Annotated in this window: 56 protein-coding genes, 2 tRNA genes and 1 pseudogene (1 of these 59 cut by a window edge); 30 read left to right on the top strand and 29 right to left on the bottom strand. The window is 64.2% G+C overall.

Going from position 1 to position 54,130, the window contains the following annotated elements; translation table 11 throughout:
• Nucleotides 1–714, bottom strand: the 5' portion of a protein-coding gene (locus QZZ02_RS00295) for a hydroxymethylglutaryl-CoA lyase (protein WP_291841518.1). It extends 198 nt beyond the left edge of the window; the window shows 714 of its 912 coding nt (coding positions 1–714); it begins with the start codon at nt 712–714; its stop codon lies off the left edge, out of view.
• Nucleotides 698–2,584, bottom strand: coding sequence for a glycosyltransferase family 39 protein (locus QZZ02_RS00290; RefSeq protein WP_291841517.1), 1,887 nt, complete (start codon nt 2,582–2,584; stop codon nt 698–700). The genes QZZ02_RS00295 and QZZ02_RS00290 overlap by 17 nt, the downstream gene beginning before the upstream one ends.
• A gap of 75 nt (nt 2,585–2,659) precedes the next feature.
• Here QZZ02_RS00290 and QZZ02_RS00285 point away from each other — a divergent pair, with 75 nt between their 5' ends.
• Both QZZ02_RS00285 and QZZ02_RS00280 read left to right on the top strand, forming a co-directional pair.
• Nucleotides 2,660–3,406 (top strand): glycosyltransferase family 2 protein, encoded by a 747-nt coding sequence (locus QZZ02_RS00285; protein ID WP_291841515.1) that lies wholly within the window; start codon nt 2,660–2,662, stop codon nt 3,404–3,406.
• A gap of 149 nt (nt 3,407–3,555) precedes the next feature.
• Complete coding sequence (locus QZZ02_RS00280; RefSeq protein ID WP_291841514.1) at nt 3,556–3,951, top strand: hypothetical protein; 396 nt, start codon at nt 3,556–3,558, stop codon at nt 3,949–3,951.
• A 79-nt stretch (nt 3,952–4,030) separates the two neighbouring features.
• On the opposite strand, the gene QZZ02_RS00275 is transcribed toward QZZ02_RS00280, so the two are convergent.
• Complete coding sequence (locus QZZ02_RS00275) at nt 4,031–4,360, bottom strand: hypothetical protein (protein WP_291841513.1); 330 nt, start codon at nt 4,358–4,360, stop codon at nt 4,031–4,033.
• Nucleotides 4,361–4,551: 191 nt separating this feature from the next.
• The gene (gene phaR, locus QZZ02_RS00270; RefSeq protein WP_291841512.1) at nt 4,552–5,157 is read right to left on the bottom strand and encodes a polyhydroxyalkanoate synthesis repressor PhaR; all 606 of its coding nucleotides are present in this window, start codon (nt 5,155–5,157) and stop codon (nt 4,552–4,554) included.
• A 171-nt stretch (nt 5,158–5,328) separates the two neighbouring features.
• Here phaR and phbB point away from each other — a divergent pair, with 171 nt between their 5' ends.
• Both phbB and QZZ02_RS00260 read left to right on the top strand, forming a co-directional pair.
• Nucleotides 5,329–6,054 carry an acetoacetyl-CoA reductase gene (gene phbB / locus QZZ02_RS00265; RefSeq protein ID WP_291841511.1) on the top strand — a complete coding sequence of 242 codons (726 nt, stop codon included), beginning with the start codon at nt 5,329–5,331 and terminating at the stop codon, nt 6,052–6,054.
• A gap of 57 nt (nt 6,055–6,111) precedes the next feature.
• On the top strand, nt 6,112–6,846 hold the full coding sequence (locus QZZ02_RS00260) for a DUF4908 domain-containing protein (protein ID WP_291841510.1): 735 nt from the start codon (nt 6,112–6,114) through the stop codon (nt 6,844–6,846).
• Nucleotides 6,847–6,861: 15 nt separating this feature from the next.
• Here QZZ02_RS00260 and QZZ02_RS00255 read toward each other — a convergent pair whose 3' ends face one another.
• Together QZZ02_RS00255 and gloB are read right to left on the bottom strand one after the other, a co-directional pair.
• A complete protein-coding gene (locus tag QZZ02_RS00255) occupies nt 6,862–7,299 on the bottom strand; it encodes a cupin domain-containing protein (protein WP_291841509.1) in 438 nt (145 codons plus the stop codon).
• Entirely contained in the window at nt 7,296–8,066 is a 771-nt protein-coding gene (gene gloB, locus QZZ02_RS00250; protein WP_291841508.1) for a hydroxyacylglutathione hydrolase, read from the bottom strand. Before gloB ends, QZZ02_RS00255 begins: the two co-directional genes overlap by 4 nt.
• Nucleotides 8,067–8,163: 97 nt before the next feature.
• On the opposite strand from gloB, the gene QZZ02_RS00245 reads away from it, so the two are divergent.
• Both QZZ02_RS00245 and hisC read left to right on the top strand, forming a co-directional pair.
• Nucleotides 8,164–8,922 carry a methyltransferase domain-containing protein gene (locus tag QZZ02_RS00245; protein ID WP_291841507.1) on the top strand — a complete coding sequence of 253 codons (759 nt, stop codon included), beginning with the start codon at nt 8,164–8,166 and terminating at the stop codon, nt 8,920–8,922.
• Nucleotides 8,923–8,931: 9 nt separating this feature from the next.
• Complete coding sequence (hisC, locus tag QZZ02_RS00240) at nt 8,932–10,020, top strand: histidinol-phosphate transaminase (protein ID WP_291841506.1); 1,089 nt, start codon at nt 8,932–8,934, stop codon at nt 10,018–10,020.
• On the opposite strand, the gene QZZ02_RS00235 is transcribed toward hisC, so the two are convergent.
• The 5 genes from QZZ02_RS00235 to ftsE all read right to left on the bottom strand — a co-directional run bounded on the left by QZZ02_RS00235 (nt 10,017) and on the right by ftsE (nt 14,170).
• Entirely contained in the window at nt 10,017–11,027 is a 1,011-nt protein-coding gene (locus tag QZZ02_RS00235) for a DUF2125 domain-containing protein (protein ID WP_291841505.1), read from the bottom strand. The genes hisC and QZZ02_RS00235 overlap by 4 nt on opposite strands.
• A gap of 2 nt (nt 11,028–11,029) precedes the next feature.
• Nucleotides 11,030–11,764, bottom strand: a complete 735-nt coding sequence (locus QZZ02_RS00230; RefSeq protein WP_291841504.1) for a lysophospholipid acyltransferase family protein — start codon at nt 11,762–11,764, stop codon at nt 11,030–11,032.
• Entirely contained in the window at nt 11,764–12,351 is a 588-nt protein-coding gene (locus tag QZZ02_RS00225; RefSeq protein WP_291841503.1) for a YdcF family protein, read from the bottom strand. The genes QZZ02_RS00230 and QZZ02_RS00225 overlap by 1 nt, the downstream gene beginning before the upstream one ends.
• 96 nt (nt 12,352–12,447) lie before the next feature.
• Nucleotides 12,448–13,353, bottom strand: coding sequence for a hypothetical protein (locus QZZ02_RS00220; RefSeq protein ID WP_291841502.1), 906 nt, complete (start codon nt 13,351–13,353; stop codon nt 12,448–12,450).
• On the bottom strand, nt 13,346–14,170 hold the full coding sequence (gene ftsE / locus QZZ02_RS00215; RefSeq protein ID WP_291841501.1) for a cell division ATP-binding protein FtsE: 825 nt from the start codon (nt 14,168–14,170) through the stop codon (nt 13,346–13,348). Before ftsE ends, QZZ02_RS00220 begins: the two co-directional genes overlap by 8 nt.
• A gap of 82 nt (nt 14,171–14,252) precedes the next feature.
• On the opposite strand from ftsE, the gene QZZ02_RS00210 reads away from it, so the two are divergent.
• A complete protein-coding gene (locus QZZ02_RS00210; RefSeq protein WP_291841500.1) occupies nt 14,253–15,227 on the top strand; it encodes an MJ0042-type zinc finger domain-containing protein in 975 nt (324 codons plus the stop codon).
• A gap of 27 nt (nt 15,228–15,254) precedes the next feature.
• Here QZZ02_RS00210 and QZZ02_RS00205 read toward each other — a convergent pair whose 3' ends face one another.
• The 3 genes from QZZ02_RS00205 to argH all read right to left on the bottom strand — a co-directional run bounded on the left by QZZ02_RS00205 (nt 15,255) and on the right by argH (nt 19,453).
• Nucleotides 15,255–17,804: a DUF4175 family protein gene (locus tag QZZ02_RS00205; protein ID WP_291841499.1), complete on the bottom strand. Its 2,550-nt coding sequence runs from the start codon at nt 17,802–17,804 to the stop codon at nt 15,255–15,257.
• Between the two features lie 81 nt (nt 17,805–17,885).
• The gene (locus tag QZZ02_RS00200; RefSeq protein WP_291841498.1) at nt 17,886–18,023 is read right to left on the bottom strand and encodes a lipoprotein; all 138 of its coding nucleotides are present in this window, start codon (nt 18,021–18,023) and stop codon (nt 17,886–17,888) included.
• 11 nt (nt 18,024–18,034) lie between these two features.
• Nucleotides 18,035–19,453 carry an argininosuccinate lyase gene (argH, locus tag QZZ02_RS00195; protein ID WP_291841497.1) on the bottom strand — a complete coding sequence of 473 codons (1,419 nt, stop codon included), beginning with the start codon at nt 19,451–19,453 and terminating at the stop codon, nt 18,035–18,037.
• 27 nt (nt 19,454–19,480) lie between these two features.
• Between argH and QZZ02_RS00190 the strand changes: the two genes are divergently transcribed.
• The gene (locus QZZ02_RS00190; protein WP_291841496.1) at nt 19,481–20,068 is read left to right on the top strand and encodes a TlpA disulfide reductase family protein; all 588 of its coding nucleotides are present in this window, start codon (nt 19,481–19,483) and stop codon (nt 20,066–20,068) included.
• Nucleotides 20,069–20,337: 269 nt separating this feature from the next.
• On the opposite strand, the gene QZZ02_RS00185 is transcribed toward QZZ02_RS00190, so the two are convergent.
• Nucleotides 20,338–23,145, bottom strand: a complete 2,808-nt coding sequence (locus QZZ02_RS00185; RefSeq protein ID WP_291841495.1) for a TonB-dependent receptor — start codon at nt 23,143–23,145, stop codon at nt 20,338–20,340.
• A gap of 239 nt (nt 23,146–23,384) precedes the next feature.
• On the opposite strand from QZZ02_RS00185, the gene QZZ02_RS00180 reads away from it, so the two are divergent.
• The 4 genes from QZZ02_RS00180 (at nt 23,385) to QZZ02_RS00165 (ending at nt 27,403) form a co-directional block, all read left to right on the top strand.
• Nucleotides 23,385–24,422 (top strand): phytase, encoded by a 1,038-nt coding sequence (locus QZZ02_RS00180; RefSeq protein ID WP_291841494.1) that lies wholly within the window; start codon nt 23,385–23,387, stop codon nt 24,420–24,422.
• 9 nt (nt 24,423–24,431) lie between these two features.
• On the top strand, nt 24,432–24,731 hold the full coding sequence (locus tag QZZ02_RS00175) for a hypothetical protein (protein WP_291841493.1): 300 nt from the start codon (nt 24,432–24,434) through the stop codon (nt 24,729–24,731).
• A gap of 58 nt (nt 24,732–24,789) precedes the next feature.
• Complete coding sequence (locus tag QZZ02_RS00170) at nt 24,790–25,902, top strand: helix-turn-helix transcriptional regulator (RefSeq protein WP_291841492.1); 1,113 nt, start codon at nt 24,790–24,792, stop codon at nt 25,900–25,902.
• An 88-nt stretch (nt 25,903–25,990) separates the two neighbouring features.
• Nucleotides 25,991–27,403 (top strand): amidohydrolase family protein, encoded by a 1,413-nt coding sequence (locus QZZ02_RS00165; protein WP_291841491.1) that lies wholly within the window; start codon nt 25,991–25,993, stop codon nt 27,401–27,403.
• Between the two features lie 65 nt (nt 27,404–27,468).
• Here the strand turns inward: QZZ02_RS00165 and QZZ02_RS00160 are convergent, their stop codons facing one another.
• From QZZ02_RS00160 to QZZ02_RS00140, 5 genes are all read right to left on the bottom strand, one after another.
• Nucleotides 27,469–28,398 (bottom strand): FAD-binding protein, encoded by a 930-nt coding sequence (locus QZZ02_RS00160; protein ID WP_291841490.1) that lies wholly within the window; start codon nt 28,396–28,398, stop codon nt 27,469–27,471.
• A gap of 2 nt (nt 28,399–28,400) precedes the next feature.
• Nucleotides 28,401–29,150, bottom strand: a complete 750-nt coding sequence (locus QZZ02_RS00155; RefSeq protein ID WP_291841489.1) for an electron transfer flavoprotein subunit beta/FixA family protein — start codon at nt 29,148–29,150, stop codon at nt 28,401–28,403.
• A 336-nt stretch (nt 29,151–29,486) separates the two neighbouring features.
• Nucleotides 29,487–29,618 (bottom strand): hypothetical protein, encoded by a 132-nt coding sequence (locus QZZ02_RS00150; protein WP_291841488.1) that lies wholly within the window; start codon nt 29,616–29,618, stop codon nt 29,487–29,489.
• A 122-nt stretch (nt 29,619–29,740) separates the two neighbouring features.
• Nucleotides 29,741–30,322 (bottom strand): YceI family protein, encoded by a 582-nt coding sequence (locus QZZ02_RS00145; protein WP_291841487.1) that lies wholly within the window; start codon nt 30,320–30,322, stop codon nt 29,741–29,743.
• A 108-nt stretch (nt 30,323–30,430) separates the two neighbouring features.
• On the bottom strand, nt 30,431–31,009 hold the full coding sequence (locus QZZ02_RS00140) for a cob(I)yrinic acid a,c-diamide adenosyltransferase (protein ID WP_291841486.1): 579 nt from the start codon (nt 31,007–31,009) through the stop codon (nt 30,431–30,433).
• A gap of 65 nt (nt 31,010–31,074) precedes the next feature.
• Between QZZ02_RS00140 and QZZ02_RS00135 the strand changes: the two genes are divergently transcribed.
• On the top strand, nt 31,075–32,148 hold the full coding sequence (locus QZZ02_RS00135) for a serine hydrolase domain-containing protein (RefSeq protein ID WP_291841485.1): 1,074 nt from the start codon (nt 31,075–31,077) through the stop codon (nt 32,146–32,148).
• A gap of 10 nt (nt 32,149–32,158) precedes the next feature.
• On the opposite strand, the gene QZZ02_RS00130 is transcribed toward QZZ02_RS00135, so the two are convergent.
• Entirely contained in the window at nt 32,159–32,365 is a 207-nt protein-coding gene (locus tag QZZ02_RS00130) for a twin transmembrane helix small protein (protein ID WP_291841484.1), read from the bottom strand.
• Complete coding sequence (locus tag QZZ02_RS00125; protein ID WP_291841483.1) at nt 32,365–33,414, bottom strand: Rieske 2Fe-2S domain-containing protein; 1,050 nt, start codon at nt 33,412–33,414, stop codon at nt 32,365–32,367. The genes QZZ02_RS00130 and QZZ02_RS00125 overlap by 1 nt, the downstream gene beginning before the upstream one ends.
• Nucleotides 33,415–33,552: 138 nt before the next feature.
• Between QZZ02_RS00125 and QZZ02_RS00120 the strand changes: the two genes are divergently transcribed.
• On the top strand, nt 33,553–34,113 hold the full coding sequence (locus tag QZZ02_RS00120) for a hypothetical protein (RefSeq protein WP_291841482.1): 561 nt from the start codon (nt 33,553–33,555) through the stop codon (nt 34,111–34,113).
• Here the strand turns inward: QZZ02_RS00120 and gluQRS are convergent.
• The gene (gluQRS, locus tag QZZ02_RS00115) at nt 34,110–34,946 is read right to left on the bottom strand and encodes a tRNA glutamyl-Q(34) synthetase GluQRS (RefSeq protein ID WP_291841481.1); all 837 of its coding nucleotides are present in this window, start codon (nt 34,944–34,946) and stop codon (nt 34,110–34,112) included. The genes QZZ02_RS00120 and gluQRS overlap by 4 nt on opposite strands.
• Nucleotides 34,947–35,135: 189 nt before the next feature.
• Here gluQRS and QZZ02_RS00110 point away from each other — a divergent pair, with 189 nt between their 5' ends.
• The 4 genes from QZZ02_RS00110 (at nt 35,136) to QZZ02_RS00095 (ending at nt 37,540) form a co-directional block, all read left to right on the top strand.
• Nucleotides 35,136–35,468, top strand: coding sequence for a GIY-YIG nuclease family protein (locus tag QZZ02_RS00110; RefSeq protein ID WP_291841480.1), 333 nt, complete (start codon nt 35,136–35,138; stop codon nt 35,466–35,468).
• A 243-nt stretch (nt 35,469–35,711) separates the two neighbouring features.
• Complete coding sequence (locus QZZ02_RS00105) at nt 35,712–36,377, top strand: phospholipase (RefSeq protein ID WP_291841479.1); 666 nt, start codon at nt 35,712–35,714, stop codon at nt 36,375–36,377.
• A gap of 227 nt (nt 36,378–36,604) precedes the next feature.
• On the top strand, nt 36,605–37,171 hold the full coding sequence (locus QZZ02_RS00100) for an HNH endonuclease (protein WP_291841478.1): 567 nt from the start codon (nt 36,605–36,607) through the stop codon (nt 37,169–37,171).
• Between the two features lie 66 nt (nt 37,172–37,237).
• Nucleotides 37,238–37,540 (top strand): STAS domain-containing protein, encoded by a 303-nt coding sequence (locus QZZ02_RS00095; protein ID WP_291841477.1) that lies wholly within the window; start codon nt 37,238–37,240, stop codon nt 37,538–37,540.
• A gap of 11 nt (nt 37,541–37,551) precedes the next feature.
• Here the strand turns inward: QZZ02_RS00095 and QZZ02_RS00090 are convergent, their stop codons facing one another.
• From QZZ02_RS00090 to QZZ02_RS00070, 5 genes are all read right to left on the bottom strand, one after another.
• Nucleotides 37,552–38,226, bottom strand: coding sequence for a TorF family putative porin (locus QZZ02_RS00090; RefSeq protein ID WP_291841475.1), 675 nt, complete (start codon nt 38,224–38,226; stop codon nt 37,552–37,554).
• A 13-nt stretch (nt 38,227–38,239) separates the two neighbouring features.
• Nucleotides 38,240–40,381: a methyl-accepting chemotaxis protein gene (locus QZZ02_RS00085; RefSeq protein WP_291841474.1), complete on the bottom strand. Its 2,142-nt coding sequence runs from the start codon at nt 40,379–40,381 to the stop codon at nt 38,240–38,242.
• A 320-nt stretch (nt 40,382–40,701) separates the two neighbouring features.
• Nucleotides 40,702–41,268 (bottom strand): demethoxyubiquinone hydroxylase family protein, encoded by a 567-nt coding sequence (locus QZZ02_RS00080; RefSeq protein WP_291841473.1) that lies wholly within the window; start codon nt 41,266–41,268, stop codon nt 40,702–40,704.
• Complete coding sequence (locus QZZ02_RS00075; protein ID WP_291841472.1) at nt 41,265–41,795, bottom strand: disulfide bond formation protein B; 531 nt, start codon at nt 41,793–41,795, stop codon at nt 41,265–41,267. Before QZZ02_RS00075 ends, QZZ02_RS00080 begins: the two co-directional genes overlap by 4 nt.
• Nucleotides 41,796–41,857: 62 nt before the next feature.
• Entirely contained in the window at nt 41,858–42,487 is a 630-nt protein-coding gene (locus QZZ02_RS00070) for an exopolysaccharide biosynthesis protein (RefSeq protein ID WP_291841471.1), read from the bottom strand.
• Nucleotides 42,488–42,647: 160 nt separating this feature from the next.
• On the opposite strand from QZZ02_RS00070, the gene QZZ02_RS00065 reads away from it, so the two are divergent.
• The 11 genes from QZZ02_RS00065 to QZZ02_RS00015 all read left to right on the top strand — a co-directional run bounded on the left by QZZ02_RS00065 (nt 42,648) and on the right by QZZ02_RS00015 (nt 53,510).
• A tRNA-Leu gene (locus tag QZZ02_RS00065) sits at nt 42,648–42,732 on the top strand.
• A 316-nt stretch (nt 42,733–43,048) separates the two neighbouring features.
• On the top strand, nt 43,049–43,939 hold the full coding sequence (locus QZZ02_RS00060; RefSeq protein ID WP_291841469.1) for a DUF417 family protein: 891 nt from the start codon (nt 43,049–43,051) through the stop codon (nt 43,937–43,939).
• Nucleotides 43,940–44,092: 153 nt separating this feature from the next.
• Nucleotides 44,093–45,889 (top strand): long-chain-acyl-CoA synthetase, encoded by a 1,797-nt coding sequence (locus QZZ02_RS00055; RefSeq protein WP_291841468.1) that lies wholly within the window; start codon nt 44,093–44,095, stop codon nt 45,887–45,889.
• Nucleotides 45,886–46,467 (top strand): DUF924 family protein, encoded by a 582-nt coding sequence (locus QZZ02_RS00050; RefSeq protein ID WP_291841467.1) that lies wholly within the window; start codon nt 45,886–45,888, stop codon nt 46,465–46,467. The genes QZZ02_RS00055 and QZZ02_RS00050 overlap by 4 nt, the downstream gene beginning before the upstream one ends.
• A 160-nt stretch (nt 46,468–46,627) precedes the next feature.
• Nucleotides 46,628–46,852, top strand: coding sequence for a hypothetical protein (locus tag QZZ02_RS00045; RefSeq protein WP_291841465.1), 225 nt, complete (start codon nt 46,628–46,630; stop codon nt 46,850–46,852).
• 69 nt (nt 46,853–46,921) lie between these two features.
• Nucleotides 46,922–47,845: an alpha/beta hydrolase gene (locus QZZ02_RS00040; RefSeq protein WP_291841464.1), complete on the top strand. Its 924-nt coding sequence runs from the start codon at nt 46,922–46,924 to the stop codon at nt 47,843–47,845.
• Nucleotides 47,846–47,883: 38 nt separating this feature from the next.
• Complete coding sequence (locus tag QZZ02_RS00035; RefSeq protein WP_291841463.1) at nt 47,884–49,320, top strand: protein adenylyltransferase SelO family protein; 1,437 nt, start codon at nt 47,884–47,886, stop codon at nt 49,318–49,320.
• The gene (pgeF, locus tag QZZ02_RS00030) at nt 49,317–50,108 is read left to right on the top strand and encodes a peptidoglycan editing factor PgeF (RefSeq protein WP_291841462.1); all 792 of its coding nucleotides are present in this window, start codon (nt 49,317–49,319) and stop codon (nt 50,106–50,108) included. The genes QZZ02_RS00035 and pgeF overlap by 4 nt, the downstream gene beginning before the upstream one ends.
• Before the next feature lie 102 nt (nt 50,109–50,210).
• The gene (locus QZZ02_RS00025) at nt 50,211–51,257 is read left to right on the top strand and encodes an NAD(P)-dependent alcohol dehydrogenase (RefSeq protein ID WP_291841461.1); all 1,047 of its coding nucleotides are present in this window, start codon (nt 50,211–50,213) and stop codon (nt 51,255–51,257) included.
• A 76-nt stretch (nt 51,258–51,333) separates the two neighbouring features.
• On the top strand, nt 51,334–52,275 hold the full coding sequence (locus QZZ02_RS00020) for a glycosyltransferase 61 family protein (protein ID WP_291841460.1): 942 nt from the start codon (nt 51,334–51,336) through the stop codon (nt 52,273–52,275).
• Nucleotides 52,272–53,510, top strand: coding sequence for an NDP-hexose 2,3-dehydratase family protein (locus QZZ02_RS00015; RefSeq protein ID WP_291841459.1), 1,239 nt, complete (start codon nt 52,272–52,274; stop codon nt 53,508–53,510). Before QZZ02_RS00020 ends, QZZ02_RS00015 begins: the two co-directional genes overlap by 4 nt.
• Before the next feature lie 51 nt (nt 53,511–53,561).
• Here QZZ02_RS00015 and QZZ02_RS00010 read toward each other — a convergent pair.
• Nucleotides 53,562–53,638: transfer RNA gene (locus tag QZZ02_RS00010), tRNA-Arg, on the bottom strand.
• A gap of 209 nt (nt 53,639–53,847) precedes the next feature.
• Between QZZ02_RS00010 and QZZ02_RS00005 the strand changes: the two are divergent.
• Nucleotides 53,848–54,130, top strand: a pseudogene (locus QZZ02_RS00005) (hypothetical protein); the annotation flags it as partial.

Raw genomic sequence — 54,130 nt, 5'->3', positions numbered from 1 at the left:
GCAGCCGCCAATCCCGCCCACCGAGGCGTCAATGACATCGACTCCGGCCTCGACCGCCGCGTAGATGTTGGCCATCGCCGTATTGCGCGTGTTGTGGAAATGCATGCGGATCCGCATGTCGCTACTCTCCGCCCGGACCAGGTCGAGCATGCGGCGCACGGACCAGGGGTCGGCGACGCCGATCGTGTCGCCCATGGCGAACTCGACCGCACCGGCCGCGCGGGCGCGCGCCGCGAGGCGGGCAACGACCTTGGGATCGACCTCGCCATCAAACGGATCGCCGAAGGCGACCGAAACCGTCACCGAGACCGGCACGCCCTCGTCATGGGCGAGCAGCGCGATACGGTCGAACAGGTCGGCGGTCTGGTCCGGCGTGGCGTTCTGGTTCTTCAGGCCGAAGCCCGGCGAGGCGACCATGACGTAATTGACCTCGTCACAGCCCGCCTCCAGCGCCCGCCGCATGCCGCGTTCATTAAGCGCCAGGCCGATATATTTCACCCCGTCCTGGCGCGGCACGCGCTGCATAACCGCATCGCTGTCAGCCATCGCCGGCACCAGCTTGGGATGGACAAAGCTCGCCGCCTCCATGCGCCGCACCCCAGCCGCGATCAGGCGTTCGACAAACTCGATCTTGGTATCCGTCGACATCATCGCCGGGTCATTCTGCAGACCGTCACGCGGCCCGACTTCAACGATCTCAATCTTGCGGGTCATTGGGAGCCTCATTGTCGAGCGGGTTCAGGGGAATTTCGTCCGGCGCGCAATGCGTGAAGGCGATCGCCAGGACGGTGTCTGTGCCGCGCGCATAATTCGTTCCGGCAGCGAGCGTTCGATTACAGATCCGAAGCGCAGCGAAGCGTTCGGCAAGGGGCTGAATGTCTGACCCAGCCAGTGCGGCGGGATCTGTCAGATAGCGGCGCAGCTCTGCGTCCCGCGACAGGTCCAGTACCAACATTGTCGGCTCGTCCCGGCCTTCGGCAAAGGTCAGGACCTCCTCGGTGGTTCCCAGCCTGGTGTCCGTACCCAGCGAGAAGGCGATGCTGGGCTCGGTGAAGCTCGATGCCGTCACGATCTCGTCCGGCGTGAGTCCGGTGATGACGTCGGAATAGACCCGGGCCGCGCGGACCTGATCGGCCAGTCGGACCGCATAAGCCTCGGCAAAGGCGCCACTTCGGGCCGCGACATGCCAGCCGAGGCCGGAGAGAACGGCAAAGGTGAGGGCCAGGACGCCGGGCCGCAACCGGTCGGATACCAGGGCTGCCATGGCCAGCGCCAGGAAGAGAGCGAGGCCGGCGAAGACCCGCGCAATGCTACCCAAGTCAAAGCCAAGCTGGAAACCGCCCTCAAAGCCGGAACCGGCAAGCCGGATCGCATCCCAGCTGGCATTCGCGCCATAGGTGATGAAGACGTAGGGCAGGAAGATCGCGAACACGGCCGCGCCAATCGCGAACAGGCCCCAGCTTGCCCAGCGTTGCCAACGCGTTGCCTTTGCCAGCTCGACCAGACCCCAGCCGGCGGCCAGGGCCAGGGCCGGGTAAACCGGCAGCACATAATGCGGCAGCTTGGTCGGCAGGATTTCAAACAGGAGCCAGGTCGGCACCGCCCAGGCGATCAGGAAGCGGGCTGCGCCGGCAAGCCGGTCATCCCCCTCGCGCAGCGCCGCAACCACCCGCCCGGCGCCAGGAATGAGGAAAAGGGTCGCCGGGAAGAAGACCAGGGGCAGCACCAGAAGATGATAGCCGGGAAGACCGCCATGCCGTTCGTCGGCCGAGACCAGCTTGGGCGCCAGGTCATCGCCGAGCGCGTCGCGCAGGAAACCGCCATCGGTGGCGATCTGGATCGAGACCAGCCAAGGGGCAACGATGAGGATGGCGAGCAGCGGTCCCCACCAGACCAGAACCGGTTTCAGCCAGGCGATCCGCCGTTCCCAGATGACCAGGGCCGCAACGGTCAGCCCCACCACCATCGGCGTGACCGGTCCCTTGATCAGGATGCCGGCGCCCAGGCTTGCCCAGAACAGGAGGCCGGTTCGCCAGCCCGGGCTTGTCCCGCCGCGGGCATTGGCGAGAGCCGCCATGGCCAGGGTGGTGCAGCCGACCAGCATGGCGTCGGTCTTGGCGATGCCGCCTTCGACCCCGAGGAGCACGGTAGTCGCAAACAGCGCCGCTCCGGCAAAGGCCGCCTCGCGCCCGACGAGGCGCTGACCGCCCCAGAAACAGGCGAGCGCCGCCAGGATGGTGCCGAGCACGGAGGGCAGGCGATAGGCCCAGATCTGGCGGTCATCCGCGTCCGAGACGATGGCGACGGCGGCGGCCTGCAGCCAGTGTATGCCGACCGGCTTCTTGTTGCGCGGCTCGTCGAGATAATTGATCTCGATATAATTGCCGGTCTCCAGCATCTGGGCCGTCGCCTGGGCGTAGCGGCTTTCGTCACGGTCGATCGGCGGCAGGGTGAAAATGCCGGCCATGGCAGACAGGGCAGCGAGCAGTCCGATGATCCACCAGGCGCGGATACCGCGGGCCAGATCGGTCAATGCGTTGCCTCCGCTCTTCATGCTGCCAAGCCGGTCTGCGACGCGGGGCATGAGAAATCCCTCGCGTCTTCACTGAAACCCGGTATGTAACGGGCTTCCCGTATTCGCAAGCTCAAGCAGACACCTATGAGCCCTTCCGATCAGACTTCCCCCGACATTTCAGTTGTTGTTCCGGCCTATAATGAGGCCGGGAACGTCGTTCCACTGGCACGCGAAATCGCGGCCGCCCTCGACGGGCGGTCTTTCGAGATCCTGTTTGTCGATGATTGTTCGAAGGATGAAACGCGTCAGGAATTGATCGACGCCAAGGCCGAACTGCCGATGTTGCGTGTGATCGCGCATCGTCACAATGCCGGCCAGTCCCGCTCGGTACGCACCGGCGTGATGCATGCCCGTGGACCCATTGTCTGCACGCTTGACGGCGACGGCCAGAACCCGCCGCAGGACCTGCCGACAGTGATTGATGCGCTGACCCGTGACGACGCTCCGGCCGGCCTTGCCCTGGTGGGCGGTGACCGTTCGGCCAATCGCCAGGACTCGGCTTGGAAGAAATTCGCCTCGCGTTTCGGCAATGGTTTGCGCAAGGCCATGCTCAACGATAACTGCAATGATACCGGTTGTGGGCTGAAGGCTTTCAAACGTTCAGCCTATCTGGAGCTGCCCTTCTTCGATCATCAGCACCGTTTCCTGCCGGCGCTCATGATCCGCGAGGGCTATGTCTGTGAATTCCGGCCGGTCACCCACCGCCACCGCACGATCGGGACATCGAAATACACGAATTTTGGCCGTCTTTTCGCCTCACTGACAGACATGATGGGCGTGATGTGGTTAAATTCGCGCGCCCGCAATTCGCGCGGCAGTGACGAATTCTGAATTTGGTTTGAAAGAAGCGAGTCGTCAGACCGCTTCACAACCGGGGAGAGTGAAGAATGGCCGGAGGCGGGGATAACGGCGTATTGTTAGGTATGACAGCGGCCAATCAGGCCCGGAGATCGGGCGGTCGCGGCAATGGGGGAGGTTCCATGTTCAACGTATTTCCACTTCTGATCATTCCGGTGATCATTTACGCCATCGTCGCCTACACGACGGGCGCCGACATGAGTACACAGGTTTTCTCGGTGCCGATGGTGTCGGGCAGCCTGCCGCTGTCCAAGGGCGATCTTCTGGTCATCCTCGGCATGATCATGCTCTTCATGGAGCTTATCAAGGCGGCCGGGTCGGGCACGGCCACGATCATCAATCACGGCCTGTCCATGCTGATCTTCGTGATCGCCATGGCGCTCTTCCTGCTGGTCGGGCACTTCTCGACCTCGACCTTCTTCCTGCTCATGCTGATGACGCTGATGGATACCGTTGCCGGTTTCGTCGTGACCATCGTGGCAGCCCGTCGCGACCTCGCAGTCGGTGGCGAAGGCTAGAGAAGCACGAAGAGAAGGCCGGCGCCCAGGCTCACATCGAGCCAGAATTCATAGCGCCGGGCCTTGGCAACAGCGATTGTCATGCGCGCCGCTCCCACATCGGGGGCGGCGTCGCCTTTTGTGCGGCCTGGGCATAGGTGCGGCGGAAGCGCTCGAGCTCGCTCGCCTCGGCCTTGATCCCGCGACGCGGCGCATCGCCGATGATCTGGATCATGACTTCCGCCGTGGCAGGACGGGCCCTCACAAATGAGCGGGCGCTGTCGCGCTCGCTCGATTGCGGGGTCGGGACGGTGACAAGGGCCCGGTCCTGCCGCGGCGGACGATCCTGCGAGCCGCGCGCACGACTGGCCGGCTCAATACGCCGGCTGGTCGGGGTCGGGACAGAATATGCGCTGCGGATCGTGGTCATGCCTCATCCATCGCAAGCCGGATGCCAACTCTTAATGAGACGTTAACCACGATTCTGGCTGCAAATGCGGCATTTCGCGCAGATGCCAAAGCAAAACCGGCCCGCGAGGCGGACCGGTTGGCTCATTTCGGTACGATTTCGTTAACCCTGTGAGGGGGTTGTGCCAGTCCCGATGGACCGGCAACGCTCGATCACTTCTTGTCGAGCAGCTGGTCCATCTTGGCGCGCAAGCTGTCGAGTTCCTCGCGCAGGGCGGAGAGGTTTTCCGGTTTACTCTCGGACGAGTCCCGGGCGCTGCTGTCATCGGCCTGTGCGGTGCCAGGCGCTGCGCCAGCCTGGAACGGCGTGAACATGCGCATGGTCTGGCCGAACAATTCCATGTTGCGTCGTGTCTGCTCCTCGAGCATCGCCATGGTCGCTTGCGGCGAACTCATGGCCTCGGTCATCTTGTCGCGGAATTCTTCCTGTTGCTGCGAAAAGGAATTCATCGACATCTGGAGATAGCCGGGCACGACGCTCTGCAGGCTGTCGCCGTAGAAACCGATCAGCTGGCGCAGGAAATCCACCGGCAGCAGATTGGCGCCGCGCGATTCTTCTTCGAAGATGATCTGGGCCAGCACGCCGCGGGTCAGATCCTCGCCGCTCTTTGCGTCAACCACCTGGAAGTCCGTGCCTTTTTTCACAAGGTCGCGGAGATAGTCCAGCGTCACATACTGGCTGGTCGAGGTGTCGTAGAGGCGCCGGTTCGCATATTTCTTGATAATGATTCCGGCGGCCTTGCCATTGGATTTGCTCACCACATACTCCCCTGTTCGCACCATGAAAAAATGTCGAGATTGTTTTTCGCTCGACTTGGGCGCATTGCAATTTCATGTAAGGGTTTACGCGCTCAAGGCGGTGTGCTGCAAGCGCGAACGCAATCGGCGCCAAAGCCGATGCGCAACGAACAGGTCCCGGGGGGAATGATCATGACACGTACAGCGTTGGTCACAGGCGGAACGCGCGGCATCGGCGCCGCCATCAGTATGGCTCTCCAAGCGGCTGGCCACACAGTCATTGCCAACTATGCCGGCAATGAAGAGAAGGCGCGCGAATTCGCCGACGAGACAGGTATCAAGGTCGTCAAGTTTGACGTTGGCGACTTTGACAGTTCTGCCGCGGGCCTGGCGGAAGCGGAAGCCCTTGCCGGTGCCCCGATCGACATTCTGGTCAACAATGCCGGTATCACCCGCGACACCATGTTCCACAAGATGAGCAGGGAGCAGTGGGATGACGTGATCAGAGTCGATCTGAGTTCGATGTTCAACGTCACCCGCCCGCTCATCGACGGGCTGCGCGAGCGCGGCTGGGGCCGGATCATCAACATCTCCTCGATCAACGGCCAGAAGGGCCAGATGGGCCAGGTCAATTATTCCGCCGCCAAGGCCGGGGTGATCGGATTCACCAAGGCGCTGGCCCAGGAGACCGCTCGCAAGGGGATCACCGTCAACTGCATCACGCCCGGCTATATCAACACCGAAATGGTGGCTGCGGTGCCGGAGAAGGTGCTCGAGAGCATCATCGCCGGCATACCGGTCGGACGGCTCGGCGAGGCTGGCGAAATCGGGGCGCTGTGCGCCTATCTGGCCAGCGAGGAGGCCGGCTTCATGACCGGATCCACCCTGACCATCAATGGCGGCCAGTACCTCGCCTGACATGAATCGCACTTCTGCCCCAAATTTGCCGTCTTGCCGGTCATGATGCGGGGCGGGATGACGCGTTGGATCTTGGCCATACTTGTCGCCGCACTCGCTGCGGGCGCTGCAGCAGGGATGCAAAACCCCCTGCGTGACAGGCTGTTGCGCAATGAGCGCGCGCAGCAGGTGACCGGCTGGTTCCAGCGGGCCGATACGGGTGAATTCTTCCTGTTCGACCGGTCCGGCGATGCCGCGCTGCTGCGCGAGCGCGATGCGCCCGACAGTGAAGTTCTGGTGCTCTATCCGGATCGTGCGCCCGGTGGCGGAACCGCCTTCATTACGGATACCGGTCGCGAGGTCATCCGGCTGACCGGGCTGGGCGGCGCGACCTATTTTCCCAGCTCATCTCCAGATGGCGTGATCGCAGACTTCGCGAGCCCTGCCGGATCCCTGGCTCCGGCTCCGCGATCGCCTGACGAAATCCGCGAACGTGCCGAGCAGCTGGCCCGCCAGATGGCGGCGTCGCTTGATCGCTCCATTTCGGTGGCCTACGCACCGGCACCCCGGGCCGGGCTGGGCGTGCAATACGATACGCTCAACATCATTGCCCTGGCTTTTGATGGTGTCCGGAGCGAACGGCGCCTGCTGCGCGGCGTGGAACATGTCCGCATCGAGCTGGGCGAGGCTCCTGCCGCCTACCGTCAGGAGGCGAGCCTCGTCGTCGTGATCGCGCCCGAGCTGGGATATGCCGGGCGCCCGTCCTCGGCCTTTATAGGGCAGGTCCTGCTCGCCGATCCCGGCGCGACCTGATCAGAGCGAGCCGGGTCACGTGCACCCCGGTTCCCAACCGGGCGGGGCCAGTTCAAATCCTTCAAAGCGGAAACCCGGCGCAACGGTGCATCCGACCAGCGTCCAGGCACCCTTCGACCTGGCAGTTTGCCAGGCGCCTTCCGGGACGATGGCCTGGGGCCGCTCGCCCGCCTCAAGATCCGCTCCCAGCTGCTGGGTGCTGATCGACCGCCCGTCCTCACTGATTCCCAATTCCAGGGCGGCGCCGGCATGCCAGTGCCAGGTCTCGACCGCGTCGACCCGGTGCCAATGCGAGCGTTCGCCCCCGGCCAGCAGGTAGTAGATCGCTGTCGAGCGATCCCGACCGCCGCCCGGATCCGGATCGCGCAGCGTCTCGACATACCAGCCTCCCTCCGGATGGCGCTGCAATCCAAGCGTCTCGATGATGCGCCGGGCGTCGTCGGGCAGGCTCAAAACGCGTCCTTCCGGCGACGGATTTCGGCGAAGACGTCCACATTGTCGGCGTCGGCGAGGCCGAGCCGTTGCCGGATCGCCGGGTCCGCCGCGCGCAGGAAAGGATTTGCCCCCAGCTCGGCTCCGATCGTCGTTGGCACGGTCGGTTCACCGCGGGCGCGCTCGGCCTCGACCATGGTCGCATAGGCTTGCAGCTCGGCATTGTCCGGATCAATGCTGAGGGCAAAGCGCGCGTTCGCCGCAGTGTATTCATGGGCGCAATAGATCCGGGTCTCGTCGGGCAGGGCGGCGAGCCGCGACAGGGACTGCCACATCTGCGCCGGCGATCCTTCGAACAGGCGACCGCACCCGAGGGCAAACAGCGTGTCGCCAACGAAAGCGACCTTGTCCCCGGCAAAGTGGTAGCAGACATGGCCCAGCGTATGCCCCGGTGTGAACATCACCGAAGCCATGTGATCGCCAAGGCTGACAGTATCGCCGTCCTTCACTGCGGTATCGATGCCGGGAATGCGGTGCGTATCATAGGCGGGCCCCACCAGCTTCGCCCCGGTGGCCGCCTTGATCGCATCATTGCCGCCAGCATGGTCGAAATGGTGATGCGTGTTCCAGATCTGCGTGATCATCCAGCCGGCCGCCTTGGCCTCGGCGAGGATGGTGTCGGCATCCGGTGTGTCGATGGTGGCGGTCTCGCCACTGTCCGGGTCGTGGACCAGGAAGCCGTAATTGTCGGAGAGACAGGGAAACTGCCGGATGAGGAGTTCGCTCATTGTCCAAATATCCGCTTGCTTTAGGCTGGCGCCAGTCGTGCCATTGCTGACCGGTGTGTCAGCGAGAGAACTTAAGCATCGCACAGGAGTGTGGCCAGTGCGCCGTGACGTCCTAGAACTTGATCGCTTCTATCGCAGCCGCCAGGGGCGGACGGCGCGCCGCATGATTGGTCGGCGCCTCGGGCCCATATGGCCGGACCTCAGGGACCTGGACGTGCTGGGGATCGGTTTCACCAATCCCTATCTCGACCGCTGGCAGGGCCGCGCCCGGCGCTGCGTCTCTTTCATGCCGGCCGCCCAGGGCGCCATCGTGCCCGGGCCTGATGGCGTGCCCACGGCTCTGGGTGACGAGACCCGCCTGCCTTTCCGGGAGGCCCTGTTCGACCGGGTCCTGCTGGTCCACGCGCTTGAGGAGGCCGAGTCCCTGCCGGCGCTCTTGCGTGAGGTCTGGCGTGTGATGGCTCCGGAAGGGCGTTTGATGATCGTCTCGCCGTCGCGCGCCGGGATATGGGCCTTGCTCGATTCCACGCCATTCGGTCACGGCCGCCCCTTTTCGCGCGGCCAGCTGACCCGTTTGCTCGACGACGCGCTGCTGGTCCCAACGGCCTGGTCGAATGCGCTCTATGCGCCACCCTGGGGCTGGAGCACGCACCGGCGCATTTCCAATCTTTGGGAAGAGGTCGGGGAATATGCCTGGCCAGCACTGGGCGGGCTGATCATGGTGGAAGCCGTCAAGCACAATGCCGGCATCACGCCGGGCCTGCGCACTGCGCGTGTCAGCAGACGGGCACTTGAAGGTCAGAGCCAGCCCGCGTTATCTCCCCGGCGAGTGCCCTCTCGGGCAAAACGGGACTGAGGAGTTTCCATGTCTATCGAACCACGCGCCGGCATTCTGGATATCCGCCCCTACAAGCCGGGTTCCTCCGAAGCGCCGGGCATCGCCAATCCGGTCAAGCTGTCCTCGAACGAGAATGCGCTGGGCTGTTCGGAGAAGGCGGCCGAGGCGATGAAGGCGATGGCGCCGAAACTCCATCTGTATCCCGATGGTGGCGCCACCAAGCTGCGCCAGGCGATCGCCGAGGCGGAAGGACTTGAGGCCGAGAACATTGTCTGCGGCACCGGTTCTGACGAACTTCTCCAACTGCTGGGTCGGGCCTATCTCGATCCGGGCGACAAGGTCGTCCAGTCGCAATACGGCTTTCTGGTCTATCGCCTTGTCGCCATGCAATGCGGGGCGAAATTCGTCTCGGCGCCGGAGCGCGATTATCGCTCGGATGTCGATGCCATCCTCGAGGTGGCCGGCGACGATACCAAGATCGTTTTCCTCGCCAATCCGAACAATCCGACCGGCACCTATATTCCCGCCGACGAAGTCCGCCGCCTGCGCGACGGGCTGCCGGCGACCACTCTGCTTGTGCTGGACGCCGCTTATGCGGAATTCGTCCGCAATCCCGACTATGAGGCGGGGATCGAACTCGCCCGCGAGCGCGACGATGTCGTCGTCACCCGGACCTTTTCCAAGATTCACGGTCTGGCGGCCCTGCGTCTGGGTTGGGCTTATGGCAACAAGGCGATCATTGATGTCCTGCACCGGGTGCGTGGCCCGTTCAACGTCAACATGGCGGCAATCGAAGCCGGTACGGCGGCGATCCGCGACAAGGCCTTCCAGCAGCGCTCAGCCGATCACAATGACGAGTGGGTTGCCTTCCTGCGCCAGCAGATCGGCGGGCTCGGCCTGGAAGTCACGCCGAGTGTCTGCAATTTCGTGCTGATCCATTTCCCGCAAACGGCTGGAAAGACCGCGGCCGAGGCCGATGCCTATCTGACGTCCAAAGGCCTGATCATTCGAAGCGTCGAGCCCTATGGCCTGCCCAACGCATTGCGGGCAACCGTCGGGACCGAAGCCGAGAACCGTCGCCTCGTCGAGGTTCTGTCGGACTTCATGAACGCCTAGTCGCCGAGTCCGCCCAGTCGGGCCGGTCCGAGATAGACGCCACCATCGCGAATACGGAAGGGCAGGGAGACGCCTTCCGGTCCGCGAGGCGCCATCATGGCGGCAACACGCAGGGCTTCACGATTCTGCTCCGGGATGAGCCGGGCATCGACGAGGGCCTCGGCCAGCGTGTCCGGGTCGGTCACGCGCAGCGACAGGCGGCCATCGAGACGTGCCATGCGGTCGAGGGTGAATTCGCCGACCGCTGTCAGATCCGCCGGTCCCCACTGCAGGGTGGCGTCGGCAATGTCCATACGGCCCCCGGCCAGGCTCCACGCCATGGCGTCTGCATTGCGGGCGAGCGCGGACCACTCGGTGACTGAAAAATCCATGCGCGCCATGCCGACCGTCTCGCCGAAGGCGCGCTCGACATCGCGGCTCAGCACGCCGGACGCGGCGACAACATTCTCTGCCATGACACGGACATGAAGCGTGTTGTCGGCCTCGACGATACCGTTGAGAAAAAGCGTGCCGATCGACTGCACGTCCGGCGCGTCGCCGGCGCGGGTCAGCACCGTGAAATCAACCAGTTCGGCGCCGACACGTTCGGTCTCGCCGGATTCATTGTAGACCAGGCTGACGCGGGCATCGGCGGCGCCGAGCTCGAGCTGGCTGCCCGGGCCATTGAGATTGTCCAGATAGGCCGGTCCCTCGAAACGCACGATCCAGTGTGACAGGTCATAGGGCACGGCGTGTGCCTGCAGGCTTGCCAGCTCGGCATGCCAGCCACCATCGCTCTGCGGTGCCGTGATGTGCGGCGCGCGGAAGGTGATCTGGAAACGATAGGGATATCCGGTGACGGTCAGGGCCTCGCGCTCGATCACATAACCGGCGGCTTCCTGGTCTGTGACCCAGGTCTCGACCGCAGCCCGGATCTGCGTACTGGCATACAGCCAGTAGACGGAATAGAGCAGGAAAACGAACAGGATCGCGCCGAACGGCAGGATGAAACGCAAGCGTCCGGTCATGATCAGATCTCTTTTTCGACGGCCGCAGGGTCAGCCGCGAGCAGGGCGTCCGTGGCCAGATTGATGCGCGCATGCAGCTCGCGCATGAAGCTGGCCTTGTCGAGGCCCGGCGCGATCGGCTCAAGGAACTCGACCACGATCAGGCCGGGTTTGCGCAGGCCACAATAGGTCTCCAGGTGCACGCCGGAATTCAACGCGACCGGAATGCAGGGCTTGTTCATCGACTTGTAGAGGCCGGCAATGCCGGGTTTGAACTCGGGAGCCTCGCCCGGACGCACACGGGTGCCTTCGGGAAAGATCAGGACCTGGCGGTTTTCGGCGCCGCGCCTGGCCGCGTCGCGCAACATGCCCTTGAGGGCCTTGCCGCCGCCGTCGCGGTCGATGGAGATATTGCCGAGCTTGACCGCGAACCAGCCGAAGAAGGGCATATAGACCAGCGACTTCTTCAGGATGATCGCGGGGTCGGGCAGGATTTCCCAGAAGGCCAGGGTCTCCCACATGCTCATATGCTTGGAGGCAACAAGGGCGCCGCCGGACGTCAGGTGCTCGCGCCCGCGGACCTCGAAGGTCACACCGAGGATGAAGCGCATGCCGAACCAGAGGGCTTTGAGATAGGCGCGCAGAATCTTGCGCGCCCAGTGACGTGGCCCCAGCAGCAGCGGCGTGCCGATCACGCCGAACACCACCATCAGGCCGTACATCCAGATGTAGAAAACCAGGGATCTCAACAGGCGCATCAGGCGTCTTCCGCGGTCGGGGTCAGCGAATGGCGCAGCTGCACCGTGGTGTATTTTGCGTATTCCTGGAGCCAGAGCCGCAGCCCGCGGACATCCTGCCAGGGGGCCGGTGTGCGGACCGGGTAGGGGATGAGGTCAACGCCGGGCATGTTGCTGCGAAACTCCAGAAGGCTGCGCGGCAGATGATAGTCTGACGTCACGATGATCAAGCGATCATAGCCGTTGGCCTGCACATAGGCGGCCGCTTCGCGCGCATTGCCAACCGTATCGCTCGCCTCGCGACCGAGCGTGACGCAACAGCCGAAGGCTGCATCATCCAGCCCGGTGTGGCGGCGAATATCGGCGGTGGTCGCTGAGGGATGGACGCCGGTAATCATCAACTGGCTGGCGCGTCCGGCGTGCAGCAGCTGGCCTCCCGCTGCCAGGCGGCCGGCATCCCCGGTGAGAACGATGATGGCATCAGCCGAGATCGTCTCGTCAGGCAAGTCAAAGCCCACCACCTTGCCGGCATAGTCGGCAAAGCCGATCGCACTGACCAGCACGATCACGAAGCACAGGCCGCGCAGCCAGAACCAGCTCCGCTTCATACCGCCCTCCCGACTGACCGGTGCATTTCCCGGCCGGTTGCTGGAACCCTCACCACGCTCGAGCCTCATGTCTGAAACAGGCGGATTTATGGTCGATCACCAGCGCCCCCGCAAATCGGAGGCGACCGCCAGACGCGCCGAGATCGCCGCAGTCAGCCCGGCCAGGACCGGTGCACAGGCAAGCAAGACAAACTCGAACGGATCCGATGCCCATTGCGGCAGGAAGAATGCCATGTCGGCGGGCGCGTCACCCAGGCTCACGAGAAGCGAGACCAGTCCGGCAAACACGGCGCCTGCAACGCCGGCCTTCAGCCCCAGCATGAAAAAACGCCTTTGGAACAGGCCGGCGATGAACCGGTCCTCGGCTCCGCACAGGTGCAGGGCGTCGATGACATCCAGCCGCGCCGCAAGGCTGGCCCGGGCGGCAAAGGCGATCACCGCCGCCGCGGCGCCGGCCAGAAGGGCGAGCAGGCCGAGACCAAGGGCCTGGGCTGTACCGGCCGCGCGTCGCACCGCATTGGCCCAGCGGCCATGATCATCAATGCGCGCGGCCATGCCTTCGGCATCGAGTTGCGCCTGCAAGGCAGCCGTGTCGATGGTCACGCCGGACCGGGTCCGCACGTCGACCAGAAGCGGCAGCGGAAGGTCGTCGGGCAGATTGCCTTCGCCCAGCCAGGGCGTGAGCAGGGCCAGCGCATGATCGCGACCCCTTGAGGTGGCCTGTTCGACGCCGGGCATGGCGCGGGTCAGCGCGGCAGCGCGATCGGCATCGGCCTCGGCGTCGCGGCCCTCGGCCGGGCGCACCTGGATGGTCAGCGAGGTTTCCAGGTCAGTCGTCCAGCGCTGCGCCTGCAACCAGGCACCGCGCGCGCCCAGGCCTGCGATACAGGCCAGGAAAACGAGGATGGCGGCGACCACGAAGAGCGGCCGGTCACGCCCGGCATCGGGCGGCAGCAAGCGGCCATTGCCACCGGACGGCGGCTTGGGGATGGGGTTAGTCATCGCTCTGCCCCGGATCCGTGTCGTCATCGCTGGCCTGCGGGTCGACACTGCTGCGCGGGGCCGCCGCCGCCGGCGCCGCTGCGATCCGGTCTGCTTCGGCTTCCGCCTCTGCCGCCTCCTGCATGCGCAGGCGTTCGCTGCGGGGCGGACGGATGTGCAGATGCCCGTTCGACAGTGTCATCACCGGCGCGTCGAGCATGCGCACCAGCTGCAGATCATGGGTGGCGATAATGATGGTCGTGCCCAGCTTGTTGAGCTCGGCGAACAGACGCAGCAGGCGCATGCCCATTTCCGGATCGACATTGCCGGTCGGTTCGTCGGCGATCAGGACTTCCGGCTGGCCGACAACCGCGCGGGCGATGGCGACACGTTGTTGCTCACCGCCCGACAGGGTTGCGGGCAGGGCGTTCATCTTGTCGCCGAGACCGACCCAGGTCAGCAATTCGGCGACGTCCTCGGCATAGTCGGCGCGCTTGCGGCCTGCGACCCGCAATGGCAGCGCGACATTGTCGAAGACATTCATGTGGCCGAGCAGGCGGAACTCCTGGAACACCACGCCGACCCGCCGCCGCAGGTCCGGCAACTCATTGCGCGGCAGGGTCGCGGCGTCGCGCCCGAAATAGCTGATCAGCCCGCGCGATGGCTTCGCCGCCAGATAGATCAGCCGCAGAAGCGAGGTTTTGCCGGCGCCGGACGGGCCGGTGAGGAATTGGAAAGAACCGCGTGGTAAATCAAAAGACAAATCGCGCAGAATCTCGGGTCCCCGGCCATACCGCATGCCGACATTGTCGAAGCGGATCACCGGCTCCGGGTCCATGTGCGGCGACTGGGTTGAACTCGAAACGATGGAAATCCTCCATGGGCACGGGTGAGCCGAAGAAGATGTGTAGACGACTCATATGAGCATAGTACTCAGCTGTCCGTCATGTACCACGCGTTACCGTGCCAATCCCAATGCGATTGGCACGAATGGACGTCGTGTGCGCTGCGCGTCCTGCGGTCATGTCTGGACCGCCGAAGTCGAGGATCCGGACAATCTGCCAAGCCTGCAGCCCGCGCCGCCGGCCAAACCGGAAGACCCGGTGGACGAGACGGCCGGAGAGAAAAAAGTCCACACGGCCTTCCGCGAGCGCCAGGAAAAGAAGCGACGCACCCTGTCAGCCGCTGCAGCCGGCGGTGCCTGGGGCGGTCTGCTCGCGGCCTGTACGGTGCTGTTTGTCTGCGCCTGGATATTCCGCGTTGATGTCGTGACCCTGTGGCCGCGCGCGTCCTCGGCCTATGCCGCTGTCGGCGCCTCGGTCAATCCGTGGGGCTATGATGTCGGCGAGTTGGAGGTCACCCGCGAGGTCGATCATGGTGTCCCGCTTCTGGTCGTCTCGGGCGACATCCACAATTTTGATCGCCGGGCCCGCGCGATTCCCGGGCTGCGCGCCATCCTGCGCGACGCGCACGGCGAAGCGGTCCTGGAATGGACCATCTCCATGCCGGCCGGTCGCCTCGGCGCCGGTCGTCGCCAGGATTTCCGCACCGTTGTGTCCGATCCGCCGCCGGAAGCGATTGAGGTCGAAGTCGTGCTGATGGCGACCCCGTCGCACGGCAATACGGGCGCGGCCTCTCATGATGCTGACACCGGCCACACGCCGGAGCACGGGCCGGAGCACGGGCCGGAGCATGGGCCGGCGACCGGAGATGATCACGGTTCCGGGGTCGAGGCTGGCCATGCCAATCCGACTGCGCACGACGCCAGCGTCGAGGCATCGCATGCGCCGCAGACCGGCCTTGTCGGGGCCGAGGATCACGTGCCGGCGGCCGAGCATCATGCTCCGGCAGACCAGCACGCAGCGTCCGAGCCTGCTGAGACGGGACATCACTGAGCGCTCGCCCGGTCGCAGTCCTGACAATCAGAACCGGTCGAGCAGGCGTTCGATATAGTCGAGTTCTTCCTGCGGGCGACCGGCTTCGGCGGCGCGGCGACGCAATTCTTCCAGGATGTCACGGGCCCGGGCCCGGCTCATCTCGTCCGGGACTTCAACGCCAGATCCATCGGCAAAGGCGCCTTCGGCGGGACGGCCCAGCGGGTCGCGATTGTCCTCGCCCTCGCCCATCTGGCCGCTGTTTTCCTGCATGCGTTCGAGCAGTTCCCGCGCCAGTTGTTCGGCGCCCGAGCGCAGATCGGCCAAAGCATCTTCCTGGGCGGCGAGGGCGCCTTCGGTATCGCCATTGCGCAGGGCTTCTTCGGCCTGGCGCATGGCTTCGCCGGCACCGCCAAGCGCGTCATCACTCTGACCGGGCAGGGCGTCGGCAGACTCCGAGAAACGCTGGGCCAGCTGGCCCTGGGCGTCAGCGAGGGCCTGGGCACTCTGGCCGCCGCCGCTCTGGTTCTCCGCCAGGGTCTGGGGGCCGTTGCCGGACTGCTGGCCCTGTTGCTGCTGGCCGGAAGTCCCAGATTGCGGCTGGCCCGAGCCGCCCTCTTCCTGGGACAGACCGAAAGTCTGGTCCTGGAGATTGCGTTGTTCGCCGATGACCTCGCCCAGCTCTTCGAGGGCGCGAGCGATCGCTTCTGAGATCGGGTCGTCCTGCTGGCCTTCGCCTTGGCCCTGGCCCAGTTGCATCTGCATGTTGCGGAGCATTTCAGACAGGGCCGCTAGGGCCTGGCGGGCATCGGCGGTATTGCCCAGCTCGGCCGCATCGCGAAGCGCGTCGAGCATTTCCTGCAGACCTTCGGAATTGAGACTCGGCCCCTGGCCACCCTCGGCAAAATCGCCTTCCTCGGCCGCTTCGCGGGCCATCGCCGCCATATAGTTCTGCATCGCTTCCTGATAGGCCTCGAACAGGGCGGCGAGTTCGGTTTCGTCGGCCCCGCGGGCGAGCGCTTCCATCAGGGCCCGTTCGGCGGCGCGCAGCGCCGCCTCGGCATCAGCCAGGGAGCCCAGCTCGGCGCGCAGGGCGATCTGCCAGAGATCGCCCTCGAGATCGCCCAGCGCGGCCTGGTCGCGCTGGCGGCGCAGTCGGTGCAGGGCTTCGCGCAGACCGAGATAGACGATCTGATCGTCGAAAAAATATTCCGGTGCATCGGAAATCGCGGCGAGACCGCGGGCGACCTGCTGCAGGCCTTCCGGCGCCCGTTCGATCCGGCGGGCCGGGTTTTCCGTGAAATAGGCGGGACCGGCGGGGATGTCCTCGGCATACATTGGCGCCGGTTCATCGAGGGGGGCGTAAGCGGCGTCGGACGCCATGACGTTGCGGCGCTGTTCGGCCACGGCGCGGGCCAGCGCGTCAAGGAAGACGCGGGCCGGAAGTGTGATGCCCAGTTCGGGAGACCGGCCGACATTACCGGCGGCATCGGTGGCAACCATGCGGATCTCGACCCGGCTCCCGGCCAGCGGATGACGCGCCGTTTCGAGCAGGACCGACATGGCATCATCGCTGGCGCCAGGCATGACGGCCGTGGTTTCGATCTCCAGCGTCTGCCAGCCATCGCTAGCGTTTTCTTCACGGAGTTCCAGCGCAAAGCCGGTGGCGCCGTAATCATCGGTGACGGTGAAATCGAGATCGAGTTCGCCGGCCGCGGTCGAGTCCGGTACGGCGGTCAGTCGCACGCGCGGCGCGGTGTCCGGCGTGACGCTGATCGACCAGGTCTCGCGGGTACCCGGCGCGGCGAGACGCAGGGTGGAGTCGCGGTCAACCGGCTGCCGGATTTCCCAGACACTGTCGCCGATTTCATTGCCGTCAGCCCGTTGGCTCCCGTCGCTGTCTCGCAGGGTGAGGCGCGGCTGGCGGCGGGAGCCGGCAATCCGCGCAACAAAGGTAGAGCCGGCGGGCACGACCGCGTCGCGGCTGTCGGCGGCGAGGAAGATCGGCGCGCGTCCGGTATAGGCGGGCGGGTCGATCCAGGCGTCGATGGAGAGGGTTTCGCCGCCGGCGATGATCGGGGTCAGGGAGAAGGCTTCACCGACCCGATCGCGGGCGGCCGGACCGGCGACAAGCCAGCTGACCGCCAGACCCAGTGCGAGCATGCCGCGCACCGCATAGCTGTCATGACGGGCCCAGGCGGCGTGCGGCCGACGTGCGCGGGCGGATTTCAGCTTTTCCGCCATGCGGCGCCGGTGTTCGTCCCAGACGCGAAGGGCGATGGCGTCTGTATCGCTCGGCCGGTCGGTGAGGGCTTCGTGGGGCCGGGCCGCAATTCCCGAATCGGTCTCGACACGGCGCGCCATGTCGTCCGCATCGGGCCAGGCGAACTGGCGCAGGCCGGGCCGGGTCAACCAGACGGCGAGGCCAAAGCTGGAGAGCACGTAGATCGCGCGCCAGGGGTCGCCCAGCAGATCCCAGCTGCCCAGCAGGGACAGGATCAGATAGGAGACGATCCAGGCCAGCCCCGGCCAGATGACCGGAACAGAGCGCTCCCAAACGAGCGCAAACCAGGCGAGGATCAAGGAGGTAGGACGCATTCGGGCAAAACTATCACGGCGGTCCGGAATAACGAGGCCCGGATGCATTACACTTTGGTGAGCCGTGCCGGATGGCCGGGCTTACTCGCCGGCATCCTCTTCGGCCGGTGGCCGGTCGCCCCAAAGCGGGTCGGGACGTTCCAGGTTTCCGCGCAGGCCACAGGCGGCCACGGCGAGCGCGCTGAGGACAACAAGGGTGAGGCTGGCCAGACGTTTCATCGCAATTCCTTTCAGCATCCCAGGCGGTCTTTCCAGACCGCGACCTGTTCACGAACCCGCACCGGCGATGTGCCGCCGAAACTGGTGCGGCTCGACATCGAGGCTCGCGCACTCAACACCGAAAACACGCTGTCGTCGATAGCCGGCTCGACGCTTTGCATGTCGGCCAGCGGCAGCAGTGACAGCGGCACGCCTTTGGCCTCGGCCAGTTTGACGATGGAGCCGGAGATATGGTGTGCATCGCGGAAGGGCTTGCCCAGTTCGCGCACCACATAGTCCGCCAGGTCTGTGGCATCGGAATAGGCTTCGCCGGCGGCCTCTTCGAGTGCGGCCGGGAAAAAGGTGAGGTCGGCCGCCATGCCGGCCATCGAGAGCAGGGCCAGCTCGAGATCGTCAATCGCCTGGAAGACCGGTGCCTTGTCCTCCTGCAGATCCTTGGAATAGGCCAGCGGCAGGCCCTTCACCACGGTCAGCAGGCCGGTCAGCGAGCCAATGATGCGGCCCGGCTTGGCGCGCACCAGTTCGGCGGCGTCCGGATTGCGCTTTTGCGGCATGATGGAAGAACCGGTCGACCAGGCGTCCGACAAGGTGGCAAAGCCGAAACGACGCGTGCACCACAACACGATCTCCTCGGCGAAGCGCGACAGGTTCACCGCGCAGATGGCGGCGGCCGACAGGACTTCCAGTGCGAAGTCGCGCGCGGCGACCCCGTCGAGCGAGTTGGCCATGGGACGATCAAAGCCCAGTGCCTTCGCCGTCATCTCGCGGTCGATCGGGAAGGCGGTCCCGGCCAGCGCCGCACAGCCGAGCGGGCTCTCATTGAGACGCTTGCGGGCATCGGCGAAGCGGCCGCGATCGCGCTGGGCGACTTCGACATAGCTCAGAAGGTGGTGACCGAGCGAGACCGGCTGGGCGGTCTGCAGATGGGTGAAGCCGGGCATGACCTGGTCGGCATGGGTCTCGGCCTGCTGGACCAGCGCGGTCTGGTAGGCGGCCAGCATGGCGTCGATCCGGTCGCAGGCATCGCGCAGCCAAAGGCGGAAATCGGTGGCGACCTGGTCATTGCGAGAGCGTGCCGTGTGTAGCCGGCCGGCCGGTTCGCCGATAATCGCCTTCAGCCGCGCCTCGACATTCATGTGAACGTCTTCAAGCGCTTTCGACCACGGGAAGTCGCCGGCATGGATCTCCGAACGCACCTGTTCCAGCCCGCGCTGGATCGCCGCAGCATCCTCGCTTGAAATTACCCCCGTAGCGGCCAACATTCGGCTGTGGGCCAGGGAACCATCAATATCCTGATCCGCCATGCGTTGATCGACATCGATCGACGCGTTGATGGCTTCCATGACGGCGGACGGGCCGGCTGAAAAACGGCCTCCCCACATCGCACTGGAGGATTTCGTCGGCGCGGTCTCGGGGATATCGTCAGCCATGTCGGAATGCCCGTAAAGGAGATTGAGATGAAATTTTCGCCGCTCAAGGCCGGGCTTATTGCCATGCCCCTTATTGGTATTGCGGGCCTTCTATACGTGGTGTTTTCCGCCATGGACAAGGGCGAAACCGGTGCACTCGACAGCTATGCCCATGGTGAGATGCGGGCTTTCGTGACGATCGACGATGCGCCGCCGCAACCGGCGCTCGCCTATCTGGGCGGCGATGGCGCGGAAGTTCGGCTGTCGGATTATCGCGGTCAGGTCATTCTGGTGAATTACTGGGCGACCTGGTGTGGTCCCTGCGTCGAGGAAATGCCGGCCCTGTCCGAACTCCAGGCCGAGCTTGGCGGCGACGACTTCCAGGTCGTCACGGTGACGCTGGACCGCTCGATCGAGGATGCGCGTGACTTCCTGACCCGGATGGAGCTCGACAATCTTCCGCTCATCCATGACCAGACTTTCTCCAGCCCCAGCCTGGTGCGGGCGATCGGCCTGCCCATGTCCATTCTCTATGACGGCCAGGGTCGCGAGATCGGGCGTGTGCCGGCGCCGGCGGAATGGAATAGCGACGACGCTTACGCGCTGATCCGGGCTGCGATCCGTCGCAACGTCTGATCGTCGGAAAAGCACAAAGAAAAAGGGCCGCTCCGGTTTCCCGGGGCGGCCCAGTTGTGTGCATCTCGGAGGGAAAATCGAGGAGCAAGCCCGATCGGGGAGGAGCGGGTTGGCGTCCTTCTATGGGCGATCTGCAACGCTTGCGTGACAGGTTGGCGATGCTTGTGTGTCGCGATCAGGCGCGCGTCAGCCAGTCATGAAAAACGCCCCGGACCTTGCGATCCGGGGCGTGTTCCTCGTGTCGGCAACGCCGTGTCTATGTCAGCGTCCTAGTAGGTGACGCGGACACCGAAGACGGCGGACCAGCCGTATTCTTCGAGCTGCTCGACACGGTCGATCCCGTCCGGGCGGGTGACTGCGCGATAGGGTTCGTCGGTGACATTCTTCAGATCGCCGAAGACCTGCAGCACATCGTTGAACTGGTACTTGGCCGACAGATCGAGCTGGCTGTGCTCGAGTACCCAGCGGTCTTCGTCAACACCGCCGCGGATCTCGTCGAGATATTCCGAGCGGGTCGAGAGGACGGCTCGCAGGTCCCAGGGGCCATTGTCATAGCCAAGCACTGCGTTCCAGACCGTGTCCGACTGGCGCGGCAGCGGAATGACACGGCCGTCGGCCAGCGTCGCCTCACTGTCGGTCGCCGTATAGTTGAAGCCGGCAATGAAGCCTTCGACCGGCAGGAAGTCGAGCGCCTGCTGGTAGTTGAACTCAATGCCCGACACTTCCGCCTGCGGCAGGTTGATGAAGGAGGAGGCCTCGTCGAAGAAGCGACCGTTCAGCGTGATGTCTTCATAGCCGACGCTGCCGATAACGTTTTCGAGGTCCTTGAAGAAATAGCCGAGGTAGATGACCGAGTCATTGTTCGGATACCACTCGATCGAGACGTCGAAATTGTCGGCTTCCAGGCGCTCCAGGTCCGGATTGCCGAACTCGCCTTCCACTTCGTTGTCGTCATTCTGTTCGACCAGGATGCGCGGCGCGAACTGGCCCGGATTGGGGCGCTGGATCGAGGCGAAATAGGCACCGCGCACGATGACATTTTCGGTCAGCTCATAACGCGCCAGGATGGACGGAAGCACGTCGGTATAGTCGTCGCCGGCGCTGGTCGGCGTCACGAAGACCGTATCCTCGGTCAGGACGATACCGCCCACCGTGGCGTCTTCCTCGGCGAGGAAGGTTTCATAGCCGCGGGCCGCCATGTCGGTCTGCTCGACACGGACACCGCCGACGATGCGCAGCGGGCCGTTCTCGACCGAGCCCATCAGGTATCCGGCCAGCACATCTTCCTCGACGCGATAGGAGGCGCCGAAGCTGTCGATATCGCTGTCATTGGCCTCATAGTCGAGGCTTCCCAGATTCGAGAAGAAGAAATCGCGGACGTCGCCCGGGTTTGCAACCGGACCGATCGGGCCCTGGCCGTAATCGACCGTGCGGCCGACGTCGGACAGAAGGAGATCGGCGTCGTCATAGACGTCGAAGTCGAGGGCATATTTCTTGTCGCGGGTGCGGGCGCGGAGGCCGTACTGAACATAGCTCGGCAGGCCGCCAAGGGTCAGGTCGTGGCGGACATTGATCGTGGCCGCATATTCACGGTCCTGCGACAGGCCGTTGGTCAGCTCGAAGCCATTATTCTCGTAGTTCGAGGCGTCAAACACGCGGTCCGTCGTGACGCCGCCGCCAAAGATCAGCTGCGGACGCAGCGGATTGGTGGAATCGACGGCGAAGCTCTCGCCATCCTCGAAGGTGTAGCGGAAATCGACGTCGAGACGGTTCGGCTCTTCTTCCTCGGCATAGACGTAGGACAGCGACCAGTCGACCGCCGTATTGCCGTTCAGCCATTCGCCGCCGAAATCGCTGGCGAAGATCATCTGGGTTTCGAGGCGGTCCTTGATGTCGCGGTCAATATCCATGTCCGACGTCGTGAAGACGGCGAGATTGCCGCTCGAATTGACGTCGTCATAGTCGGCATCTTCGAACTTGATCTCGACCCGGCTGCGGTATTCCTGATCCGAGAAATCGGACCAGGTCGTGCGCGCGTACAGGCTGAGATCATTGTTGACGCGGTAGTCGACGTTCAGCGCAGCGGTCGTGCGCTCGCGCGTGACCTGGTAGTTGCGCATCTCGACTTCATTCGGGAAAGCGACGCTTTCATCGACATCCCAGCCGCCATCGACTTCGAAACTGTCGGAGCCGAAAACGCGCTGCTGGTAGGACAGCGATCCGGCAATGCCGAGGCGGCCGCCCATGAAATTGTTGGCCCAGTTGATCGAGCCGCGATGCCCGAATTCTTCCTCGCCATCCGAGTACAGACCGGCGACGCGGGCGCGCAGATACATGCCATCGACGTCGAGGCCGGACATGGTCTCGATCTCGACATTGCCGCCGACACTGTCGCCATCCATGTTCGGCAGGAGCGACTTGTTGATCACGACCGAGGACAGCACGTCAGCGTCGATGACGTCGAGGCCGACCTGGCGGTCTTCGGCTTCCGGCGATACCAGGCGGACACCGTTGATCGAGGTCGAGACCAGGTTCGGATCAAGACCGCGGATCGAGACGAAGCGGCCTTCGCCCTGGTCGTTCAGCACGTTCACACCGACGGCGCGGCGGGCGGCTTCGGCGACGTTCTCGTCCGGGAACTGACCGATCGCATCCGAGGACAGGACGGCGATATTGCCGTCATTGGCGCGCTGGCGCGACAGGGCTGAGTTGAGCGCGCCGCGCTGGCCCATGACCAGGATGTTGTCGACATAAGCGACATCATCGCCAAGCGTGATGGTCGGCGAGACGGTGTCGCTCACATTGGCGAGGCTGACGCTGACTTCGCGGACCGGAGCGCCGACATAGGTGATGCGCAGCGTATAATCGCCGGCGGCGAGGCCGGTGACCCGGAATGTGCCGTCGGCGCCGACAGTGGCTGTCTGGCCGGTTTCCAGGATGCGGACAACGGCGCCTTCCAGCCCGATGGTCTCCGAAGCGTCGGTGACGCGGCCGGCAATCGTGCCGGCCTGGGCGGCCGAGGCGGCCGCGAGCGCGAGCACGGAGGCCGTGCCGAGCATGGCGATGGTCTTCTTCATGGGAGTCCCCCTCACATGTACATGACTGATGCCTTGCCCGGTCGGGCAAAGTTGCGGCCTCTATGCGCGCGGATCCGCTACATGATGATGACGTTACGGTCTCACCTTTGTGTCGTTTTGTTTGATCCTACGTGACAACGCGAAATCACCTGCCGATTGTCACGGAAATGTCGCGCAGCAAGGGCTTGGCGGCGCTGTCGCCGCACGCTATCGCGCCCGTCATGGACGGGAGAGACAAGATGAAACAGCTGCTCGGACTTTTCGCTGGCGCCAGCGCCCTCGCGGCCTGCAGCCAGGGCCTGCCGCCGGTTGTGATCGAGGCCGCTGTCGAGACGGCCAGCGTTGCCGGTACCGGCGATGCAGCCGATGATCCGGCGGTCTGGGTTGCCGCCAACCCGGCTGACAGCCTGATTTTCGGCACGGACAAGGACAATGGCGTCTATGTCTACACGATGAGTGGCGCCGAGCATGCCTACTTGCCGGAAGGCCGGCTCAACAATGTCGATGTCCGCTACGGGTTCGACCTGGGTGACCGGACCGTCGATATCGCGGCCGCATCCGACCGGTCCAATGGCGGAATTGCCTTCTTCTTCATCGATCCGGCGAGCCGGGCGGTCTCCTATGTCGGGGCGGTGACAGTCGAGAATGTCACCGAGCCTTATGGCTTCTGCCTCTATCGCTCACCCGTCGACCAGGCGCTCTATGCTTTCCTCTCCGACAAGGAGCCGGGCACTTTCGTCCAGTATGCGCTGGGCTGGGATGGCGCCATGGTCACGACCGAGGAAGTCCGCCGCGTCACGCTGGGAACGATCGCGGAAGGCTGTGTTGCCGATGACCGTACCGGCCGCCTCTACATGAATGAGGAAAATGTCGGGGTCTGGACCATGGGTGCCGAGCCCACCGATCCGGTCGAACCTCAGCCGATTGCCGTCACCGATGGTCGCGAGATCACCGCTGATGCCGAAGGCGCGGCCCTTCTGCCGCAAGGCGAGACCGGCGGCTGGCTGGTCGTCTCCAGCCAGGGCGACAACACCTATGCGGTCTATGAGCTCGAGAGCCATGCCTTCGTGACGCGCCTGCAGATTGTCGACGCGGCGATCGACGGCGTGACCCACACGGATGGTCTGGACATCTCTGCCGCCGATCTCGGACCTGACTTTCCGGCCGGTGTTCTGGTGGTGCAGGACGACGAGAATGATACCGGCGGGCAGAACTTCAAGTTTGTTGACCTGCGTGCCGTGATCGCGGCGATTGAGGCGAGTGCCGCAGCCGAATAGAAATTCAGGATGGCCCTGCTTGTCCCGATTGTCCTGGTCGCCATCCTGCTGTTTCTCGCGCTGCGCTATCGATCGCGCGATGGCGGACTGAGGGCATGCCTGTGGCGGGTCGAGCAATCCTTTCTTGGCGTGGTCGATGCGTCAGGACCGATCACGCTGTTCGAGGCCGACCGCGATGCCTTGCGCGAGGCACCTGAACACTTGTTCCGCCTGGTTGAGATCGCGCTGGCCGGTGGCGGGCGAGAGGACAGAGGTCGGGCGTTGGCGGCGATCCGGGAGTACCGCGAATTCCGCGGCTGGAAGACCTGAGGGTCGGAGCCTGATGGTCAAAGATTGTCTTCGGCTTCGCGGTGGCTAGTCTCGTCACATGACCCTGTTTGCCGTCAATCTCCTGCAATTCGCCATGATCGCTGTCGCCGGCCTGGGTATCGCCCTGACCGTGGCGCAGCCGCGCCTGCGCGCCGTGTCGGCCTTGCTGGCGATGTCGGCGACCTGGATGGTCTTCAACTTCCTTGAAGAGACGTCGGGTTTCCGCGATATCTGGCTGGTGACCCCCGCCTTCCGGCTGGCCTATCCGCCCCTGGTCTATCTCATCGTGCGCAGTGTGATCATTGCCGGTCCGGCGCTGCGATGGCGGGACTGGCCGCATGCGCTCCCCTTTCTGGCAGCGCTCGCGCTGACCCCGCAAATCGGACTGGTCGAACACGCGGCCCGGATCAGCCTTTTTGCCTATTCCGCAGCGGCATTTTTGCTGGTTGGCCGCTTCCATCGCGCGACGCGAGATATGCGCTCTGATGCGCGGACCATTCAGTTGAACTGGATGGTCGCGATGCTCGCCTTCTATGTGGTTGATGGCGTGTTCGACCTGCTGCGAATGGACGCGCATTGGCTGCACCCTTACTGGCCCTGGCTGGGTAGCCAGTCGGCCTATGTTTTCCAGATCGCAGTCTCGCTGGCGTCGCTCTTCGTGCTGGTTGTCCTGTCCGTTCAGCATACTCGTCTGTTTGCAGGCCTCGAAGGCCGGGCCCTCGAGGTCTGGGCCGAAGGGCGTGCCGCGTCGCAAAAAGCCGCTGAAACGGCGGAGGCGGGCGACGTTGCGCAGGCTGATTTCCGGCGCGTCGAAGCCTGCGTGCGTGATGAGGCGCTCTATACCGAGCCCCGGCTGACACGACAGGAAGTCGCGACGGCATCGGGCCTGTCCGAACGCGCGGTCACCCTGGCCATCAAGTCGGCGACAGGTCGGAATTTCAACGACTATATCAACGCGCTGCGGATCGAGGATGTCTGCGCGATGATGCAGGCGGATGCCCGGACGGGGACCCGACAGCGTGTCATCGATCTCGCCTTCACCGCCGGCTTCAGTTCCAAGTCGGTTTTCAATGCCGTGTTCAAGCGCGAGACCGGACAGACGCCATCGGCCTATGCGGCGACTCTGGCGGTTCCGCATGAAGGTCCGAAATCCGGCGCGGGGGCGAGCTGACGCATTCCGGACGTCCGGAATCCGGATATCGGGCGATCCGTCCGGGCGCCCGTGATCCTGTCATCCCGTCATCAATCGGGAGACAGACATGCTTCGACTCTTCATGGCCCTCGGGCTCGTTCTCGGCATTATCGCCGCGGTGCTTGTCGCGTGGGCGCATCACCTGCCCGGCGCGATGCGACCGGATCGGGACGCTTCTCAATCCCGTCTGATCGTCAACGCGACACTGCTGGATCCTGCGACGGAGCGCTTGCAGGCGGACGGACATGTTCTCGTGATCGACGGGCGGATCGAGGCGGTCGGGACGGGCGCCTTGCCGGTGCGGCCCGAGGGCGTTGCGGTGATCGATGTCGGTGGCCGCGTCCTGATGCCGGGTCTGGTTGATGTGCATGTTCACATCTTCGACGAGACCGAGCTGGCGGCGGGCCTCGCCCATGGCGTCACCACGGTTCGCAACATGGGCGGCTTTCCCTTCCATCTACCGCTCGCCCGTCGCATCGAGCGCGGCGAGGTCTTCGGCCCGCGGCTGCTGACAACCGGTCCGATCCTCAACGAGGTTGGCGGCCGCAACGGCAATGCCCTGCACGAAGCAGTCGCTGGCGCCGCCGAGGCGCGGGCCGCCGTCAGGCGGCAGTACGCGGCCGGTTTTCGGCATCTCAAACTCTATTCCAACCTGTCCCGCGAAAGCTTCGCCGCGATCCGCGAGGAGGCCGCCGTCCTGGGCATGACGATGAGCGGGCATCCGGTCGAGGGCACCGAGGCCGATCCGGTGGACTTTGCCGCCTCGCTCGAGGCCGGCTTCGCAACGCTCGAACATACCGAGTCGATCGTCTGGTATGCGCTGAGTGACGCGATGGACCCGGAGGGCGTTCGCCGGCTTGCCGAACAGGTCGCCGCTTCCGGCACCATGGTTGATCCGACCCTGGTCGTGCACGAAAACCTGGCGCGGATCGTCGAGACCCGTGGTGCCCACATCACCCGCCCCGCCATGGCGGGCTACAATCCTGTGATTGCCGGTTTCGAGCAGGAGAATTTCGAATTCTGGGCGCAATACCCGCATGATGACCGCTCCCGCATGCAGGCCTTCTATGTCGCGGTGACCGGCGCCTTGCATGAGGCTGGTGTCCCGCTCACGGTCGGGACGGATTCCGGTGTCATGGTCACACCGCATGGTGTCTCTACGGTGCGCGAGATCGAGCTTCTGGTTGATGCCGGGCTGACCCCGATGGAGGCGATCCGTGCGGCGACCCTGAACGGGGCCGAGGCGCTGGGGCTTGAGGGCGAGGTCGGATGCCTGGCGCGCGGCTGTGCCGCCGATCTTGTCCTGGTGGCTGCGGACCCGACGCGCGATGTGTCAGCGCTCTACATGATTGATGCGGTCATGCGCGACGGGCGCTGGCTCGACCGGGATACGCTGTTGGCCCTCGAAGCGGCCGGACACCATCCCTCAGTGCTGCGCAGCTGGTGGCGACTGGGCCAGCACACGCTCGCCATCCGTTAGAGCGGGACAAAGAAAAAGGCCCGGCTGAAACAGCCGGGCCTTGATCGTTGCGATGTCGCTTCGGTCTAGCCGAGCGCTTCGTCGAGCTCGGGCAGGGCGTTGAAGAGGTCGGCGACCAGGCCGTAATCGGCGACCTGGAAGATCGGCGCTTCCTCGTCCTTGTTGATGGCGACAATGACCTTGCTATCCTTCATGCCGGCGAGGTGCTGGATGGCACCGGAAATACCGACGGCAATATAGAGCTCCGGGGCGACGACCTTGCCGGTCTGGCCGACCTGGTAGTCATTCGGGACATAGCCGGCATCGACCGCGGCGCGCGAGGCGCCGACGGCGGCACCAAGCTTGTCGGCGATCTTGTCGAGCAGGTGGAAATTGTCACCGGACTGCATGCCGCGACCGCCGGAGATGACGATCTTGGCCGCGGTCAGTTCCGGACGGTCCGACTTGGACAGCTCTTCCGAGACGAATTCCGACTTGAACGGACCCGAAGCCGCACCGAGATCCTCGATGCTGGCCGAACCGCCATCGCCGACCTTTTCGAAGGTCGTCGGGCGGACCGTGATGACCTTCTTCGCGTCGGAGGATTTCACCGTCATCATCGCATTGCCGGCATAGACCGGGCGCACGAAGGTGTCGGGGGCCTCAACGGCGGAGATTTCCGAGATCTGCATCACGTCGAGCTTGGCAGCGACACGCGGCATGAAATTCTTGCCGGCGGTGGTCGCAGCGGCGAGCACGGCGTCATAATCAGCCATCAAGGGAGTGACGAGCGCGTCCATGGCTTCGGCCGTCGGCTTGGCCAGCACATCGCTTTCCGCGTGCAGCACCTTGGCGACACCGTCCAGCTTGGCAGCGGCATCGGCCACGGCCTGGGCGCCGGACCCGGCGACGAGGACATGGATGTCGCCACCCAGGCCCTTGGCAGCAGTCACGACGGCGCGGGTCGCGTCGTTCAGCGTGGCATTGTCATGTTCGGCAATAACGAGAACAGCCATGATCAGATCACTCCCGCTTCATTTTTCAGCTTGTCGACCAGTTCGGCGACGCTTTCGACCTTGATGCCGGCTTCGCGCTTGGGCGGTTCGGCGACCTTGACCACGGTCAGGCGCGGGGCGGTGTCGACGCCGTAATCGGCCGGGGCCTTGGTGTCGATCGGCTTGCGCTTGGCCTTCATGATGTTCGGCAGCGAGGCGTAGCGCGGCTCGTTGAGACGCAGATCGGTGGTGACCACGGCCGGCAGGGTGAGCGACAGGGTCTGCAGACCGCCATCGATTTCCCGCGTGACCTTGGCCTTGCCGTCGGCAAGCTCGATTTCCGAGGCGAAGGTGCCCTGCGGCCAGTCCAGCAGCGCTGCGAGCATCTGGCCGGTCTGGTTGTTGTCGCCATCAATGGCCTGCTTGCCGAGCAGTACGATCTCCGGGTTTTCCTCGTCGACCACAGCCTTCAGGAGCTTGGCGACGGCGAGCGGTTCGACCGCATCATCGGTCTGGATCAGGATGCCGCGATCGGCACCCATGGCGAGGGCCGTGCGGATCGTCTCCTGGGCCTGTGCCGGACCGATCGAGACAACGATGATCTCTTCGGCAACACCCTTTTCCTTGAGACGGATCGCTTCTTCGACCGCAATCTCGCAGAACGGGTTCATGGACATTTTGACATTCGCGAGGTCGACGCCCGTTTGGTCGGGCTTGACGCGGACCTTCACGTTGTAATCGACGACCCGTTTGACGGGGACGAGAATCTTCATGCTGGGGCTCCGGTTGGCCGCGCGCGGATAGAGGTTCGCGCACCTGACAAGAATAGGCCGGGAACCTGCCTTCGCCAGTGCGGTAAGTCAATGCATCCAGCTGGCTTACGCGTGCGTCAATTCGCAGTTGCGGTATTGCCGGTATGGTTCCGGCGGACGTGCCCGGCATGACTTCTGGCGCTAGGGCAAAGGGACATTCCGCGTAATTCAAGGCGGAGCTGGGGCGGCCTTCGAGTTGCGGGTATGTTTGGCTTTGGTCTGGCGGCTGTGTTGGCCAAGGGCGCAGGCTCGATCATCGTCCTTCATCCCGCCAGACATCGTGCTGCTGCTGGACGGTCAGGGCATGTTCGGTGTGGCGCCGTCCGGATAGAGGGTCCGGCTGCAGGCGGGCGTACTCGGAAAGGCAAGGGCGGTCAGGCTGGTGGTCAGGAAACCGGACAGGTCTGTGAACGGTCTGGTGTGCGCCATGCCCGGCGCGCGGGTAGCTGCCCTGCCTGCATTGGGTTCACGGTTTGCACACGCCCGCGACCGGAAACAAAGGCGGCGCGCCGGAGGACCGACGCGCCGCGATACGGGTCCGGTGTGAAAGCCTATTGTGCCGCGATCACTTCCGTCGAGATGAAGAGGCTGATCTCGTCGGAGACGAAAGGCACGGCAAAGCCCATATCCCATGCCGAGCGCAGCAGAGAACCGGTGGCCGTGAAGCCGAGCTTGGTCGCACCTTCGCGGGTCTCGCCGGTCTGGTTGAGCACGACGTCGAGGCTGACCGGTCCGGTCATGCCGTTCATCGTCAGATCACCGGTCATCGTGCCGCTGATGCCGTCCTCGGTCTCGAAGCCGGTGGCGACGAAATGGGCGGTCGGATTGACTTCGGTCTCGAAGAAATCGCCGGAATTCAGGTGGGTGATGAAACGGTCCTGATTGGCGCCGACCCAGAAGCCGTCGATCAGGTTGAACGTGATATCGACCGTCGAATTGGCCGGGGTATCGAGGTCGAGCGAAAGCGTGCCGTCATAGTCGGTGAATTGCAGGCGCTGGGTGGAATATCCCTGATGGTCCCAACTCGCTTCGATGAGGGTGTGGGTCTTGTCGAACGCGTAGTTCACCGGCTCGGCCTGGGCGGCACCGGCAAGCAGGAAGGCCGCGGAAGCGGCAAGCAGAAGGCGGGTCATGCGGTAACTCCGTATGGACTGAACTTGTGGAGCTAGACATAGGAGGTTGCGACATTTTGTCGACCGGCCTGACGTGAAGTTGATCTTTCCACAACGGAAACAATGGCGTCAGTTTCGATCTTTTCCCGGCACCCAGAGCACATCGGCGCGGCCTTCATCATTCGCCGTCCGTGCCATGACAAAAAGCAGGTCGGACAAGCGGTTGAGATATTTCAGAACGGCCGGATTGATGCGTACGTCCGCTGCGATGAGCGCCGAGACCTTGCGCTCGGCGCGACGACAGATCGTGCGCGACAGGTGCAGGCGGGCGGCCGCCTCGCTGCCAGCGGGCAGGATGAAGGAGTTGAGCGGCTCGAGCTTGCCGTTGAGACTGTCGATCCGCTCCTCCAGCCAGCTCACCTGCACCTCGGTGACCCGCAGGGGCTCCCAGTCCGGCGCCGTGTCGCTCTCGGGCACGCACAGATCGGCGCCCAGATCAAAGAGGTCGTTCTGGATCCGGGCCAGCGCCCTGTCGAGGGCAGGCTGCGACCCCAGTGCCGACCGCGCCAGACCGATAGAGGAATTGGCCTCGTCGACATCCCCATAGGCCTCGACCCGTGGATCATGCTTGACTGTCTCGGACATGTCGCCGAGCCGGGTGGTTCCGGCATCGCCGGTGCGTGTGTAGATTTTTGTCAGACGAACCATGGATTTGTACCTAGCGCCTGCCTGCGGCCCGGGGAAGGGCTGATAGGGCTGAAAAGGGGAAGATCATGTTTTCAGCGCTCGCCACCGCCGCCCTCCTGTTTGTCCAGCCTGCCGATCTCGACATGATCGCTGCAACCACGCTTGAGGCCTCCGGTGCGCCCGGCGTGGCCGTGATGCGGATTGTCGGCGACGAGGTCGAAACCGGTGTCGCCGGTCTGCGCGCCATCGGCGACCAGGCACCGATCGGCCGCGACGATCTCTGGCACATGGGTTCCAATTCCAAGGCCATGACCGCGACGCTGGTTGCCCGCCTGGTCGAGCAGGGTGTTGTCGGCTGGGATGACACGATCGGACAGCATCTCGGCGACCGCGTGCCGGACATGGATCCGGCCTATCGTGATCTGACCTTCCGCCACCTCCTGTCGCACCGCGCCGGGCTCACACCGAATGTCGACATGGTCGCGATGATCGCGTTCGGCCAACAGGGCGCCAATGGCGACGCCTTGCCGCCGCAACGCCGCGACTATGCGGGCCGGGTCCTGACGTCAGCGCCGGCAGCCGAGCCGGAGACAGACTTCCTCTATTCCAACGCCGGCTATGTTGTCGCCGGCGCCATGCTCGAACAGGCCACCGGCGAGAGCTGGGAAGTGTTGATGACGCGCGAGGTCTTCGAGCCGCTGGGGATGGCCAGTGCCGGTTTCGGTCCGCCGGGTTCCGCCGATATCGTCGACCAGCCGCGCGGGCATCGTGGTGGCCTGTTCGGACGCCGGGCGATGGCGCCGGGACCCATGGCGGACAATCCGCCTGTCCTGGGTCCGGCCGGCACAGTGCATGTCTCGATGGCCGACCTGGCGCTGTTTCTCCAGGCGCATCTGGCTGGTGCACGGGGCGAGGCGAACGGCTATCTGTCGGATGAGAGCTGGACCATCCTGCACACCCCGCCCTTTGGCGGGAATTATGCGATGGGCTGGGGCTTCAACGGCACGCAGCTATTGCATGCGGGCTCGAACACGATGTGGTTCGTGCAAATGGTGATCGAGCCGGCGACGGATCGCGGTTTCGTTGTCGCCTTCAATGACGGCCGGGCGAATGTACTGCAGGCGCCGATCGGCGACGCCATTCGCGCCATGGCTGAATAAGGCGTCCGACTCAGCCGCCGAAATTTTCCTTCACCAGGAAAATCGCGATGATGATCAGCACGGCGGCAAACTGCAGCACGACGCGCAGGCGCATCAGCTTGTTCGAGCGCGAGCGCGCCTTGTCGTCCGACCGGTACATGTTGAAAATGCCGAAACCGAGCGTGATGACGACGGCCAGCATGGCGATGTAGAGCAGGCCTGTGAGGAAGGTATCCATCAGCTTCTCCAGCGCAGTTCGGCTGCGCGCACGGGGTTCTTGAAGGGTTCACCGGTCTCGCGATGCGTCTCCCAGGCGCGCTTGAGGGCGAAATACCATTTCGCCTGCACGTCGCTGTCATGGATCAGCATCAGCTTGGGATCATAGGCGAGACCGACCTGCTGGGCGTTCACCGCATCGCGGTCCTGCCCGACGAAGGTTTCGATCCCCTTGCGGATCACCGAGTTGGGCACGACCGAGGGAAGCCAGTGATCCCAGTAGACGACGATGGTGATCGCGGTCGAATTCTCGTTGGTCGGCGTGACGGCCGTGAAGCCGGTGAAATGCCTGCCGCCCGCCTTCACATATTCAGTGCGCAGACCGGGCAGCTGGAAGCGGATCTCGGTCTGCGGCTCGCCCATCAGCGAATAGAGATAGGAATTCTTCGACGGCACGTGCGGCAGCATCGAGAAGCCGCGCTCTACGGGTCCGAATTTCTTGGTCTTCTCGTGTACCGACTTGGCCGAACGCCACCACCATTGGCGGTGGATATAGGGGATGTGGGCCGGGTCCATCAGGCCGATCACGGCATGGTCGACATGGCAGTTGAAGATGTCGCGGACCACCAGCTTTGGCTTGTGACCGTCCGGAATGTCGAGCCGGGGCGGCTCGATTGAAGGCGGTTCGTCGGCATGCGCCTCATCGGCATACCAGATCCAGATCAGGCCCTGATCCTCGTGCACCGGGAAGCGGCGGACGCGGATCTTGGTCAGGTCCATGGCCTCGGCCTGGTCGGCGGTCAGGGAGGGGATGGCCGCGCACGAGCCGTCCGTGCGGAAACGCCAGCCATGATAGGGGCATTCGACCTGGGTCTCGCCGTCATGAATTTGCGCCTCGCCGCCCGACAGGAGGATGCCGCGGTGCGGGCAGATATCCTTGAGGGCATAGGCCTTGCCGTCATGGTCGCGGCCGAACAGGATCGGCTGGCCCAGCAGCTCGCGATGGAGATGCCGGCCCGGCTTGAGCTCGCTGGCGAGAGCGCCGAAATACCACAGGTCTTTGACAAACATGATCGCCACATAGCGCGTTGCGCGGCGCCTGCCTAGCGTTCGGGCGGTATCACAAGTGCGGCATATGGCCTTGTGGACGGGGTCGCGGGGCGGCTAGTGTGACGGTCGCAGAGGGGGCGCGTTGCGAGGATGACGCGCATGCGAAAGACCAGATCGATAGTCGTGTTTCAACGCGTTCTGACCAGCGGGTCGGTCGCTGTGCTGGGTCTGTCGGCCTGTTCCGGTGCGTCGGAACCGCTGCCCGATGCCGGGCGCCTGCCAGCGTCCGCGTTGGCGGCCTTTCAGGATCATCTGCAAACCATGAGCGAGGGTGATCTGTCCTGCACGGAAGCGGCCATCGAGGCGGTGCCCAGAGCGGTCGGGTTTGTGAATGATGACCGGCAACCGGATTATGCCCTCGTGACCCAGCATCTGCGCTGCCGCAGCGATCGCGGCTCGGCCTTGGCCTATTTCTGTGGCCAACAGATCTGTGCCTTCCCGGCCCTGATGTCGGACGGTGAGGGCTATCGTGTCATCTGGTTGATGTCGGGCAATGAGATCGAGACCCGGACCGACTATCAGGAGACCCGTTTCGTGGTTCGCCAGGGCGCCTATGCCGGAGCAGATCGCAGCGCGGTTGTCGTGCGCGAATATATCTGGCGCGACGGTGATCTGCATCGGGTCGCCGAGCGCGAGGAGTTGGCGGACCGGCAGCCCTAGCCGCTGAAACGGGCCCGGATGTCCTCCGGCGGCACCCCGCCCTCGCGCAGGGCTTTCAGCGTCACCGACCGGTTGCGCTTGGCGAAGCGCTCGCCATTCTCGTCCAGCAGCAGCCGGTGATGGCGATAGATCGGTGTGGGCAGATCGAGCAGGGTCTGCAGCAGGACGTGGAGCGGTGTCATCTCGCGCAGGTCCTCGCCGCGGATGACATGGCTGATCCCCTGCAGCGCATCGTCATGCACCACCGCGATATGATAGCTGGTGCCGACATCCTTGCGCGCCAGAATGACATCGCCGAGCGGATCAGGGTTTGCGGCCTGTTCGCCCAGGCCGTCCTCCAGATAGCCCATCGCGTCAAAGCGCGGACCCAGCACGTCGCGGCAATGATCCAGCGAGAGCCGCCAGGCAAAGGGCTCGTCGGTGGCGATACGCGCGGCTTCCTCGTCTGCGCTCATCGGCTCGATCGGCCCGCGATAGACCTCGCCGGGCCCATGCGGCGCACGGGCAATATCCTCCAGGATCTCGCGCCGCGTCTTGAAGCAGCGATACACGACACCCAGCGTCTGCAGGCGCTCGAGCACACGGGCATAATCGCCGAAATGCTCCGACTGCCGCCGCACCGGCTCCTCCCAGTCGAGACCCAGCCAGATCAGGTCATCCAGGATAACCGGCTCGAACTCCGGCTTGCAGCGGTCGGTATCAATATCTTCCAGCCGCAGCAGAAACCGCCCCTCCGCCTCCACCGCCGCGTGCCAGGCCGTCCAGGCGGAAAAGGCATGGCCGATATGCAAATGCCCGGTGGGCGAAGGCGCGAAACGGGTGGTGAAGCTCATGGGGGGATTGGGGCAGAATTCGCAGGGATTGTCATCCCGGACGGAGGCCCCGCATCTGCGGGGCGGAGATCCGGGACCCATACGCCCGGTGTCGGCAGATTTCGCGGTTATGGGTCCCGGATCTGCAACCTGCTTTCGCAGGTTTTCGTCCGGGATGACATATTGGAAATTCAATTATAAATTGTATTCATGTATTACGTCTATCTTTTGGCTTCCAGGCGGCATGGCACGCTCTATTGCGGCGTGACGAATGCGCTGTTGCGGCGGGTGTATGAGCACAAGTCGGCACAGGTTTCGGGATTCACGAAGAAATATCATGTCCATCGCCTGGTCTGGTGGGAAGCGCACCAGGATATCGGCGAAGCGATTGCGCGCGAAAAGCGCATCAAGCGCTGGCGTCGAGACTGGAAGCTTGCGCTGATCGAGCAGGACAATCCCGACTGGGACGATCTCTACCCGGGGCTCGGCGGCACCGATCCGTCGGAGATCGCTGGTGAGGGAATTCGGCGGTCGGACTACTAACAAGGCCCCGTTTGTCATCCCGGACGGAGACCTGCGAAAGCAGGTTGCAGATCCGGGACCCATTGACGCGATCGTCGGCAGCTCTCGTGCGAATGGGTCCCGGATCTCCGCCCCGCCTTTGCGGGGCATACGTCCGGGATGACAAGGCGAGAACTTGCAGGATATTGCGCGCAAGCTGCACCCCCACTTGCCCCCGGCCCCCGCATCCCTCTATCCAGTTGGCTGCGAACACGGAGCCCTTTCATGACCCGACCCATCGATGGACCGCGCCTCGCGCCGCGGGATGGATCCAAGCCGAAGAAGCTGGTGATCTTCCTGCATGGCTATGGCTCGAACGGGAAGGATCTGATCGGGCTGGGGCAGCACTGGGCGCGTGAGCTGCCGCATGTGCAATGGGTGTCGCCGAACGCGCCGGATCCGGTGCCCGGTGCGCCGGACGGGTATCAATGGTTCCCGATCTCCAATCTCGATCCGGACCGCATCGAGGCCGGGGCCGCGACCGCCTGGCCGATCGTCAATGCCTTCATCGACCAGGAATTGCTGCGCTACGGGCTGACCGAGCAGGACCTCGTCCTGTGCGGTTTCTCGCAAGGCACCATGCTGTCGCTGGCCACCGGCCTGCGCCGGGAAAAGCCGGTCGCGGGCATCATGGGGTTTTCAGGTGCGCTGCCGGGTGGCCACCGTCTGAAAGAGGAAATGCGCTCGAAACCGCCGATCATGCTTGTGCATGGCGACCAGGACCAGGTCCTGCCGCTGGGTTTCATGTTCGACGCGCTGGAAAACCTCGCCGCTGCCGGTCATGGCGCGCAATGGCATATTTCCCAAGGCATTCCGCATTCGATCGGCGAGGACGGGCTGGAGATCGGCGCACGCTTCATCGGTAATGCGCTGGCCGGGCGTTACCGCTGAGTCACACAGGCCGCCTGTCATCCAGGTTTTTCCGGGCCGTCATAGGACTGACACGCGAACGGGAGTAACCTTCGATCAAGCGCAGGATGACCGGTGATTCGTACAAGCGAATTCGTCTCCTTCGTGCGACAGGAGGTGTGCTTTCAGGACTTTTGTCCGGGATACCCACCCCCTCCTGATCTGGCCCAACCGACCGGTTCGGGCCGGTCACAGCGAGGGAGGTCGCCATGCAGGTGCTTGATCGTGCGCCGCAGGGATGGCCCTGTCTGGTCCTGAATGCGGACTATCAGCCTTTGAGTTACTGGCCCCTGTCGACCTGGCCCTGGCAGGAGGCGATCAAGAACGTCTTCCTCGAACGCGTGGCGGTGATCTCGCACTATGACGAGGTCGTCCACTCGCCCAGCTTCGAGATGCATGTGCCGTCCGTGGTCGCCCTGCGCGACTATGTCCACCAGGATCGCACGCCGGCCTTCACGCGATACAATGTATGGCTCCGCGACGGGTTCAGATGCGTCTATTGCGGCAAGCATGGTGTCGACCAGCTGACCTTTGATCATGTCATCCCGCGCCGCGCCGGCGGTCGCACCAGCTGGGAGAATATCGTCGCCGCCTGCGGACCCTGCAATCTGAAAAAGGGCGGGCGCACGCCGCGTGAGGCCCGCATGCCGCTGCCACGGCCGCCGCAGCGCCCCTCCATGCACGAGCTGCAGGCCCAGGGCCGCAAATTCCCGCCGAAATTCCTGCACGAAAGCTGGCTGGACTATCTCTACTGGGATATCGAGCTGGAACGCTAGCATGCTGGTTGCCAAGGTCAGGCAATCAGCATCAAATTGCTACCGAAGCAGCTTGAGGATTAGGCCATGCAGCGTGCCACCAGCCATGATGGATCCCTGACCCGCGTCGAGTTCTCCGGCGTGTGGACAATGGACGAGTTTGAGCCCAACAAGGCCATGCTGGCCCAGCTTGAGGCGGCGGCGCCGAAACAGGTCGAGTTCGACATGTCACAGGTTACGGCAATCGATTCAGCCGGGATCGGCATGCTGATTCTCGCCAATGACCGTCTGACCAAGGCGAAGATCGATTTTCGCCTCGTCGGCGCCACCGGAACGGTCGCCCGGATTCTCGAGGTGGCGAAAATCCGGGAAATCATCACGATTGTCTAAGGGCGGTCGGCCTAATTGCGCGTCAGGCTGTAGCTGATGGACGCGACGAACCGGCTGTCGTCGATATCGCTGTCATGCCAGCGGGCGCCGAGCGCGACCGGACCGGTCTGCCAGCTGAGGCCGATCTGCCAGTCGTCATAGTCGGCGCCGACCAGGTCATCAAACCGGCTGGTCCCATAGCGGGCATCCAGGCTGACAGCGTCGGTGAGCGCCCAGCCAAGGCCGGCTTCCAGATAACTGGCTTCGCCGGAGTCCAGGTAGAAATCCTCGCTCCAGGACCATTTGGCGTCCCAGCTCAGAGCGCCATAGGACCGCCCGACAGCGGCGTAGAGTTCGTCGAAATCCTGGTTGCCCGACGCGCTCGGCGCGCCCGGATAGGTGTAGCGGATCCAGCCAAAGTCGAAGTCGAAACCGGCCAGGCTGGGCGCATAGCCGGCAAAGATGTCCATCTCGACATCCGTACCGTCTCCGAAGTCGACATTCGAACCCCAGACGCCCGCATAAAAATCACCGACGGACAGATCGGCGCCGAGCTGCAGGGCCGGATCGCCGGCGGTCTGGGTGACGCCGCGGAAGACATAGTCGCTGGTTGCGGTCGCGCCGAAGCTGATCTCCTGAGCCAGCACGGGGCCGGCCGACAGCAAGCCGATGGAGCCGGCAAGGGCGATAGTGTTTTTCATGGACATGGGTGTCTCCGGGTCAGGCGGCGCGAACGCCGGCGAGGAATACATTCACTTCACGATTGAGCATCTCGGCCAGCCCACTCAGCTCTTGCGAGGCCCCAAGCACCTGGCTGGCAGAGGCCGAGGCGTCCCCGATCGCGCGGGCGACATTCGAGATGTCGTCCGACACGGCGCGTGTTCCGGTGGCCGCGGTCTGGATATTGCCGGCGATCTCGCGGGTCGCGGCATTTTGTTCCTCGACGGCGCCGGCAATCGACGTCGCGATCTCGCTGAGATCGCCGATTGCGCCGGCGACGCTGGTGATGGCGTTGGCCGAAGTTTCGGTTGCCGTCTGGATGGCGTGAATCTGCTCGGCGATCTCGCCGGTCGCGGCATCGGTCTGCGAGGCGAGCTGCTTGACTTCCTGGGCGACGATCGCGAAGCCCTTGCCGGCCTCGCCGGCCCGCGCCGCCTCGATGGTGGCGTTGAGGGCGAGCAGGTTGGTCTGCTCGGCGATTTGCTGGATCAGGGCAATCACGTCGCCGATGCGCTGGGCAGCACGCGACAGGTCCTGGACCTCCGACACGGTCTTGTTGGCTTCCTGTTCCGCAGTCTCGGCAGCGGCGGTCGAGTCGGCTGCCCGGCGTCCGATCTCGGCCACGGTGGCGCTCATTTCCTCGGTTGCGGCGGCCACGGATTCGACATTGCCGGTCGCGGACGCGGCGGAGTGTGCGGCAGACTGGGCCTGGTGCGTGGTGGAATTGGCCATTTCGGTGAGGGCGTTCGCGGTCGCCGTGAACTCGGTCGCGGAGTTGGAAACCGTCTCGGAAATACCGGCGATGGTGCGCTGGAAGCCCGCGATCAGGGTTTCGAGCTTCTCCTGGCGTATCGCCGTCTGGGCGTCGAGCTCATCCTGCTGCGCATCCAGGCGCCGCTTCTCAAGCAGGGCGAGCCGGAAGCCTTCCACGGTGCGTGCCAGATCGCCGACCTCGTCACCGGAGTCGCGTGACGGCACATCCTGTTCCAGTTCGCCTTCGCCGATCTTCCGGGTGATCTCGGTAATCCGCCGGATCGGGCGCGCAATGCGGTTGGCGAGGAGCAGCGCGGCGCAACCAATTGTGATTGTCAGCAAGGCCGTCAGGGCAAAGCTGATCAGCTGTGTCGTCCGTGATGAGGCCAGGGCTTCATCGGCGGATTGGGAGACGGCGAGGTTCCAGCGAACACCCGCAATGTTCGCTGGATTGAACAGCACGAAAGCGTCTTGGCCGCGATAATCCCTTATCCGTTCGAAGCGCGTGACGTCGCCGGATGCGGCTTCGAGAAACGCGTTCGGAACCGACTGGTTGAGGATGTCGGCCGATGAACCGAAACGTGGCGCGGTGCGCATCAGGCCATCCGACCCGAATGCATAGGCGTCCCCGGTCTCGAGCAGACCGGTTTCGGCGCCCATCGCATTGTTCAGGCGGTCAATCGGCATCTGGAAGGCCAGCACGCCGATCCGGCGGCCGTTCTCATCATTGACCGGTGTCGCCATGAAGCTGGCCGGGGCACCGTGGCTGGGAGAATAGGGCTGGAAATCGAAGAAGTGGGTTTGGCCATCAGCCCCGGAGACCGCATTGCGAAACGCGCGGCCCAGGTCGGTGTCGCGATAGGCGCCCGAGTTCAGATTGGTCGCGTAGTCCAGCTCCTTGAACACGGTGTAGACGAGATTGCCGTCGGTATCGAAGAGGAAGATGTCGTAATAGCCGCGCGCCCGCAGGAACTGCCGGAACCATGGATGATAACGGCCGTGAATGGTGCTGTAGCGGCTGCTGTCCGGCGCGCGATCCAGGTTTTCCTTGGCGCCTGTCGGATGCGGATTATCCTCGATATAGAGGCGCTGCAATGTATCGCTCGGCGACCGGCCCATCGCTTGCCAGGCTTCGGCGAAGTCGGTCAGGGCCGCAATCGTGTTGGGATTGGTCGCGGTGGTCGCCAGGTCGTCATTGATCTGGGCGACATAGTCCGTCAGCGCATGTTCTCGGTCGAGCGCGATGACGGTCAGGCGCTCTTCGGTCGCGGACCGGGCCGCAGCGTCACTTTGCAGACTAGCTGATATGCCAAGCGCAAGCCCGAGTGCCAGGCACCCCGCGACACTGATAAGACCGAATTTCCGGGACAGGCTGAGGTTATCGAGCATGGCAGACTCATGTGACAGTGGAAGACCGTCATTTTTCTGCCCCTGGGCTTAACAATTCGTTGCATCACGCCTACAGGCGCCATGCTTTTGGCTAGAACGGGCTGCTTTTTTTTTATGCGCTGCCGCGTCGCCGGATGACCTGACCGAGACGCTGAAACACCAGGCCGGTGAACAGGTCGCGGCCGGCGAGCGCGACACCCACATCCATCACGGCGAGGGCATGGCGCAGTCGAAACGGGTCATTCCCGCCGCCAAGGCCGGCAAGATGTGCAACATGAATACGGTGGCGAGACTGGTCGCGGCGCGGCAGGTCTGAGCGCCTAGATGCGCTCGGAGACCTTGATGGCAACCCGGCAGCCGGCCTCGATGGCCTTCGACAGCAGGGCATAACCCGGCGCCTGTTTGGCGCCTTCCTCGATGGCGAGGTCGCGGTGTTCGAGCTCTTCCTCGCGGAATTTCGTGAACAGCTCGGCGAGTTCGTCCTCGCCCATGGCGCGGAGTTCCTCGATCTGGCCGGCATAATGCTGTTCGATCACGCTCTCGACGGCCTCGGTACAGGCATGGGCGGCCTTCTCGCCCATCAGGGCGGTGGCGGCCCCCAGGGCATGGCCGGCGATATTCCAGACCGGCGCCAGCGCGGTCGGACGCGCGCCGCGCTCGAAGATCAGCCGGTCGAACGTGTCGAGATGGTGTTGTTCATCGGCCTCCATCTCCTCCAGCTGGCGGGCGATCCGCGCCTTGTGGGGCAGATCCTTGAAGATGGCGCGCTGGCCCTGGTAAATCGCCACAGCGCCATATTCGCCGGCATGATCGACACGCACCATTTCCTCGACCCGGCGCGCATTGCGCCGTTTGCCGGGCAAGGGAGGCGTGAAGCCGGAGGTCATGATTTCAGGCCCTTGAAGCCGACCAGCATGGCGATCAGCGCCATGGCCGCCGAGATCAGCGCATTGTAGCCGGCCATGGAGATGCCGAGCAGGGTCCAGGCGGCCTCGTCACACAGCACGATCGGTCCGCAATCGGTGCCGTTGAGAATGCAGGAAAGATCGACCTCCGGCACGCCGCCGGTCGTGGTACAGGTCGCCGGCCCCTCCCACCAGCCATACTCGATCCCGGCATGCCAGGCGGCAAAGCCGGCCGAGTAAATCAGCACGGCGGCGATGACGAAGATCATCCAGGGCGCAAACCGGGCCAGGCCCGGGCGCAGGATCAGGGCCAGGCCGGTGACCAGGCCGAGCGCGATGACGGTGAAATGGATGTGGCGCTGGTCATAACACAGGGCGCAGGGCTCATAGCCGCCGATATACTCGAACCCCCAGGCCCCCAGCATCAACAGCAGCGAGCCGCCGGCCAGAAGGAGCGGCCAGCGGGTGAGCGGAAACTGGGTCAGGACCGGATTCATGAAACGCATCATTACGGGATCGCCTCGCACGCGCACCGCGACCAATGCGCACATAGTTCTGGAGCGGACGGTTGTCAGATCACCGACCGGATGAAGTCTTTCAATACATCAGCCGCCGCGGCTCCGAAGAGTGAAAACAATGTTATGAGCAGGATGATCCAGGCGAGGCCCAGAAGCAGCCCGGTCAGGACCAGAAGCCCGTCGCGCGTGAGCAGTCCCAGCGAGGCGATCACCAGGGCGACGCCCGGCGTCGAATTGGTCAGGGGCAGCGGCACCAGGATGGAGGCGCAGAACAGGACAAAGATCGCGCCCACGAGGCGTTCTGCGGTCGGTCCCGACAAGGCGACCAGGCGTGGCCGGGCCAGGGCTTCCAGCCAGCCGAACCATTTGCGACCGCCGCGCGCCATGCGCTCAAGGCCGGGCCGCTCGATCCGTCGCGCCTTGAACCCGGCCGGCAGCCAGGGCTCGCCGCGCCCCATCCCCATCTGGGCTGACAGCGCCATCATCGGCAGCGCCATGACTTGTGGCACGCCGTAAAGAAAGGGGATGCAGACCGGCAAGGCCATTGCGAACAGGATGGCCCCAAAGGCGCGTTCGCCGAGCGCGTCGACGAATTCACCCAGGCTCATTCCGTCTTCCGGTGCACCCTCGGCGATCAGTTCCAGCGTCCCGATCAGGCCGCGCGGCGAAGTGGTTTCAGTCATCTGGTCTTCCATCCTGGATCGCCCGGGAACCTAGCGGCAGCCGCGAACCGATCCAAGCGGAATGGGTTGTTGACAGGGGCAGGGCGGATGGGCAGCTTGCGCCTCCGATTTTCCCCGCTCGGCACGGCCTGCCCATGCAGGCCCGGGCGGCGATCACAGGGCCCCTGTGGCGGAATTGGTAGACGCGACGGATTCAAAATCCGTTTTCTTCGGAAGTGCCCGTTCGAGTCGGGCCAGGGGCACCATTTTTTATCTCACGGCAGTTCGCGTTGCGAACGCCTCCGATGGGGCGGCGCATGGGCGCCGACGCGCAGTCGCGCTTGCGGCCCGGTCGGGGCCGGATTTTATCCCACGACAATTCGCGTTGCGAACGCCTCCGATGGGGCGGCGCATGGGCGCCGACGCGCAGTCGCGCTTGCGGCCCGGTCGGGGCCGGGTGAAAGGTCTCGCCGTGTGTCTCCCATTCCTGACAGCATCCTCATCAAGCCTTTGAAATCGTCTCTCGTCAGTCGCTTCGCCCGGTGTTAGCCTCTTGTCTTGAGCCTGGACGGAGGCCTGGTCTTGCTGTCGCCTGGAACCGCGTTGTTGTTTGCCCGCCTGGCCCTGGCGGTGATGTTCCTGTGGTTCGGCGTGATGAATTTCACGGCCGTCGGCACGGCGATCACCGGCAGCTGGATCGAAGGTCATGTCTTGCTGTCGGGGCTGGGAGAACAGTCCGGCTCGGCGGCGAAAGCGCTGGGGCTCTACCAGATCATTGCCGGTGCACTGGTCGGTGCGCCGATCCCTTCGGGCAGTTTCCGCCGCATCGGTTTCGCGATGGTGGGTCTGTATGCCGGCATCGCGCTGACCGTCCTGTTGACCAATCCGGTCTGGATCGAGGCGGCGGGTGGTTTTCCGGCGATCGGCTCGGGACAGGGCATCTTGAAATATATCGCCATTCTCGGCCTGTCCCTGTGGGGCGGGAGCTTTGCCAATACGCGCATGTTCTCCCAGCGCCATACGGACATGCGCATGTGGAGCCAGCCTGTGATGTGGCTCGGTCTCGTCGTGGTGCTTGGCTGGATCGGTGGCATGAAATTCACCGCGGTCGAGGCCGCCGGCATCGAGCCGCTGGTACAGACCAGCCCGGCCTTCGCCTGGCTGCTCGGCCTGATGGCGCTGCAGACCGTGTCCAACCTGATCGGCATGATCGAGCTGATCACCGTGGTGGCGCTGATCGGCTACTGGTTCAACAACACGCTGTTTCGCATGGGCCTCTATCTGGCGATCACGACTTTTGTGCTGACCCTGGGTTTCCTGATCACCTTTCCGGGCAGCTGGGCAGGCGATCTCGGCGGTTTCCCGGCCCTGTCATCGGCGGGCCATTTCCTGTTGAAGGACCTGCCCCTTCTGGCGGTTTGCCTGGCGCTGCTGTCGGAAACCGGGCGTGAAGGCACGATGCGGCGACGCTAGACCGTCCCGACTGGCCCCCTCGATTGACGCGCAAATTCTCGGTAATCTTCTGAAACATGCGATCACACTTGCCGCCGGGACGCCTGCCCTTGCTTGACCGGGCAGGGGTGACCCATATCGTCACGCGCAACAATAATACGGGAGGTCGATCGAATGGGCATGCTGGGCGCGATTGCGCGCGAGTTCAATTACGTGACGAGCATGCTTTCGGTGCTGCGCACGGTGCGGAAGGTCGGAGCGGGGTCCGGCCTGCGCGTGCCGGACCATATTGAAGCGACCGTTGACCGGTTTCCCGATCGGCCCATGGCCATTCTCGACGATGGCGAGGTCAGCTATCGCCAGTTCGACGCCCTTGCCAACCGGGTAGCCCGCTGGGCGCTGAGCCGCGGCCTGAAGCCGGGCGATGCGGTCTCGCTCTTCATGACCAATCGCTGGGAATACATTGCGGTCTGGTTCGGCCTGTCCAAGGTCGGCGTGGTGACCTCGCTGATCAACAACCAGCTGACCGGCGCCTCGCTGGCGCACTGCCTGACCATCGGCGAGGGCAAGCACGCCATTGTCGAGGCCAGCCTGGGCGAGGCCTATGCCGCCGCAAAGGCTTGCGGGATCGACGCGGTCACGGCCTGGTCGTTTGATGGCGCGATGGACGGATCGGAGAATCTCGATGTGGCGCTGGCGGCGGAGCACGACACCCGTCCCGACCGGTCCGTGCGGAGCGAGGTGAAGCCGGAAGCGCCCGTGCTCAAAATGTTCACCAGCGGCACGACCGGCCTGCCCAAGGCAGCGCTGATGACGCATGTGCGGGCGCTCTACTATCTCAATATCTTCGCCATCATCGCAAAGGCAAAACCGGAAGACCGGATGATGATGGTGCTGCCACTCTACCATGCCACGGGCGGGCTGTGCGGGGTGGGCTGTGCGCTCTCCTTCGGCGGCGCGCTGATCATCCGGCCGCGCTTTTCTGCCTCGGCCTTCTGGCCTGACGTGCAGCGCTTCAAGGCGACCCTATTCATGTATGTCGGCGAGCTGTGCCGCTTCCTCATCAATTCCCCCGTCGTTCCGGAGGAAAAGCATCACACCCTGCGTTGCGCCATCGGCAATGGCATGCGCCGTGATGTCTGGGAGGCCTTCCAGGCCCGTTTTGCGCTCAAGGACATTGTCGAGTTCTACGGCTCGACCGAGGGCAATGTCGGTCTGGTCAACGCTTACAACCAGCCTGGCGCGGTCGGCCGCGTCCCCAATTATCTCAAGCACCGTTTCAATATCGACCTCGTCAAGTTCGACCTCGACAGCGAGATGCCGCTGCGTGACACCGATGGTCACTGCATTCCCTGCGAACCGGGCGAGGTGGGCGAGGCGATCGGCCGGATCGACCCGGATGATGCCCGCTTCCGCTTTGATGGCTATGGCTCGAAGGAGGATACCGAGAAGAAGGTGCTGCGCGACGTCTATGAGAAGGGCGATGCATGGTTCCGCACCGGCGATCTCATGTCGCGCGACAAGCTGGGCTATTATTATTTCGTCGACCGGGTCGGCGACACATTCCGCTGGAAGTCGGAAAATGTCGCTACCGGCGAGGTCGCGGAGGCCCTCGCCTTTGACCGCGTCGAGCAGGCCAATGTCTATGGCGTCGAGGTGAACGGTCATTCCGGACGGGCCGGCATGGCGGCCCTGGTCATCGACGCAGCGCGGCCTGTCGATCTGGAAGCCCTGCACACCCATGTCCACAAAGCGCTGCCGGCCTATGCCCGACCGCTCTTCCTGCGCTTGCAGCCGCATACCGATACGACCGGCACGTTCAAGTTCCGCAAGGTCGATCTGGTCAAGGACGGCTTTGACCCGGCCAGGGTGTCGGATCCCATCCTGCTCGATCATCCTGGCGAGGGGCGCTATGTGCCGCTGACGCCGGAACTCTACCAGGCCGTCCAGTCAGGCAGTCTGCGGGTATGAGTATCGCTGACCCAACCGCTGATGATGTGCTCGATTTCTGGTTCGAGACCGCCGGTCCCAAGCGCTGGTATGCCGCAACACCGGCCTTTGACGCCCGGGTGCGCCGCCTGTTTGCCGACTCGGTCGAGCACAATGCCCGCACCTGGTGGGCGCGTGGCCATCCCTGGGAAGATACGGCGCTCGGCACCTTCGCCCTGATCATCCAGTTCGACCAGCTGACCCGCAATATCTGGCGCGGGTCCGGTCATGCCTTCGCCCATGACAAGATTGCCCGGCACCTGGCCGTGCAGATGATCGACCAGGGGTATGACTGGGTCATCCCCGATGATCGGCGCGCTTTCGTCTACATGCCCTTCATGCATTCCGAGCGGATCGAGGATCAGGATCTCTGCGTCGGGCTGGCGGGCGAGCGCCTTTCCGGCACCGGCACCCGTGATCACGCGATGAAGCATCGCGAAGTGATCCGCCAATTCGGTCGCTTTCCCTACCGCAATGATGCGCTGGGGCGGGTCTCGACGGCCGAGGAAATCGCCTATCTCGAGGGTGGCGGTTACGCGCCGGGCCGCAAGCGCGGCTGAGCCACCCGGACGGAACGACTCGGCAATTTCGACCGCAGGGCAGGCTGCGCCGGTCTGTGGAAAACTCAACCTATTGATATTGTGTGCTTATTTTTGGCCACAGGCTGGCCTGCCGCTTGCTCTTCCTGATGGAAAGATATCCATCCGGCAGGAGCCCCGAATGACCGTGCATGTGCAAATCACCGCCCAAGACATCCACCAGATTGCCTGGACCATGGTCGATCTGCACGGCGCACAGGCCATTGGCTATGCCGACGAGGCGGTCAGCGATCTGGACGGCCAGGGGCTGCCGGAAAGTGCCGATGCCTGGCGCGCCCTGCGCTCGGTCATGGAAGATGCGCTCGCCGGACGCCTCGATCGCGATGGCGGTGTGACGCTGCATTAGCCTCCGCCCGTCAGGCGCGGACGAAATTGCCGCGTTTGCGCGCGGCCCCTGGCATGTTAACCGACAGGTATGGATACCCCCGCCTGGCCTGAGGCCTTCACCAAATTCGGTCTGCAAGACCCTCTGGAACCCGCGCGCGCCGCACCGCGCATGCGCGACGCGCTGTCAAAGGCGGCGCCGCACATGGATGTGCGTCCGCCCGATCTCGCCGAAGTGCGCGATCTGACCGTGCCCGGTGGCGAGGGCGAGATCCCGGCCCGGCTTTATCGCCCGCTCGGCGCCGACGCGCCGGGACCCTGCACCTTCTTCACCCATGGCGGCGGCTATGTGGTCGGCGATCTGGAAAGCCATGACCGGCTGTGCCGGCGGCTGGCGGCCAAGTCGGGCATGCGGGTGCTGGCGATTGATTATCGCCTGGCCCCCGAGCATCCCTGGCCGGCCGCAGTCGATGATGCGATGGCGGCCTTTGACTGGCTTGCCGGGCCCGGCGCCGGAATTGTCGGGGCCGTGCCGGACAGGATCGCCGTGGCCGGGGACTCGGCCGGCGGTGGGCTCGCCGCCATCCTTGCCCAGGCACGCCGCGACCGGATCTGTTTCCAGCTCCTCATCTATCCGCTCTTGCAGCTGGTCGAACGCCGCAAGGCCAAGCCGAAAATCCTCGAGGGACACCTGCTGGCCAGCTTCACGCTGGACCAGATCGTGCGGGCCTATCTGACCGATCCCGAGCAGGCGCGGGAGCTGACGGTTTCGCCGCTGCTCAGTCCCGATCTGGCCGGGTTGCCGCCGGCCCATATCGTGGCCGCCGAACTTGATCCCTTGCTGGATGAGGGCCAGGCCTATCGCGACATGATGATTGCCGCCGGCAACACGGTCGGCTTCACACTCGGCAAGGCGTTGCCGCACGCCTATTTCAACCTGACGGCGGTATTGCCGGGCGCGAAGGCGATCGTCGACGAGACCGCCGTGATCCTGGGCGATGCGCTGCGCGGCTGAGGTTTGCAAATCGGGCCGGGCGCGCTTAGCTCCCTGCCATGAACCTGCCAGACACCTACCGCCCCGACCCGGTCTTTGCCCGCCTCGGCGACGAGTTCTCCGACCCTGTCGATCCGGCGGGTTTCCCGGCCGCCACGCTGCGCTTCTGGAATGATCGCTGGGATGCGGCGATCGGTCTGGACGGGCTCGACCCCGCGGCCCGCGAGGCGCATTTCCAGCGTTTCCAGCCCTTGCCGGACAACCAGCCGCGTGCACGCGCCATGCGGTATCACGGGCACCAGTTTCGCACCTACAATCCCGATCTCGGCGATGGACGCGGATTCCTGTTCGCCCAGCTTCGTGATGACAAGGACCGCCTGCTCGATCTGGCGACCAAGGGCTCGGGCCAGACGCCCTGGTCACGCGGTGGCGATGGCCGGCTGACGCTCAAGGGGGCGGTCCGAGAGGTGCTCGCGGCTGAAAAGCTCGAAGCGCTGGGTGTCTATACCTCGAAGGCCTTTTGCGTTTTCGAGACCGGCGAACAGCTGGCCCGCAATGATGAGCCGTCTCCGACGCGGTCCGCCGTTCTGACCCGGCTCGGTCATTCCCATCTCCGCTTTGGCACGTTCCAGCGGCATGCCTTTGAAGGCGCCGCGGCGCGGATCGACACGCTGATCGGTCATGCGATCGAGCACTATTACCCGCAGCTCGCCGGCGCGCCGGATGCACCGGCGGCGCTGCTTGCCGCTGTGGCGGAGCAGAGCGCCCGCCTGGCGGCGAGCTGGATGGCGGCCGGATTCGTGCACGGCGTGCTCAATACCGACAATCTCAATCTCACCGGCGAAAGCTTCGATTACGGGCCGTGGCGCTTCCTGCCCCATTATGAGCCCGGCTTCACCGCTGCCTATTTCGACCATCAGGGCCTCTATTGTTTCGCCCGTCAGCCCGAGGCGGTGTTCTGGGCGCTGCAGCAACTGGCCAATGCCCTGTCCGTGACCGGCGAGCGCCCGACGCTGGAAGCCGCCCTCAATACTTTCCCCGAACTGTATCGCACGGCGCTGCTCGACGCTTTCCTGACCCGTTTCGGCGTCGCCTCGGCCGGCGAGGCCGCCGACGAGTTGCTGGTGCGCAGCTTCCTGGCCTTCATGGAAAGCTCGAAACTGACCTGGGAGGCGCCTTTCCATGACTGGTTTGGCGGCGAAGCATCGACCGCGCGGGCGATGGCCGGACCGCGGGCCCCGGCCTATTCCGGCGAGGCCTTTGAGGCCTGGCATCGGGCGCTCATCGCCCATGCCCCGGCCCGGCCGGAACGCCTCGACCATCCGCACTTCCAGCGGGCCGAGCCGGTCAGCCTGGTCATCGAAACGGTCGAGGCCTGCTGGGGGCAGATCGCCGAACAGGATGACTGGTCGCATTTCAACGATTTGATTGCCGACATCCGCGGCGCCGGAAAGGGCTTTGATCTCGGCCGCGACCGGTTAGGATTTCGTCCATGACGCTCGAGTTCATCCAGACAGACCTGCTGGCGCGCCCCGGCCTCGTCCATGCCTTCACAACGCGCAGGGGTGGTGCGAGCGAAGGCCCGTATGCCTCGCTCAACCTGACCCGGTCGCGCGGCGATGAAGCGGCGCGGGTGTCCGACAATCGTGAGCGCGTTCGCAAGGCGCTGGGGCTGGACGCCTTGGTCTTTGCCACCCAGGTCCATGGCCGCGCCGTGAGTCGCGTCGATGGTCCGCCCAAGGGGGACCAGCCAGCCGGCGAGGCCGACGCGCTGATCACCAACCGGCCGGGGCTGGGCCTGGTGTGCCAGACCGCCGACTGTACCCCCATCCTGCTGTTCGACCCTGACAATCGCGCTGTCGCGGCGATCCATTCCGGCTGGCGCGGCACGGTGCAGAATATCGTCGCCGCGACTGTCGAAGCGATGACGGACGCCTATGGCAGCCGCCCGGAACACGTGCTGGCCGCGATTGGCCCGTCGATTTCGGCTGTGAATTACCGTGTCGGGCCGGAGGTCGTGGCGCAGTTCGAGGCGGTTTTCGACGTCACGGGAGGCATTGTCTCACCGAAGGATCCCGAGGGTGGTGCCCATCTTGATGTCGGCGAAGCCTGCCGGCGACAGCTGATCATGGCCGGGCTGGCCGAAGCGTCGATCTGGCGGTCAAGGGCCTGCACCTATGCCGACGAAGCGCGCCTTTTTTCCGCCCGGCGTTCGCACCACCAGGGCCAGAATGGCCTGTTCGGTGGCCAGGCCGGGATCATCGCGCTGACTGAACGCGCCTGACTGACTGCGCCCGACTGGCCGCGCCCGATCCGCCATCCGGCCTTGGCTTTCCCGGTGTCTGCCCTAGACTTCCGTACCGCAACATCGAAACGGAGCCGACCCATGCCGCAATCCCTTGGCTATGCCGCCCAGTCTTCTGACGCCGACCTGGCTCCGATCTCCTTTGATCGTCGCGAGCCGGGGCCGGATGAGGTGCTGATCGAGATCACCCATTGCGGCGTCTGCCATTCCGACCTCCACCAGGCCCGCAATGACTGGAAAAACACGATGTATCCCTGCGTCCCCGGGCACGAGATTGTCGGCACGGTCGCCGCGGTCGGCACTGCCGTCACGAAGTTCACGACAGGTGATACGGTCGGCGTCGGCTGTCTGGTCGACAGTTGCGGCGAGTGTGGCCACTGCCATGAGGGGCTGGAGCAATATTGCGATACCGGGGCGACGGGCACCTATAATGGACGCCTGCCCGATGGCAGCCACACTTTCGGCGGCTATTCCCAGCGTGTGACCGTGAAAGAGAGTTTCGTCCTGCGCATTCCGGACACGCTGGATCGTGCCGGCGCGGCGCCGCTTCTTTGCGCCGGGATCACGACCTATTCACCGCTGCGCCACTGGAAGGTGGGCCCGGGCCAGACAGTCGGCGTGGTCGGCCTCGGCGGACTCGGCCACATGGCGGTCAAGCTGGCCAAGGCAATGGGTGCGGAGGTTGTTCTCTTCACCACCTCGCCGGGCAAGGTCGAGGACGCCAAGCGGCTCGGCGCCTCAAAGGTCGTGATCTCGAAGGATCGCGAGCAGATGAAGGCGGTGCGCTACTCGCTCGACTTCATACTCGACACGGTCGCCGCCTCGCACGACCTCAATCCCTATCTCGATTGCCTGAAGGTCAATGGCTCGCTGGTCCTGGTCGGTGTGCCGGATGAGGCCCACCCGTCCCCTTCGGTCGGCCGCCTCCTGGCCAAGCGCCGCTCGATCGCCGGCTCCGCCATCGGCGGTATCGCGGAGACCCAGGAAATGCTCGATTTCTGCGCCGAGCACGGCATTCATTCGGACATCGAGATGATCGCCATGGCCGATATCAACGAGGCCTATGAGCGCATGCTCAAAAGTGATGTGAAATACCGCTTCGTGATCGACATGGCGACGCTGGGCTGAGGCGGTTCGGGCTTCGGGTTTCGATCGCCCGTCTGACCCGGAAAACGGTCTTGTATCCGGTGTTGAAACAGGAAGAATGGTCCGCATCGCACGCTCATGCGGGCCGAGGCCCCGTCGAAACAGGGGGGCGGCCATGAATGGGGCAGGGCAAGGGGATCGGGACGTGATCCCGCTGGCATTCCAGCCCGGCACGCCCGGGTCGGCGGAGCATTACTTTCATTTTCTGCTGGGTTATGTCCTGCCGGCGATCGGAACGATCCGACGCGGCCGCATCCACGCGACCAAGCCGCCGCGCTATCTGCTTCGTTCCTGCGGGCCCGTCATGGACGTGGTTCTGGATGAGATCTTTCAGGCTTTTGGCCTGTCCTTTGACATCGCCGTGAAGACCGATCCGAGGTTTGAGGCCGTTGATGCGGTCAGGGTTCCCCGGTGGGACCTGTCAATTTTCCTCGGTCCGGACGGCCACCGGATGCCTTCGCGCGGTTCATCTCGTTGCGACACGTTGCACCGATTGTCAGAGGTCCGCGACCAGGTGGTCGATCTCGCGCTTGCGAGCCACGACACAGCGGACCTTTACGCCGATAAGGTGCTGCTTCTGAAACGTTCTGTCGAACCTGACTTCTATCGTACTGGCGGGTCAGCCGAAATCGCGCGCTATGGTATCGGTCGGCGCTCACTGTCCGGTCAGGACTGGGCCAAGGCGAAGCTGGACGCGGCCGGCCTTCCGGCAGAAATCTACGAACCGGGTGCCCACGGCTTTTTCGATCAGGTGCGCGCCTTCAATGCCTGTCGCGGGGTCGTGGCCATACGCGGCGCCGAGGTGGCGAACATGTTGTGGATGAGGCCGGAGGCTTTCTGCGTGGTTCTCAATGCGAATGACACGCCCATTCGTCACCTGCACTATCTGGGTGATCTGGGTGGGCTCCGGCTGGAAGTGCTCGACCGGCGGGCCGAGGGTCCGCACCTGCAATTGCAGGCCAGAGACCTGGCCGCAATTTCGCAGGCGGTGGCTGCATGACCCGCCTCGCCAAGGACATGGAGACGCTGGTCGCCTTCCTGGACGAAGTCGAGGCGGCCTCGGCCTTCAGTCTCGCGACAATTCCCGCCTCAGCGGCGAAGCACTGGTCAATGACCGCGGGCGTGCTGACGCATGATACCGGCGGCTTCTTTCATATTGTCGGCCTGAAAGATCACAGGACCGGCCAGGAAGACCTGATGTTCTACCAGCCACAGAGCGCCTTGAACGGGGTGGTGGTGCATCGCGCTGATGGCAGGTTCCTGGTTCTCGTTCATGCGCGCGTGGAGCCCGGGAATTCGCGGATCGTGAATCTGGGGCCGACTGTCCAGTCGACTGCGGGCAATTACCTGCGCCTGCATGGCGGACGACGCACGGCCTATCATGAACTCTTCCACACCTATGCGCCGCAGGTCTCGCCGCGCTTTGTCAGTACCCAGCTCGACCTCGGCCAGTTTTACTATCTCAAGCAGAAAACCCTGTCCGTGGTGGAAGCCGATACGCTGATCCCGACAGCGGAAACATTCATATGGGTCGATCTGGACGTGCTGAGCGCCGCCGCCCGACAGGACCATATCATCAACACCGATCTCCGCGCCGTGCTGGCGGCCATACCGTGGGGCAGCTGGACGCCCGGCAAGGCTGACGCGGCGGATTCGGCCATCCGTATTCCGGGACCTGTGGCGTCGACATTGGGTGATCGCGAGATGGTCCCGATCGCGGCGCTGTCGGACTGGGAGGTGGATGAGTTCGGGATCCATGACACGCGCATCAGTGGTCGCAGTGTGCTTTTCCATGATGTGAAATCGCGAGGCCGGGAAGTCGATCACTGGTACCAGCCATTGATGCATCTGAGAGACCGGCTTGTTGCCGAGCTGGCGGTCCGGGGCGAAGGGAGCCGCCGCGAATATCTCGTCACCTTCGGGGAAGAGTTCGGCTTTCCGGGGCGAGAATTGGCCATGCCGAGTGTTTCGGGCGTTGAAAGAACTCTCGCCCCGACCGAGGGCCAGACTCTGCATGAGTGCGTGCAGTCCGAAGAGGGTGGACGCTTCCACAAGGTCGAGACGCGGTATCGCGTGGTCCAGGTCGATCCCGGCCATGCGGCTGCTTCCGGGCAAGCCTGGCTGACGGCCGACGCCTTGCGCAAAACCTTGCAGGCCTCCAATCGCGCATCCTTGCCGCTGCGCTGTGTCAGCTCACTTGTCCTGGGCGACCTCCATCCGGGCGTCGTTGGCTGAGCGGTGCCGACGGCCGGTCGACAACGCCATGACGCCACATGGTCCGGCAAATGGTGACCCCGGCGCGATTCGAACGCGCGACCTACGGATTAGGAATCCGTTGCTCTATCCTGCTGAGCTACGGGGCCGGCCAGGGTGCCTAACTGGAATAGTTGAAAACCCGACGCAAGCGCGAAATTCGGTCAGGCGGTGCCGCGCGGGCATGTCCGGGAGGCGTCGGGTGGAAACCCATTCTTAACCACTGGCCCGATTAAGCGTTTGTTTACAACGTCTGTTGAGGGGGGCGAAACGAAATGGGGGGATGTTGGTCGCATGAAATTGGGCTGGGAGGGTCCTCATGCGTCAGTATTTGAAATCCGGAGCCGCGGTGATCGCGCTCATGTCCCTGACCGGGGTCATGACGCCTGCATTCGCACAAGAGTCCGACGGGAATGACCGAACTGGAAACACATTCCTTCACCCTTATCTCGGGGACATCAATCCCTTCTTCGGAGACATCAATCCCTTCTTCGGAGACATCAATCCCTTCTTCGGAGACATCAATCCGTTCCGCGGGGATATCAATCCCTTCTACGGCGACATCTCGCCATTCTGGGGCGACATCAGTCCGTTTTTCGGGG

Source organism: Maricaulis sp. (assembly GCF_015665295.1).
In the GTDB taxonomy this organism is placed as follows: Bacteria; Pseudomonadota; Alphaproteobacteria; order Caulobacterales; family Maricaulaceae; genus Maricaulis.
The sequence above is the reverse complement of the archived record's forward strand: the minus strand, read 5'-3'. Positions and strand labels throughout refer to the sequence as shown.

What these genes read in the sequence shown, in the direction of transcription:
- QZZ02_RS00290 (WP_291841517.1), bottom strand. Translation starts at nt 2,584, where the DNA reads ATGCCCCGCGTCGCAGACCGGCTTGGCAGCATGAAGAGCGGAGGCAAC.
- QZZ02_RS00285 (WP_291841515.1), top strand. Translation starts at nt 2,660, where the DNA reads ATGAGCCCTTCCGATCAGACTTCCCCCGACATTTCAGTTGTTGTTCCG.
- QZZ02_RS00280 (WP_291841514.1), top strand. Translation starts at nt 3,556, where the DNA reads ATGTTCAACGTATTTCCACTTCTGATCATTCCGGTGATCATTTACGCC.
- QZZ02_RS00275 (WP_291841513.1), bottom strand. Translation starts at nt 4,360, where the DNA reads ATGACCACGATCCGCAGCGCATATTCTGTCCCGACCCCGACCAGCCGG.
- phbB (WP_291841511.1), top strand. Translation starts at nt 5,329, where the DNA reads ATGACACGTACAGCGTTGGTCACAGGCGGAACGCGCGGCATCGGCGCC.
- QZZ02_RS00260 (WP_291841510.1), top strand. Translation starts at nt 6,112, where the DNA reads ATGACGCGTTGGATCTTGGCCATACTTGTCGCCGCACTCGCTGCGGGC.
- gloB (WP_291841508.1), bottom strand. Translation starts at nt 8,066, where the DNA reads ATGAGCGAACTCCTCATCCGGCAGTTTCCCTGTCTCTCCGACAATTAC.
- hisC (WP_291841506.1), top strand. Translation starts at nt 8,932, where the DNA reads ATGTCTATCGAACCACGCGCCGGCATTCTGGATATCCGCCCCTACAAG.
- QZZ02_RS00235 (WP_291841505.1), bottom strand. Translation starts at nt 11,027, where the DNA reads ATGACCGGACGCTTGCGTTTCATCCTGCCGTTCGGCGCGATCCTGTTC.
- QZZ02_RS00230 (WP_291841504.1), bottom strand. Translation starts at nt 11,764, where the DNA reads ATGCGCCTGTTGAGATCCCTGGTTTTCTACATCTGGATGTACGGCCTG.
- QZZ02_RS00225 (WP_291841503.1), bottom strand. Translation starts at nt 12,351, where the DNA reads ATGAAGCGGAGCTGGTTCTGGCTGCGCGGCCTGTGCTTCGTGATCGTG.
- QZZ02_RS00220 (WP_291841502.1), bottom strand. Translation starts at nt 13,353, where the DNA reads ATGACTAACCCCATCCCCAAGCCGCCGTCCGGTGGCAATGGCCGCTTG.
- ftsE (WP_291841501.1), bottom strand. Translation starts at nt 14,170, where the DNA reads ATGGACCCGGAGCCGGTGATCCGCTTCGACAATGTCGGCATGCGGTAT.
- QZZ02_RS00210 (WP_291841500.1), top strand. Translation starts at nt 14,253, where the DNA reads ATGAGCATAGTACTCAGCTGTCCGTCATGTACCACGCGTTACCGTGCC.
- QZZ02_RS00205 (WP_291841499.1), bottom strand. Translation starts at nt 17,804, where the DNA reads ATGCGTCCTACCTCCTTGATCCTCGCCTGGTTTGCGCTCGTTTGGGAG.
- QZZ02_RS00200 (WP_291841498.1), bottom strand. Translation starts at nt 18,023, where the DNA reads ATGAAACGTCTGGCCAGCCTCACCCTTGTTGTCCTCAGCGCGCTCGCC.
- argH (WP_291841497.1), bottom strand. Translation starts at nt 19,453, where the DNA reads ATGGCTGACGATATCCCCGAGACCGCGCCGACGAAATCCTCCAGTGCG.
- QZZ02_RS00190 (WP_291841496.1), top strand. Translation starts at nt 19,481, where the DNA reads ATGAAATTTTCGCCGCTCAAGGCCGGGCTTATTGCCATGCCCCTTATT.
- QZZ02_RS00185 (WP_291841495.1), bottom strand. Translation starts at nt 23,145, where the DNA reads ATGAAGAAGACCATCGCCATGCTCGGCACGGCCTCCGTGCTCGCGCTC.
- QZZ02_RS00180 (WP_291841494.1), top strand. Translation starts at nt 23,385, where the DNA reads ATGAAACAGCTGCTCGGACTTTTCGCTGGCGCCAGCGCCCTCGCGGCC.
- QZZ02_RS00175 (WP_291841493.1), top strand. Translation starts at nt 24,432, where the DNA reads ATGGCCCTGCTTGTCCCGATTGTCCTGGTCGCCATCCTGCTGTTTCTC.
- QZZ02_RS00170 (WP_291841492.1), top strand. Translation starts at nt 24,790, where the DNA reads ATGACCCTGTTTGCCGTCAATCTCCTGCAATTCGCCATGATCGCTGTC.
- QZZ02_RS00165 (WP_291841491.1), top strand. Translation starts at nt 25,991, where the DNA reads ATGCTTCGACTCTTCATGGCCCTCGGGCTCGTTCTCGGCATTATCGCC.
- QZZ02_RS00160 (WP_291841490.1), bottom strand. Translation starts at nt 28,398, where the DNA reads ATGGCTGTTCTCGTTATTGCCGAACATGACAATGCCACGCTGAACGAC.
- QZZ02_RS00155 (WP_291841489.1), bottom strand. Translation starts at nt 29,150, where the DNA reads ATGAAGATTCTCGTCCCCGTCAAACGGGTCGTCGATTACAACGTGAAG.
- QZZ02_RS00150 (WP_291841488.1), bottom strand. Translation starts at nt 29,618, where the DNA reads ATGGCGCACACCAGACCGTTCACAGACCTGTCCGGTTTCCTGACCACC.
- QZZ02_RS00145 (WP_291841487.1), bottom strand. Translation starts at nt 30,322, where the DNA reads ATGACCCGCCTTCTGCTTGCCGCTTCCGCGGCCTTCCTGCTTGCCGGT.
- QZZ02_RS00140 (WP_291841486.1), bottom strand. Translation starts at nt 31,009, where the DNA reads ATGGTTCGTCTGACAAAAATCTACACACGCACCGGCGATGCCGGAACC.
- QZZ02_RS00135 (WP_291841485.1), top strand. Translation starts at nt 31,075, where the DNA reads ATGTTTTCAGCGCTCGCCACCGCCGCCCTCCTGTTTGTCCAGCCTGCC.
- QZZ02_RS00130 (WP_291841484.1), bottom strand. Translation starts at nt 32,365, where the DNA reads ATGGATACCTTCCTCACAGGCCTGCTCTACATCGCCATGCTGGCCGTC.
- QZZ02_RS00125 (WP_291841483.1), bottom strand. Translation starts at nt 33,414, where the DNA reads ATGTTTGTCAAAGACCTGTGGTATTTCGGCGCTCTCGCCAGCGAGCTC.
- QZZ02_RS00120 (WP_291841482.1), top strand. Translation starts at nt 33,553, where the DNA reads ATGCGAAAGACCAGATCGATAGTCGTGTTTCAACGCGTTCTGACCAGC.
- gluQRS (WP_291841481.1), bottom strand. Translation starts at nt 34,946, where the DNA reads ATGAGCTTCACCACCCGTTTCGCGCCTTCGCCCACCGGGCATTTGCAT.
- QZZ02_RS00110 (WP_291841480.1), top strand. Translation starts at nt 35,136, where the DNA reads ATGTATTACGTCTATCTTTTGGCTTCCAGGCGGCATGGCACGCTCTAT.
- QZZ02_RS00105 (WP_291841479.1), top strand. Translation starts at nt 35,712, where the DNA reads ATGACCCGACCCATCGATGGACCGCGCCTCGCGCCGCGGGATGGATCC.
- QZZ02_RS00100 (WP_291841478.1), top strand. Translation starts at nt 36,605, where the DNA reads ATGCAGGTGCTTGATCGTGCGCCGCAGGGATGGCCCTGTCTGGTCCTG.
- QZZ02_RS00095 (WP_291841477.1), top strand. Translation starts at nt 37,238, where the DNA reads ATGCAGCGTGCCACCAGCCATGATGGATCCCTGACCCGCGTCGAGTTC.
- QZZ02_RS00090 (WP_291841475.1), bottom strand. Translation starts at nt 38,226, where the DNA reads ATGTCCATGAAAAACACTATCGCCCTTGCCGGCTCCATCGGCTTGCTG.
- QZZ02_RS00085 (WP_291841474.1), bottom strand. Translation starts at nt 40,381, where the DNA reads ATGCTCGATAACCTCAGCCTGTCCCGGAAATTCGGTCTTATCAGTGTC.
- QZZ02_RS00080 (WP_291841473.1), bottom strand. Translation starts at nt 41,268, where the DNA reads ATGACCTCCGGCTTCACGCCTCCCTTGCCCGGCAAACGGCGCAATGCG.
- QZZ02_RS00075 (WP_291841472.1), bottom strand. Translation starts at nt 41,795, where the DNA reads ATGATGCGTTTCATGAATCCGGTCCTGACCCAGTTTCCGCTCACCCGC.
- QZZ02_RS00070 (WP_291841471.1), bottom strand. Translation starts at nt 42,487, where the DNA reads ATGACTGAAACCACTTCGCCGCGCGGCCTGATCGGGACGCTGGAACTG.
- QZZ02_RS00055 (WP_291841468.1), top strand. Translation starts at nt 44,093, where the DNA reads ATGGGCATGCTGGGCGCGATTGCGCGCGAGTTCAATTACGTGACGAGC.
- QZZ02_RS00050 (WP_291841467.1), top strand. Translation starts at nt 45,886, where the DNA reads ATGAGTATCGCTGACCCAACCGCTGATGATGTGCTCGATTTCTGGTTC.
- QZZ02_RS00045 (WP_291841465.1), top strand. Translation starts at nt 46,628, where the DNA reads ATGACCGTGCATGTGCAAATCACCGCCCAAGACATCCACCAGATTGCC.
- QZZ02_RS00040 (WP_291841464.1), top strand. Translation starts at nt 46,922, where the DNA reads ATGGATACCCCCGCCTGGCCTGAGGCCTTCACCAAATTCGGTCTGCAA.
- QZZ02_RS00035 (WP_291841463.1), top strand. Translation starts at nt 47,884, where the DNA reads ATGAACCTGCCAGACACCTACCGCCCCGACCCGGTCTTTGCCCGCCTC.
- pgeF (WP_291841462.1), top strand. Translation starts at nt 49,317, where the DNA reads ATGACGCTCGAGTTCATCCAGACAGACCTGCTGGCGCGCCCCGGCCTC.
- QZZ02_RS00025 (WP_291841461.1), top strand. Translation starts at nt 50,211, where the DNA reads ATGCCGCAATCCCTTGGCTATGCCGCCCAGTCTTCTGACGCCGACCTG.
- QZZ02_RS00020 (WP_291841460.1), top strand. Translation starts at nt 51,334, where the DNA reads ATGGTCCGCATCGCACGCTCATGCGGGCCGAGGCCCCGTCGAAACAGG.
- QZZ02_RS00015 (WP_291841459.1), top strand. Translation starts at nt 52,272, where the DNA reads ATGACCCGCCTCGCCAAGGACATGGAGACGCTGGTCGCCTTCCTGGAC.